Here is a 57,671-nt window from a genome sequence, read left to right as displayed (position 1 = left end):
ATCGCGTCGTACCCGGAGGCGGTCAAGCTGGTCGATCGCTTCCGGGCAGCCGGGAAGGTGCCATTGGCAACCGCCACGGTGATGAAGGTCCAGCTGGCGTCGGCGGAGCGCGCCGTACGCCGGAATCAGCCTCTCGTCGCCACCGTCGCCCTCAACCTGTTCCTCTCTCAGGCCCGAACGGTTCGTGACGTGCCCAGCCGCACGCTGCTGACCGCAGTCGGTCAGGACCTGAAGGACAGGCTGACCTGATGACGTCGCCGTGGGAGATCGCACTCGTCCGCCGTGACACCTGCCGCCGCCCCGGCTGGTTCGGCCCCGATCGGGGCGCCCGGCAGCGCGATCTCCCACGGCCGGCGGGGACCCCCGGCGCCGCCCCGCGCTCCAGGCGCCGCCGGGGGACACCCGACCCGCTTCGTGCAGCCCGCCCCGGCTGGACCGACGTACCGGAAGAAGTTGTTCGACCAAGGAGATGACCATGGCTCGACCGATCACCCTGTTCACCGGCCAGTGGGCCGACCTGCCGTTCGAGGAGGTCGCCCGGCTGGCGTCCTCCTGGGGCTACGAAGGGCTGGAGATCGCCTGCTGGGGTGACCACCTCGACGTACGGCGTGCCGCCGAGGACGAGGCGTACGTGCGCGATCGCCGCGACATCCTGGAGAAGCACAACCTGAAGGTGTGGACGATCTCGAACCACCTGCTCGGCCAGGCGGTCTGCGACGACCCGATCGACCAGCGGCACCAGGCCATCCTGCCCGCGCACATCTGGGGCGACGGCGATCCAGAAGGTGTACGCCGGCGCGCCGCCGAGGAGATGAAGACGACCGCCCGCGCCGCCCGGGCTCTCGGTGTCGATGTGGTCGTCGGCTTCACCGGTTCGTCGATCTGGAAGACGATCGCGATGTTCCCGCCGGTGCCCCCGGCCATGATCGAGGCCGGGTACCAGGACTTCGCGGACCGCTGGAACCCGATCCTCGACGTGTTCGACGAGGTCGGCGTCCGGTTCGCGCACGAGGTGCATCCGTCCGAGATCGCGTACGACTACTGGTCGACCACCGCGACGCTGGAGGCGATCGGCCACCGGGAGGCGTTCGGCCTGAACTGGGACCCGTCGCACTTCGTCTGGCAGGACCTCGACCCGGTCGGATTCCTGTGGGACTTCAAGGACCGGATCTACCACGTCGACTGCAAGGACGCGAAGCGTCAGGTCGGCAACGGCCGCAACGGCCGGATGGGTTCGCACCTGGCCTGGGGCGACCCGCGGCGCGGCTGGGACTTCGTCTCGACCGGTCACGGCGACGTCCCGTGGGAGGCGTGCTTCCGGATGCTGAACACGATCGGGTACACCGGCCCGATCTCGGTCGAATGGGAGGACGCGGGTATGGACCGCCTCGTCGGTGCCGCCGAAGCCCTCCAGTTCGTCCGCTCCCTCGCCTTCGACCCACCCACCGCGTCCTTCGACGCGGCCTTCTCCTCGTAGGTCCTGCGTGGGAGGTCCTCCCGGGACCTCCCACGGTGGCTGACGGTCTGGGGCTAGGCTCGGACCCATGACAGCTGGCAGGTACGTCGCGCGCATCGTCGAGGTGCCGGATCACGGCATCAAGCTCGAGCCGGCGGAGGACTCGGTCGCTCCCGATCAGCCGACCGAGGTGAACCTCCTCGGCATGGCGATCGCGCTCGCACTCGGTGCCGCCGGGTACCGGCATCACGCCGAGCAGCGCGACCCGGAGCTCCAGACGCTCGACGCGTTGCTGACCGGCGATGCGGTCATGCCGTGGCAGTCACCGGACGAGTCCTCGTCGCCGTACCTGGTGTGCGAACTGAACGACGGCCTGCCGACCTGCGAGGTTCGCCCGACCGTCGACTGAACGGTGGACGCGATCTGGCCGGATGCACCGGAGCTCGAGCGGCCACGGATCCTGCGGCAGCGGTGGCTGGATCTGACGTTCCTGCACTGGGCGCTGGATCCGGTTGACGTCGCGCACTTCTTCCCGCCGGGTACACGTCCGGACACCTTCGAGGGGCGCACGTACGTCGGGCTGGTGCCGTTCCGGATGACCGGCACCGGGTTCCCGCGCGGTCCCGCCGTACCTGTGCTGGGATCGTTCCTCGAGACCAACATCCGGCTGTACTCCGTCGACGAGTCCGGGCGTCGTGGTGTCGTCTTCCTCAGCCTCGACGCCGACCGCCTCGCCGTGGTCACGGCGGCCCGCACGATCTTCGGTCTGCCGTATCGCTGGGCTCAGATGACCCACACGCGGGTTGCCGACCAACACACGTACACGTCGGTCCTTCGCTGGCCTGGTGTGCAGGCGACATCGACGATCACCGTCGCGATCGGCTCGCCCGTGGCTTCAGACCCGCTGACCGACTTCCTGACCGCTCGGTGGGGTCTCCACACGCACCGAGCGCGGCATACCTGGTACCTCCCCAACCACCACCCTGTCTGGTCCTTCCGCACCGCCACACTCAGGACCTTGGAGATCGACGGACTCTTCCCCTCCGTCGGCCTCGCCGAACCGACCCGCCCACCCGACCACGTCGTCCACAGCCCCGGCGTCCCCGCAACTTTCGCACTCCCGGTCCGCATCTGATGTCAAAGTCGGCCGGTCGGCTCCGACGTAGGGGTGTAGGCGCCGGGAGACGGTGCCCGGAACCGGAGGACGGGACGATGGAACCGCTGAACCTGATGGTGTCGCTGAGTCACAACGCCGCGGACCGACGCGAGCAGAAGACCGATCCGATCACGACGGAGAGTGACGGCCGGGTCGAGCGCAGGAGCAAGCCGCGCCGTCGTCAGAGCGCTCGCGGCTGGTTGCGGCTCGGGTGGCGGGGAGCGACGAGAGTCGCGACACGCTGAATTCACCTGAAATGGGACGCGAGATCACCCAGAAGCGTGCCAGAGTCCTTGCGTGAGTGATGGAGCGAAGACTGATCTGGCAGAGCGCCTGCTGGCGGTGTACGACGCGCAGTTGCGCGGGACGAGCGAGGGCGCTGACGTACCGACGAGCATGGACGGGCCGGTGATCCGGGTCGAGTACCCGATGCGGGGGTTCGTCAGTTACCGCACGCTCGAGGGCCTCGACGATGCCGAGGTCGATGCACTGATCGCACGCCAGCGCGACTACTTCGCCGCGAAGGGCCAGGCGGTCGAGTGGAAGCTCCGCGGCCACGACCTCCCGGTGGACCTGCCGGATCGGCTGCGTGCGGCGGGTTTCGAGCCGGAGGAGCAGGAGACCGTTCTCGTGGCCGAGAGTGCGGACATCGCCGAACGCCTGCGTGGCCGTGCGACCGTCGACGGGGTGACGATCGGCCTGGTGAACGACCGCGCCGACTTCGAGCGCATCGCCGCGATGGAGTCGGTCGTGTGGAACGAGAACTGGTCCTGGCTGGCCGACGACCTGGAACGTCGCCATGCGACCGGCCTGACCGACGTCTATGTCGCCGAGGCCGACGGCGAGGTCGTGTCCGCGGCGTGGGCGGTGTACAAGAAGGGCACTGAGTTCACCGGCCTGTGGGGTGGTTCGACGCTGGCCGACTGGCGCGGGAAGGGCATCTACAAGGCGCTCGTGGCGGTTCGTGCCGCCCGCGCGGTCGAGCTCGGCTATCGGTATCTCCACGTCGACGCCTCGGACGACAGCTCCCCGATCCTCCAGCGTCTCGGCTTCCTCGCCATCACAACGACCACGCCGTACGTCCACACCCCGGCCTAGCCCGGCGCCGACCTCACACGCCGGTCGAGCTCACACGGCGGGAGCGGGCGGCCGGTAGAGGGCGTAGTGGATCGGCCCGTCGTGGGGGAGTTGCAGCTCCGCGACGGTGACGAAGCCGAGGGACTCGTAGAACGGCAGGTTCCCGGGCTCATGGGTTTCGAGGAACGCCGGCGAGTGGTCCTGATCGGCGGCCGACAGACCGGGCGCGATCACCGCACGCCCCAGCCCCTGGTGCTGAAGGTCGGGCTCGACACCGACCACACCCAGGAACCAGACGGGCTCCCGCGGACGGAAGGTCCCCATTGCCTCCTCGTACTCCGCGACGAGCGCGGCCCGCGAACCGGCGAGCGCCTCGAACGCGTCCGCATGCGACGCGAAGACGTCCGCCGGCGTCGACGGAGTCGTCCAGATCGCGACGGCGCTGACATCATCAGTGACCCAGACCCGGCCATGCGCCAGGCCGATCTCGGTCAGGAAGAGGCGCTGGTACTGCGTGAGTCTGGCGTCGTAGTCGTCCGGGTCGAGACCCATCCGGGTCATCGGGTAGTCCTCGAACGCGCGGGCCAGCGTGCGGACCGCGGGCTCGACGTCCGCGACCGTTGCCTGCCGCACCTGTGGGCTGCCCATGACGTCAGGCCTTCAGTGTGTCGATGACGAGATCCGCGACAGCGCGCATGCCGGCCGCGTTGGGGTGATACGGGACGACGCCGCCGAGCATCCCCGGCGGGCGCAGCGTGAATGCGGTGGTCCACGGCTCCGGCGAGCCGATGGCGTGGTCGCGGCTGGCGGCCGACGCGGCGACCAGGTCCGCGCCGCCGGCCGCGGCAGCCTTTGCGAAGGCGGCAGCGAGACTGTCGGCCATCATCGCGACGCTCGGCAACTGCTCCTCGTTCAGCGGTACGTCGAGACGCGGCCGGGTGCTCGGCCCGACCAGAGTCAGGTAGTCGACGAGCACGATGCGGGCGCGCGGGGCACGTTCGCGGACCTGCTCGACGACGTTCGTCAGCGAGTCGGTGACAGCCTGGTACTCCGCGTCGTCCTTGAGGTAGCTGACGCGGGCACGGATCCGGTTCGCGACGCGGCGGCCGAGGAGAGTGGCCGGTTTCGCGAGGGTGTTGAGCATGCTGCCGCGGCTGAACGTCCCGATGTACTCGAGATCGTTGCCTCCGGCAGTGATCGTGACGAGGGCGGTGTCCGGCGTGACGGCGGCGAGTTGCGGCGGCGCGTCGTCCTGCGGAGTGTCCAGGACGTGCGCGGTGGTGGCGCCGGAGTACGTCACGTCCACGAGTTCCAGGCCGAACTCCGCGGCGACCAGGTGCGCGTAGTTGCGGCCCGATCGACCCGCCGGCCGGTGCACGATCGGGTCGATTCCCGGTCCGGCCGCGAAGGAACTGCCAAGGGCGACGTACCGGCTGCCGGGTTCGATCACCCGACCACGATAGCGACCTGTCCGGAGGATGCACCGAACCCCCGCTGTTCGTTCCAGTGGGAGCGCGCCATACTTCCACCGGTGAGCGACGACGTGTTCGGTACGGCGGGGATTCGCGAGCGGGTGCTGGCCGGGTGGTCGGCGGCGCCGGTGCGGTTCCGCGAGGACGCCAACGCCGAGGAGGATCTCGCCCTCGGCGGGTACGCCGACCGCCTGGTGATCGAACTGGCGCAGAACGCGGCCGACGCGGCGGCACGGGCCGGTACGCCGGGACGCGTCCTCTACGAGTTCCGTGGCAGCACTCTGGTCGTGGCGAACACCGGTACGCCGTTGTCCGCCGACGGAGTCGAGTCACTCGCGACTCTGCGCGCCTCGGCCAAGCGGGACGAGGCCGCGGTCGGGCGGTTCGGGGTCGGGTTCTCCGCCGTCCTCGCGGTGAGCGACGAGCCGGTGATCCTGTCGCGCACCGGCGGCGTGCGGTTCTCGAAGGCGGACACGGCGGCGGCGATCACGGCCGTCGGGTCGTCCGGGCTGGACACCGAGGTACGGCGGCGCGACGGGCAGGTACCGGTGTTGCGGCTGCCGTTCGAAGCCGACGGTGAGCCGCCGGAGGGATATGACACCGCGGTGATCCTGCCGCTGCGGGACGAGAACGCGGCCGCGCTCGTTCGCCGGCTGCTCGAGGAGGCGGGCGACGCGCTGCTGCTCGCGTTGCCGGATCTCGAGCGGATCGACATCAAGACCGAGGACGGGCGCAGGGTCCTCGAAGACGCGGAATCCCGCTGGTGGGTGGGTCGCGCCGCCGGTGTCTTCGACGACCGTGAACGTGAGGAACTGCTCGCCGATCGCCCGATCGAAGAGCGCTCTCGCCCGACCTGGTCGGTCCTCTGGGCACTCCCACGCGATCAGGTGGAGCTGCCCGGCGTTGTGCAGGCGCCCACTCCGACCGACGAACCGCTTTCGCTGCAGGCTTTGTTGCTCGCGAGCTTCCCGCTGGACCCGACCCGGCGGCACGTCGCCAAGGGCCCGCTGACCGATCGACTGGTCCGCGAAGCGGCAACGGCGTACGCGGAGCTGCTGCGCACGCGCGTCGAGGACGGCGGAGACGTCCTCCACCTCGTGCCGACCGGGCTCGCGGCGGGAACGCTTGATCGCGCTCTCCGGGAGGAGATCGTTGCCGTCCTCCCCGGGACTCCGCTCGTCCGGGCGGTCGAGGACGACACGGTGCTCCGGCCGCGGGACGCCGTCGTGGTCGATGGCGCCGACGCCGCGTTCAACGCAGTCCTCGCGCCGATCGTCCGCGGGCTGATCCGGTCGACCTTGCAGGACAGGCTGGCCCTCGAGACGCTCGGCGTCCGCAGGCTCGAGTTGGCCGAGGTGGTGGATCAACTCGGGGGAGTTGCCGCCGACGAACCTCCCGCCTGGTGGAGGGCTCTCTACGCGTCTCTCAGCGGCATGGTGACCGATGCCTTGCTGCGTGAATCCCTTGGCACGCTTCCGGTCCCGCTCGCTGACGGCCGGCTCGTGCGTGGTGTGCGCGGTCTGCTCCTGCCGGGCCCGGAGATTCCCACCGGCATCCTGGCCGCCTTCGGGCAGTACGGCATACGGATCGTTCATCCGGAGGCGGTGGACCCGGCGCTCGAGCGGCTCGGGGCGCTTCCCGCGACGCCGCGATCGTTGCTCGAGGACAGCGCCGTACGGACGGCTGTCGAGCACTCCGTCAATGCCGACGATCCGGACGCGATCGCGGAGGCCGTGCTCAGTCTGGTCGCGGCCGATCCGTCGCAGGCCGAGGGATTGTGGTGGCTCTCGGACCTCGTCCTGCGTGACGCTGACGGCGAGCTGGTGCCGGCGAACGCGCTCGTGATTCCCGGGTCCGAGGCTGCGGAAGTCCTCGACGACGAGGAAGTCGCGCCGATCGATCGCGCCGTGCTCGACCGCTACGGTCTGCCGGCGTTGGAGGCCGTCGGCGTCCTCGCGACGCTCGGCCTGGTGACGGCTTCGGACGTCGCGCTCGACCAACTGCCCGAGTCGTTGAAGGATTTGGACGGCATCGAGGACTGGGCGTACGACGTAGCGCCGGATGGATCGCGGTACGGCGCGACCGTTGGCGAGCTGAGCGCGATCCGCGATCTGGACTGGATCACCGACGACGCCTGGCCGCGGGTGCTCGAGTTGCTTGGATCGTCTCCGGACCTGCGTCGCGCCCTGGTGACGCAGGTGCGCGTTGTCGGGCCGGACGACCGGCCGCTCGGCGTACCGTCGTACTCGGCGTGGTGGATCCGCGAGCGTGTTGTGCTGGAGGACGGGGAACCGCTGGCCGGGCGGGCCGATCCCGATGCGGAGCCGGTGCTGGCGACGTTTCTCGACGCGGCGCCGGAATGGACCGCGGTGCTTGATCCTGAGGTACGGACGGCGATCGGGCTGGTCCGTGAGGTCGGCGATCTCGATGCCGATGGCATCAGTCTGGTGCTGGAGCGGATCGCGGACCCGGAGCGCGAGGTCGACGAGAGTGCTCTCCTGCGTCTGTGGCGTCAGCTGGGAACGTTGTCGCTCTTCCCGGGCGATGCGCCGGATCGGGTACGCGTGCTCGGCGACGGCGGGACGACCCAGGTGATCGATGCGGGTCAGGCGGTGGTCGTCGACGGGCCGATGTGGTTGCAGCGCGAGGATCTCGGTGGGTTCGTGGTCGCGTCCGGCGCGGCGGCGGACGGGTTGAGTGACCTGTTCGACGTACCGATGGCGCATGAAGTTGCCGAGGGCAAGATCGATGGCGAGGGTACGGCGGCCGAGGTGCCGGAGATCGTGCGTGAGCTGGTCCCCGGGGTCCCGCAGACCTGGTGGGAACACGAGGAACTCACGGTCGACGGGGTCGAGGTGTCGTGGTGGGTGGACGGCGACGGCGCGCCGCACGCCGCGACGTTCGACGGCCTGGCCAAGGCGCTGGCGTGGGCCAGTGGCCGGTGGGACCAGCGCCACGTGATCCGCGCCGTACTCAACGAACCCCACCGAAGCTCCGAGCTCCTCACCGACGCCGCCTACGACTGATGGCGACGAGTTCGCGGAGCGCGGGGTTGTCGATTGTGGTGCTGAGGGTGTGGGCGGTGAGGGCTGCTTGGGGGTTGCCCAGGTGGCTCAGGTGGAGGTTGGCGTGGACGAGGAGTTCGCGGAGGTCGCAGCGGGCGGCCAGGGCGGACAGTCGGCCGGCTAGTTGCAGGGCGCGGTCGTGGTCGGATTGGTCCAGGGCTGCGGTGATCGCGGCGTCGAGGACGTGGGCGTGGACCCACTGGTAGCGGTCCGGTTCGGTGCTGGCGCGGGTGAGGGCCAGGTCGAGCCACTTGGTCGCCGCGGAGTGGTCGCCTTGCTTCGTGTTCAGCATCGCGAGGCCTCGACCCGCCATACCTTCCCAGCAGGGGTCGCCGAGCTGGCATCCCAGTGCCCAAGCCTGTTCGAACCCGTCGACCGCGGCGTCGAGATTGCCGGCCCGCAGGTCGAGTTCGGCGGCGAGTGCCTGCGGCCAGGGCAGGAAGGCGATCCAGCGCTCCCGGTGGACCAGGTCGAGTGATTCCGCCAGCGCCGCCGCGGCCTCGTCATACTCGCCGCGCAGCAAGTGTGCGCGTCCGACCAGCGACAGCGACCACGCCTGCTGACGGCGGTCGCCGCAGCGTCCTGCGAGTTCGACCGACTGGCCCAGTTGCTCGAAGGCGGCCGGGTAGTCGGATCGGTCGGAGGAGTTCATTCCCCGTACGCCGAGGATCGCGGCGTTCTCCTCATCCGATGTGGCGAGAGCCTGGGCCTTCGCCAACCACTCGTCACCCGTCTTCCGGCGGCCCGCCTGGACCTCGATGAACCCCAGCTCACGGAATGCGAGAACGGCGGTGGAGCGCTCTCCGGCCTGATCCGCAACGAGCAGCGCCTCGTGCAGGACGATCGCCCCTTCCTCGTCATGACCGCGGATCGCGTGCACGAGCGCGCCGCCAAGAGCCGCCAGTGCGCGTGCTTCCAGCGTCTTGTCACGACACTGCACCGCCAGCGCAGCAGCCTGTCGCAGACACTGCAGACCGGCATCGACCGCACCGGCAACGATGGCGGCACGTCCTGCCTGGAGTTGACTGACGGCGGCCGCCCGGCCGCTCAGGGGAGCGGGCGACTGCGGTGCGACCGTCGCGGCCTCCTGCAGCGAGGTCGACACCTCGACGCCCAGCTCGCGCCGGAACAAGTCCTCGCAGATCGCGATCTGCCGCAGTGCGGCCACTCGATCACCTGAGGTGGCCAAGCTGCGGATCAGGAGTTCATGGTTGCCCTGCTCGTGCGGATTGATCGCGACCGCCTTGGCCGCGAAGGGGATCGCCTGGTCAGCCTGCCCTGCCGCGAGGTGAGCGACCGCGTTCTGCCGCAGCCGTGCCTCGAGCGCCCCGGCCACCCGGCGCCGCTCGACCAGCAGCCACGACTCGAACTCCGGGCAGGACTCCAGCTCCATGCCCTCCAAGAGCTCTCCGCCCCATGACAGCAGGGATTCCGGCGCCGTGGACGGTTCGCCGACGAGCAGTACGTCGACTGTCGTGGCATCGTCGAGAGCTGTCACGACCGGATCACCGGTGAGCAGATCCGGTACGCCGATCGCACGGCGCAGCTCTGCCAGCGTCCAGCGCAGGGCGCCGAGTGGATCCTCGGCGTCGGCGAAGAACAGTTCGGCGAGACGACGCCGGCTGGGCGGCCGCTCGGCCAGTAGCAGATAGCCGAGCAGCGCCCACGCCTTGCGCCCCCGAGGTTGACGGCCCGGTTGGCCGTCAACCTCGATCTCCGGTGGTCCCAGCAGACGGATCGTCGCCAAAGACCTCACCCCCTCCGTGAGGTCTCCAGTGTCACCCGCCTCCCGCGATCCAGGGAGTGCCTGGTCAGTACAGCTAACGGCGGGTTCCGACCGCCTCGAGATATTCGGCGCGGGCGGCAACGGATCCGTCGTCCGCGTAGTCGAACCCTCGCGGTACGTCGGCGAGATCGCTGGCGAAATGGCGGTAGTCCTCGCCGTCCAGGCTGCCCGCGATGCGCGTGATCGGGCCGTAGAAGTCCATGAACCACTCGGCGAAGTGCTCCGGCGAGTGGTAGCGGAACACGTACTCGCGCTTGGTCAGCGCCGTCCACTCGACCCGGTCGCCGAACAGCTCGAACAGGTGCTCCTCGGCTCCCCACAGCGTCGCGGGCTGCACACCGGCGGGCGGCGGCGCCCACTTCGAGACGACCTTGAACAGTTGGCCGATCATCCCGGCCGGCGTCCAGGACGCGAGCGCGATCTTCCCGCCCGGCTTGGTGACCCGGACCAGTTCATCCGCGGCTTGCTGATGGTTCGGCGCGAACATCACGCCGACGGTGCTCGCGACCAGGTCGAACGCCTTGTCAGGCAGCGGAAGGTTCTCCGCGTCCCCCTCGGTGAACGTCACCGGCAGATGCTCCGCGGCGGCCCGCTCACGCCCCTGCTCCAGCAGGTTCACGGCGTAGTCCACGCCGGTCGCCTCGGCGAAACGGCGCGCTGCCGCCATCGCCACATTCCCCTGACCGCACGCGACGTCGAGCACCTGTTGCCCGGCGCGCACATCGGCGGCCTCGACCAGGAGCTCGGCGATGATCTGCAACGTGTTGCCCACGCGTGGGTAGTCGCCGGTCTGCCAACCGGCCCGCTGCTTGTCCTTGATCGCCTCGAAATCCACGGCCGTACTCGTCATGTCTGTCCCCCTGGAAGTCACTACCACTTTGGAATCGTTTCCGGCCGCTGCGATGGCCGATACCGGACATCGAACTCGGTCACCGTGTGACGCGGCGTGTGACGACCACGGCTTGACCAACCGTGCGCCTGGTCACGCAGAGCAAAACATCGTTGTCAGAGGTTGGTATATCCACTGATCTGCGCATTCGATGACCAGGCTCCAACGTGGCAATGAACTCTTGCCAACGTTGTCAACGCTACTTATAGTCCGTGACACCTCTCGGTCGGTGATCGCCCTGTCCGCGCAATGAAAACGGAGGTGACTTTCGTCATGAACGAAACACCGCGTCCCCAGTTCGAAAATGTCGAAGAAGTCGTCCGCTATCAGCTGAGTCGGCGAAGTGTCGTCGGGGGAGGCGCCGCGGCGGCGATGACCGCCTTCCTGGCCGCCTGCTCCGGTGGCGGCGGCTCGTACTCCGACAAGCCCGCCGACAACAAGCCCGTCGCGACCAAGTCGATCCAGATCGGCAAGGCCAACATCCCGACACCGCGCGACCAGACCCTCATCGTCGGTCAGGTCGAGTACACGGTGTTCGACAGCTTCAACGGGATGATCCCGAACGGTACGCCGGGCGGTGCCGGCGTGGAGCTGGCGACCGAGCCGCTGTTCTTCCTCAGTTTCGCCACCGGCAAGCTCACGCCGTGGCTGGCGACGGAGTACAAGTACAACGACGACCACTCCGAGCTGACGATGAAGTTCGATCCGAAAGCCCACTGGAACGACGGCAAGCCGCTGGGCGCGAACGACTTCAAGTTCACCGTGATGCTACTGAAGGACCGGCCCGACCTGTTCGGCGGCGGCGGTGACCTGAAGGAGTTCGTCAAGGACGTCGAGGTGACCGACGACCACACCGCGGTGGTCAAGCTGCTCAAGCCGACACCGCGGCTGCACTACAACTTCATCGCCGCGATCGCCGGTGCGCCGATCAACCTCATGCCCGAGCACATCTGGAAGCCGCAGGACCCGACGAAGTACAAGGACAACCCGCCGGTGCGGTCCGGCCCGTACAAGCTGAAGCAGGCGATCCGGAACCAGAAGATGTTCGTCTGGGAGAAGGACCCGAACTACTGGAACAAGGACAAGCTCGACGTCAAGCCGCAGTACGTCGTCTTCCAGAGCACGTCCAAGCAGCTCGACCAGGCCTCGCTGGCCTTCGAGCGGGCCGAGTTCGACGTCGGCTCGGTCGACGAGCCGCACGCCAAGCAACTGCGCAACACCGGCTACCCGAACCTGGTGACCACGCAGTTCCACGACCCGAACCCGCGGACGATCTGGCTGAACTGTGACCCGGCCCGCGGCGTGATGGCCGAGGAGAAGATGCGCTGGGCGATCAACTACTGCGTGGACCGGGAGAAGGTCGGCAAGTCCATCTGGCCGGTCGAGGTGCCGCCGGCGCAGTACCCGTGGGCGGACTACCCGACGAACGACAAGTGGAAGAACGACGATCTCGCGAACAAGTACAAGTTCGAGTTCAGTCCGGACAAGGCCACCAAGCTGCTGGACGAGATCGCGCCGAAGAACGCGGCCGGCAAGCGGACCTACAAGGGCAAGGAGATCAACCTCGAGATCATCACGGTCTCGCCGGTCGACGGCCCGGAGTACGCGATCGGGAACCTGCTGAAGACCGAGCTGGGCAAGGTCGGCGTGCCGGCCACGCTGCGCAGCCTGGCCGGCAGCGTGCACGACGAGAAGTTCCAGCGCGGTGAGTACGACATCGACTCCAACTGGGCCGGATTCGCCATCGACCCCGAGCAGCTCTACACCGACTGGGAGAGCAGCAAGGCCCAGCCGGTCGGCAAGAACGCTGCCCAGAAGAACAAGATGCGGTTCCGCAACCCCGAGTTCGACGAGGTCTCCAAGAAGCTGGCCGGGATGGACCCGGAGAGCGAGGAGGCGAAGCCGCTGCTGGACAAGGCGCTGGAGATCTACTACCAGCAGTTGCCGCTGCTCCCGGTGATCCAGACCGGTTACCCGTCGTACTTCAACACGGCGTTCTGGAAGGACTGGCCGACGGACCAGGATCTCTACGAGGTACCGCTGAACTGGTGGCCGCACTTCATCTTCGTGCTCGGCAAGATCCAGGCCACCGGGCAGAAGGGACCCGCGTGACGGCGGAGGCCCCGCCCGCGGTAGCTGTCGACAAGAGCCAGGACTCCGCGCCCGTCTCGGGGGTGCGGGCCTGGCTGTCGCGGCATCCGCTGGCGGCGTACGGGATCCGCCGGTTCGGGCTCTACCTGGTCGAGCTGTGGGGAGCGCTGACCATCGCGTTCTTCTTCTTCCGGCTGATGCCGGGTGACCCGATCCAGACGCTGATCCAGACCCTGCAGCAGAACTACATCTACAACCAGCAGGCGAGTGTCGAGATCATCACGCGCTACCGGCACGAGTTCGGTCTCGACGGCAATCTGTTCTCCCAGTACCTCAGATACATGCAGAAGCTGGTCCTGCACGGCGACATGGGGCCCTCGCTGATCAACTACCCGACCTCGGCGCAGACGGTCATCCTCAGATCGTTGCCCTGGACCATCGGTCTGCTCGGCATCTCCGCGGTGCTGGCCTGGATCTTCGGCGTCGTGATCGGCGCGGTCGCGGGCTGGCGTCGCGGCAAGCTCGGATCACGGATCGCGACCAACCTGTCGATCGCGCTGTCGCACGTGCCGTACTTCTTCGTCGCGCTGATCCTGGTGTACATCTTCGCGTACTCACTCGGAATGCTGCCGGCCAGATCGGCGTACGACTCCAACATCAGTCCCGGGATCACGCCGGAGTTCTTCGGCAGTGTGCTCAAGTACGGGCTGTTGCCGGCGTTGTCCATCGTGGTGATCGGGACGTTCAGCTGGATCCTGTCCACCCGGATGCTGATGATCCCGATCCTCGGCGAGGACTACCTGGTGTACGCCGAGGCCAAGGGCCTGAAGGGCTCGCGGATCCTGACCCGGTACGCGCTGCGGAACTGCTACCTGCCGCAGATCACCGCGTTCGGCATCTCGCTCGGCTTCATCTTCAACGGCAACGTGCTCGTCGAGCAGCTGTTCAACTACCCGGGTCTCGGGACGACGCTGGTCACCGCGATCCAGCAGCTCGACTTCAACACGATCCTTGGGGTGACCAACATCGCGATCTTCTCGGTCCTGACTGCCGTCCTGATCCTCGACCTCCTGCTCCCGCTGCTCGATCCGCGGGTCAAGTACTGGAAGTGATCACGATGAGACTCCTGACAGCGGTACTGCGGACGATCCGGAACAGCCGGCGACTGGCCATCGGACTGGTGGTCCTCGTGCTGCTGGTGCTGCTGGCACTGTGCAGCCCGTTGATCGCCAAGGCCGTCGGTGGCGGCCAGGATCCGATCGAGTTGGCGGCGTACGAGAAGTGGCTGGTGCCGTCGCCACAGCATCTGCTCGGCACCGACCAGTTCGGCCGGGACGTGTTCGCGATGGTGGTGAAGGCGCTCTCGGTGTCGCTGCAGATCGGCGCGATCGCGGGCGTGATCTCGACCGTCGTCGGCGTGATCGTGGCGTTCGTGGCCGGCTACAAGGGCGGGTGGATCGACGGGGTGCTGTCGACCTTCACCGGGATCCTGCTGGTGATCCCGACGTTCCCACTGCTGATCGCGTTGTCGGCATACGCCAAGAACGTGAGCCTGTTCCAGGTCGGCGTGATGATCTCGATCTTCTCCTGGCCGTTCGCGGCCAAGACGATCCGGTCGCAGGTGCTCAGTCTGCGATCGCGCCCGTACGTCGATCTCGCCAGAGTGAGCAAGTCCAGAGACCTGGAGATCATCGTCACCGAACTCCTGCCCAACCTGCTGCCGTTCATCGGCGTCGGATTCGCGTCGTCCGCCCTCGGTGCGATCTTCGGTCTGGTCGGTCTGGAGATCATCGGGCTCGGGCCCGGTGGGGTGATCGACCTCGGGCAGATCATCTTCAACGCGATCGGCACCGGTGCGCTGACGCTGGGCGCCTGGCCGATGTTCGTCGTACCGATCGTCTTGCTGACCCTGCTGTTCGCGGCGCTGAACATGGTCAACATCGGGCTGGAAGAGGTTTACAACCCGCGGCTGAGAGGAGTGGCCGGTGAGTGACTCCGTGCTCGAAGTGAAGGGCCTCGACGTCACGTACTCGACCAACCGCGGTGACGTGAAGGCCGTGCGCGGGCTGGATCTGGACGTACGGCGTGGCGAGATCCTCGGGATCGCGGGGGAGTCGGGCAGCGGCAAGAGCACCCTCGCGGTGGCGCTGCTCCGGCTGCTCAAGCCGCCCGGCAAGGTGACGGGTGGCTCGGTGGTCTTCCGGCCGGGCGGCCGTTCACCGGTCGACCTGCTGAAGGTGAACGGCGAGGAGCTTCGGGTACTGCGCTGGAGCGCGCTGTCCTACCTCCCGCAGGGATCGATGAGTTCGCTCAACCCGGTGATGCGGGTCCGGGACCAGTTCAAGGACGTGATCCTCGAGCACGCGCCCGGCCGCAGGGGCGAGGTCGACACGATGATCCCGCGGCTGCTCGGAGAGGTCGGGCTGGAGCCGCGGGTCGCGGGGATGTACCCGCACGAGCTGTCCGGCGGGATGAAGCAGCGTGTACTGATGGCGATCGCGGTCGCGCTGGAGCCGGACCTGATGATCGCGGACGAGCCGACCACCGCGCTGGACGTGACGATCCAGCGGGTCATCCTGCAGTCGCTCGGCGACCTGCGCCGCGACTTCGGCGTGACGCTGATGGTGATCTCCCACGACATGGGAGTGCACGCGCAGCTGGCCGATCGGGTCGCGGTGATGTACGAGGGCCGGCTGGTCGAGGTCGGCGACGTACGCCAGGTGTTCAAGGACCCACGGGATCCCTACACCCGGCAGCTGATCGAGTCGATCCCACGGCTAGGACGGAGGGCCTCGTGAAGTCCGAGCTCGAACTTCGTGGCGTACAGCAACGATTCCATGCGCGTGGCGTGGAAGGCGGTTACATCACCGCTGTCGATGACGTGAGCTTCACGCTCGCGGCCGAGCCGCCGCAGGTCGTCAGCCTGGTCGGCCAGAGCGGCAGCGGGAAGAGCACGATCGCCCGCAACGTGCTCGGCCTGCAGAAGCCGACCGAAGGCTCGGTGCTCTACGGCGGCAAGGACATCTTCAAGCTGAGCCGCTCCGAGTACGACGAGTACCGGCGCGACGTCCAGCCGGTGTTCCAGGACCCGTACGCGATCTTCAACCCGTTCTACCGGGTGGATCGCGTGCTGTGGAAGGCGGTGAAGAAGTTCGGGCTCACCAGCAGCCGATCCAAGGGACTGGAGCTGATCGAGGAGTCGTTGCGGGCGGTGCGGCTGGAGCCGGAGAACGTTCTCGGCCGGTATCCGCACCAGCTGTCCGGTGGCCAGCGGCAACGGATCATGCTGGCCCGGGTACACATGCTGCGGCCGTCGTTCATCATCGCCGACGAACCGGTGTCGATGCTGGATGCCCAGGTGCGCAGGCACTTCCTGGACATCCTGCTCGACTTCCAGCGCGAGCACGGGATGACGACGCTGTTCATCACCCACGACCTGTCCACCGTCTACTACCTCGGCGGTGAGGTCATGGTGATCACCAAGGGCTCGATCGTCGAACGTGGCCCGGTCTCCACCGTGATGCACGAACCGTCCCACCCGTACACGCGGCTTCTGCTCGACTCCATCCCTCAACCCGACCCCGACAACCGCTGGACCACCCGCATCAACGTCGACGCCGTGGAGGAGCTGGACGACAACACCCCGGCCGCCGCCACCAAGCCAGAAGTGCCCATCCTCTAGGCGGGTGCCGCCTCTAGGCCGGCGCCGCCTCGATGACGTGATAGCCGAAGGGAGCAGGTCGACGAGCAGCGTGGGCTGGTCGTCCGGACCGGTCAGCTCAGGGAGCAGTCGCTCGAGGATGAGCAGCCGCGCGTCCGGCGACATGGCCGCGCGGCAGCTGTGGAGGATCGCCACGACCTCCTCGACCCGGCGCTGCGCTCCTTGCCGGTCGGCGCGATCGGAGCCCGCTGGGGCTTCGCCAACCCCTCCCACTTCAGCCGGCTCTTCAGTTCGACGTTCGGTGTTCCACCAGTAGAGCTCAGACGCCTGACCGACGGCGGCCACTGGTCATCAGGAACTGGTAGAACCAGGCCTTGAAATCCGGATTGGTCATCAGGGCCCGGTAGCGGGTCAGTTCGGCGGGGGTGGCGCCGGCGGCCAGGAGGAGCGGTTCGGCCTGCTGGTTGAGGTTTCGGTGCAGGAGGCAACCGTCGGTGCCGCCGGTCGTTGTCTGCGAGTACTCCATGATCTCGATGTCGACGAGTCCGGCAGTGGTCATCCGGTCGGCGGTCTCGCGGGCCCAGGTCCAGCTGATGCCGCGGGCCGGGCTGACCACCTCGTGGGACAGATGCAGCACCTTGTCCCACAGATCGCGGTCAGCCGGCTCCGGTACGGCGATGGCCTCGAGCGGACGGTCCGTGATGTCGCCGAACACGAGCCGGCCGCCTGGTGCCAGCGCCTCGACCAGCCGACCGAAGAGCTCTTCACGTTGGGGTAGGTGAAGCATGGTGAGCCGGGCGTGGATCAGATCGAACGGTCCGTCGACCGGGAGGCCGTCGCGCAGATCGTGGCGGATCACCTGTACGCCGGGTGCGACGTCGTACAACTGGGCCGTGTCGATGTCGACGGCAACGACCTCGCGGGTGCGCGCGGCCAGCCAGTTCGCGATCGAGCCGCTGCCCGCGCCGAGCTCGAGGCAGCGCATGTCGGATCGGAGACCGAGTCGCTCCAGCCGCCAGGTGGTCGGGGTGTCGAGGAGCTTGCCGAGATGATCGAGGTGGTGGTGGCCGAGTTCGCTGCCGGTGTCGAAGATGTAGTCCATCCTCCGAGCCTGCGCGGTGCGAGACGGCGCGCGCATCCGTGATCATCCGGATCGTGACAGCGCCCAGGCGACGATCTCGTACCGGCTGGCCAGGTCCAGCTTCTGCCGGATGTGCTCGAGATGCGATTCGACGGTACGGCGGGAGATCACCAGAGTCGACGCGATCTGGTCGTTGCTCAGTCCCTGACCGGCGAGGCCGGCAACTTCCAGTTCTCGGCCGGTGAGCGGCTTGTCGGTCGGTGTCGGTGGCGCGAGAGCCTCGGCCATGAGTTCGTCCTGCGTGAGCTGCCGGCCGGCCGCCATCAACCGATCTGCAACGCGGGCACCGACCTGTTGCCGGAGTCGCTCCACCACGGCGTCGCAGAAGATCGTGGTCGTGTCCGACATCCGCCCGCCACGACGACTCAGTGCGGTCGCGGCTCCGGCCAGCCGTAGGGCCGCGAGCGACCGTCCTTCGCTGGCTGCCAGGCTCGTGCTGGCCCACAACCATTCGGGATCCTCGATCAGACCGGACGCCTTGCGCAGCTCGGCGACCACGGCGGTCACGTGCTCGCGATGGGTTCGCACGTCGCCGACCACGGCCGCGCCGTAGGCGGTCCCGAGTCGACCGGCCACGGTCAGGGCGGCACCGCCGGTCGCCAGTCCGATCTCGAGTGCTTCGCGGCCGCAGGCAGCCCCGGCCGCCCAATCGCCGTCCTCATAGTGCGTCAGGCCGATCACGGTCAGGGCCCACCCGCGGCCTCGCTCATCACCGAGCCGGCGGGACATCGCGATGCTCTGCTCACACAGCTCCACAGCTTCCGCGGTCTCGCCGGTCGCCGCGGCGGCCAGCGCGAGATTACGTAGCGCCCGTGCGGTCCCGGACTCGTCGCCGAGTTGCCGATGCAGCTCGAGACTCTCCTGATAGGCGAGCCTGGCGGCCGCGTAGTCGCGTTGACGCCAGGCCAACCGCCCGAGCCGCGCCAGCGCGGTGGCACGCAGCGTCGGGTCGCCACGGTCGACGAACTCCTCCAGCCGGGCGCGTGCGTCGTTGACGTACCCGCGGTTCTCCCAGAAGTAGGCCAGCGCCGTGCACAAACGCAGTCCGAGATCGCCGGGTTGCGATCGCGCCCAGCTCAGGGCGGCGAGGAGATTGCCTTCGTCGCGCTGCAGCTCGATGACAGCGGAGGCTCGCTCGCTTCCGTGCAGGGCTGCGTCTCCTCGGCGCGCGACGGTCAGGTAGTGCGCCGCGTGGCGCGCTCGTACCGACGGTGCTTCGCCGAGGATCGAAGCGGCGTACTGGCGAACCGGTTCTAGTAGGTGGTAGCGGATGCGGCCGTCGGGCAGGCGATCGGTCAGCACCAAGGAATGGTCGACGAGTCCGGTCAGCGCACCGAGGAGGTCGTCGCCGAGGTCGGCGACGTACTCGACCGCGGCCAGGTCGAAGCCGCCGGCGAACACTGCCACTCGCTCGAACAGCAGCTGTTGCGGTGACGACAGTAGGTGATAGCTCCAGTCGAGCGCGGCCCGCATCGTGCCGTGCGTCTCCTGCAGCAGGGGAGCGAGGCGTCCCAGGATCTGTCGCGGTGACAAGACGCGGCTCCAGGCCGCAGCGAGCTCGATGGCGAGCGGCAGGCCGTCGAGCTTCCGGCAGATCTCGTCGACAGTCGACGCATCGACGGGAACATCGCCGGAGACGAGTGCGGCGCGATCGGCGAACAGGTCGCACGCGGACGTTCGCGCGAGCGGAGGCAGGCGGAAGACCTGCTCGCCGCGTACGCCGAGCGGGAGGCGGCTGGTGGTCAGGATGCGCACCGAGGGATAGGTCGCGAGCACCTGCTCGGCAATCCGCCTCGCTGCGTCGGCAATGTGCTCGCAGTTGTCCAGGATGACCAGGAGATCGGCGTCTGCGATGACCTCGGCGAGCACCGTCTCCGCCGAGGTGGACACCAGCTCGACGAGTACGACGCCGTCGCCGAACCGTGGTGCGATCCGCGTCGCGACCTCGCGACTCAGCCGGGTCTTGCCGGCGCCCGGCGGACCGGCGATGGTCACCAGTCGCGAACCGCGCACCGACCGCTCCACGTGCGCGAGCTCCTCGTCGCGTCCGAAGAAGCGGGTCAGGTCGTGGGGTAGTCCTCGCCGGCTGTGTGCTACTGGACGCCGTACCTCCAACAGAGTCTGATGCAAGACCTGGAGTTCCGGTGACGGGTCGGCGCCGAGCTCGTCGGCGAGACGAGAGCGCAGAGTCTCGTAGCGGTCGAGGGCCTCGGCCTTGCGGCCTGCGTCCGCGAGTGCGGTGAGCAGCCGCAGCCACAGGGTCTCCCGCAGGGGGAAGCGTGCGGTCAGCTCGTGCAGCTCGGGGATCCGCTGGAGGTGCTGACCGGTGGCGGCCTCGTTGTCGATCCTGCGCTCGCACGCGGTCAGGTAGCGCTCGATGAGTGCAGGTGCTTCGTGGTCCTTGAACCAGGCCGACAACGGCTCACCGAACGGATCACCACGCCAGAGTTCGAGAGCCGCGTCGAGCTCGGATCGGTCGAGCAGCTCACGGAACCGCAGTACGTCGACGGACTCCGGTGTGATGTCGAGCCGGTAGCCGGTCGGCTCGGTCGCGACGGTCTGGTCGCCGAGGACGCGGCGCAGGCGGCCGACGTACGTCTGCAGGCTGCCGCGAAGTCGCTCGGGTGGATCGTCGGACCAGAGGGCTCGACCGAGAGTGTCGAACGAGACGGTCCGGCCGCAGTTGAGGGCGAGGATCGCGAGCAGGGCCCGGACCTTGCGACCGGGCAGCGTCACCGGGTGGCCGTCGCGACAGATCTCGAACGGGCCGAGCAGCCGAATGTCGAGATGCGTCATCTCACCCCCGAGAGAATCGGCTTGCCAGCCTACCGAGTCGAAGGGTCGCAACGGACTGACAGCGAATCGGCAGCAGACCGGCAGCGCCGCCGCCTAGGTTTCGGACGGGAGTGCGATTGATCGGGGGATCATGCCGAGTGCGACGACTGTTCTGTCCTTCTGCCTCGCGGCGCTGGCGGTACTGCTCGTACCAGGACCATCAGTGGCCTTCGTGGTGGCCTGCAGCATCCAGCACGGGCGAATGGCCGGTCTGGCGTCAGTACTCGGTCTGGAATTGGGTGCACTCCTGCACGTCGCCGGAGCGGCTCTGGGGCTGGGCACGCTGCTCGCCTCGTCCCATGAGCTGTTCCAGGCGGTTCGATACGCCGGCGCCGCCTACCTGCTCGTCCTCGGCGTGCGGACGTTGCACAAGCGCACGGGCGAGGAGGGCGGTCCGAAGCATCGAGCCGTGTCCTCGTCCAGGTGGCGGCTGCTCCGCGACGGCATCTTCGTCGACGTGCTGAACGCGAAGACTGCGTTGTTCTTCGTCGCCTTTCTGCCGCAGTTCGTCCGTCCCGCGGAGGGGTCGGGACCGGCGCAGATCCTGGTGCTCGGCGGGTGCTTCGTCGTACTGGCCGCCGGGTGCGACGCGGCGTACGCGATCGCCGCCGGTGGTCTGGCGGATCGGGTCCGGGGATCGCACGGCGCCCGGCGGAGGCTCAGGCAGGCGACGGGTGGGGTCTACCTGGCCCTCGCCGGGGTGGCCGTGCTCATTTGAGGTCAGACGGTTTTGATGGCGGGGTCGCTGCGGCCTGGGGTGCCGGTTTCTACGTGACCGGCGAGGCGGCGGGTGTACGTCGCGTCCGTCGTGGTGGTGACAGTGACGTCGTACCAGTGTTCGGTGGTGTTGATGGTGTGGGTGGTCTTGCCCGGGCGGAGGTCGAGGCGCTGGGGCTTGCCGCCGTACGCGTTGGTGATGGTGACGCGGCGGGCGGTGTCGCTGGTCAGCGTGAGGTCGACATTGCCGGTGCGGGCGTTCTCGCGGGCGGTGATCTCCAGACCGGTGGCGGGCTTGCCCTGGAAGGTGCGCAGGAAGCCGTTCGGTCCGTGCACGGTCAGGTCGTAGACGCCGTTGGAGTAGATCGTGTTCCAGCTGTCCGCGATGCTCTTGCCGGCCTCGGTCGTGTAGGTCCACGGCCCATCGGTCCGGTTCGCCGACGTGATCAGGAACTGCGCCCCGGCGTGGGCACCAGAGCGGAAGCTCAGCGTGTACTTGCCGCCGGCAACCGATCCGTCGACGACCGGTGCGTAGGGCAACGGCCGGGTACGGCGGGTGCCGCGCTCCTGACCGGGGACGCGGCCGACCGACGGCGGCGTCGGCACGTAGTCCGGGTGCCGCTCGTTGTCCGGCGGCTCGTACGCCGATGTGTCCGGCAACTGGGCCGGCCGGGAACTCGTCGTACCGAAATCGAAGGCCGACGTCAGGTCACCGCAGATCGCCCGGCGCCACGGCGAGATGTTCGGCTCGTGGACGCCGAACCGGCGCTCCATGAACCGGATGATCGAGGTGTGGTCGAACACCTCCGAGCAGGTGAAGCCGCCGGTGCTCCACGGCGACACGACCAGCATCGGCACCCGCTGACCGAGACCGTACGCGCCGTGCGAGACCTGCGTGCCGGTGTACAGGTCGGGCGCCGGATCGACGGTCGACAGACCCTGCGCCGCGGACAGCGGCGGATACGGCGGGACGGTGTGGTCGAAGAAGCCGTCGTTCTCGTCGTACGTGATGAACAGTGCGGTCTTGCTCCACACCTCCGGGTTCGAGGTGAGCGCGTCGAGGACCTGGGAGATGTACCAGGCGCCGTAGTTCGCCGGCCAGTTCGGGTGTTCGGTGAACGCCTCCGGCGCCGCGATCCAGGAGATCTCGGGCAACCGGTCCGCCTTCACATCAGCCGTCAACCGGGCGAACAGGCTCTCGCCGGCCTTCGCGTTCGTGCCCACGCGCGCCTTGTCGTACAAGGGGTTCCCGGGCTGGGCGTTGCGGTAGTTGTTGAAGTACAGCAGCGAGTTGTCACCGTAGTTGCCGCGGTAGGCGTCGTCGATCCAGCCCCAGCCGCCGGCCGCGTCGAGCCCGTCGCCGATGTCCTGGTAGATCTTCCACGAGACCCCGGCCTGCTCGAGCCGTTCCGGGTACGTCGTCCAGCCGTAGCCGGCCTCGTCGTTCCCGAGGACCGGGCCGCCGCCGCTGCCGTCGTTCCCGGTGTAGCCGGTCCACATGTAGTACCGGTTCGGGTCGGTCGAGCCCATGAACGAGCAGTGGTACGCGTCGCACAGGGTGAACCTGTCGGCGAGCGCGTAATGGAACGGGATGTCCTCGCGGGTCAGGTAGGCCATCGTGGTCGCGGTCTTGGCCGGGATCCACTGGTCGTACTTGCCGTTGTTCACCGCCTGGTGCGCGTCGGACCAGCTGTGCGCGAGGTCCTGGATGAACTGCAGGCCCAGGTTGTCCGCCTCGGGCCGGAACGGGAGGATCTCCTTCCCGGCGCCGTCGGTCTGGTGCCACACGGGCTTGCCGCTGGGCAGCGTCACCGGCCGCGGATCGCCGAAGCCGCGGACGCCCTTGAGAGTGCCGAAGTAGTGGTCGAACGAGCGGTTCTCCTGCATCAGGACGACGATGTGCTCGACGTCCTTGATGTCACCGAACCGGCGGTGCGCGGGGATCGCGGCGGCCTGCTCGATGCTGTTGGCCATCGCGGCGAACGCGGCGGACGCACCGGCGAGCTGCAGGAATCTGCGGCGGTTGATGTCTGGCATGCCTGCTCTCCTTGTGGGCGGAGGGGACGGATGGAGGGTTCAGCACCAGCACGGCATCGCAGGCACCCTAGCTTGAACGATTAACCGACGGAAGATGAACTTTGCTGCTCCGTTCGCGTCGGTTCCAAACCGTCCTGCGCGTTCAAGGGGTGGCCTGATGCGGCCGATGGATTGCCCCTTGCAGACAACGGGCGGAGACTGGACTGGCGCGGCCTGGGGGACTCGGGGCAGGGGGCTGCGATGGGCGGGCGGGCGCTCGCTGGGGGCGCCGGAACACGGGCGGAGCAGGAGCGGCTCCGAGGGCAGCTCGCGGCCCTGACCGATCAGTTCGCCGCCGCCAACGAGGTGCTCTCCGCCGTCGGCCGCTCCGCCGGAGACCCCGACACTGTCCTCACCACCGTGGTCGAGAGCGCGTGCCGTCTCTGTCGTTCGCAGGCCGCACAGCTGTATCTGTTCGAGGACGACTATTACCGGCTGATCAAGACGGTCGGAATGTCGGCGGAGGCGATCCGCTACATCACTGAACATCCAATCCCGATGGATCGGGGGACGATGATCGGGCGGGTTGGCTTGACTCGCAGCACCCAGCAGATCGCCGATGTGTTGGCGGACCCCGATTACAACCGGCAGGACCTGCAGCGGGTGGCCGGCTTCCGGACCACGATGGGCGCACCGATGCTCATCGACGACGAGGTTGTTGGCGTACTGGCCGTCTGGCGTAATGAGGTCAGCCTGTTCCAGGAGCGGGAGCGGGACTTGGTCACGGGCTTCGCCGGGCAGGCGGCGATGGCGGTGAACAGCGTCAAGCTCGTCCAGCAGCTCGAGGCGCGGGGCGCGGAGCTGACCCGCAGGCTCGGTGAGCTGGAGGCGTTGCGCGAGGTCGGGGAAGCGGTCAACTCCAGTCTCGATGTGGCGAACGTATTGTCGACAATCGCCAAGCATGCGGTCCGGATCTCCGCGACCGACGGCGGCTCGATCATGGAGTACGACGAGGACGCGCAATGCTTCCTGGTCCGCAGCGTCTACCAGACCGCTCCGAGCGTGATCGAACGGCTGCGCGATACCCGCATCCATCTCGACGAGACTCTCGTCGGTCGCGCCGCCAAGCTCGGCCGGCCCTTGGCGGTGCCCGACCTGAGCGCGGTCGAGCGCGACCCGCATCTGGAGGTTCTGTACGACGCCGGCTGGCGCTCACTGGTCGCCGTACCGATGCTGCGCGAGGGACAGATCGTCGGTTCGCTGGTGGTCCGCCGGATGCGACCGGGTGAGTTCGCCGAGGAGACGCTGACGTTGCTGGAGATGTTCGCGGATCAGTCGACGCTCGCCCTGCTGAACGCGCAGCTCTACCGCGAGCTGAAGCAGCGCAGCGCGGAGCTCGAGGTCGCAAGCCGGCACAAGTCGGAGTTCCTCGCCAGCATGTCCCACGAGCTCCGGACGCCGCTGAACGCCGTCCTCGGGTTCTCCGAAGTCCTGCTGGAGCGCATGTTCGGCGACCTGAACGAACGCCAGGAGGAGTACCTGCGCGACATCCACGGCTCGGGCAAGCACCTGCTCGAACTGCTGAACGAGATCCTCGACCTGTCCAAGGTCGAGGCCGGACGGATGGAGCTGGAGTACTCGACCTTCCCGCTGCGCCGCGTGCTCGACAACACCGCGTCGATGCTGCGCGAACGGGCGGCCGCGCACGGCATCGAGCTGCACGTCGAGGTCGGTCCGGGCATCGACCAGGTGTACGCCGACGAGCTCCGGCTGAAGCAGGTCGTGCTGAACCTGGCGACCAACGCGGTGAAGTTCACCGGCGACGACGGAGCGGTCGTGATCCGTGCGACGCGGTCCGGGGCAGAGGTCCACATCGCTGTCACCGACACCGGCCGCGGCGTACCGCCGGAGGACCGGGAGCGGATCTTCGAGTCGTTCCAGCAGGGCGGCCGCGGCCCGTCGCAGGAGGAGGGCACCGGCCTCGGGCTGACGCTGTCGCGCCGGATCGTCGAGCTGCTCGGTGGGCGGATGTGGCTGGACAGCGAGATCGGGGTCGGCAGCACGTTCGGATTCTCGTTGCGGAGCAGGGAGAGCGACCCGGGGCCCGACGCGGCCCGGACCGTCGGCGACGTGGTCGTGATCGAGGACGACCGCCCGTCGCTCGACCTGATCACGGCGTACCTGTCCGGTGCCGCGCTGCGGGTGACGGTGGCCGGCGACGGCCAGTCCGGACTGGACGCCGTACGCCGAGTGCGGCCCGCCGTGGTCCTGCTGGACATCCGGCTGCCGGGGATCGACGGCTGGGCCGTACTGCAGGCGCTGAAGGCCGAGGCGAAGACCCGCGACATCCCGGTCATCATCGTGTCGATTGTCGACGAACGGACCCGAGGCACCCAGCTCGGTGCCGCTGCCTATCTGGTCAAGCCGGTGAGCCGGGACGCGTTGCTCCAGGCCTTGCGGGCAGTGGGAGCCGTCGCGGGAGACGAGGGGGAGGACCGATGAGTCCAGGACTGATTTTGGTGGTGGAGGACAACCCGAAGAACCTGAAGCTGTTGCGCGACGTGCTGCGGTTCTCCGGCTATGACGTGATCGAGGCGACCTCCGGTGAGGACGGTGTCCGGCTGGCCGAGTCCGAGCAACCGGACCTGATCCTGATGGATCTGCAGCTGCCCGGGATCGACGGTGCCGAGGCCCTGCGCCGCATCCGTGCGAGCGAACACAGTCGCGCCGTACCGGTCGTCGCGGTGACCGCGTTCGCGATGGATCACGATCGCGAGCACGCGTTCGCGTCGGGCTTCACGGGGTACGTCGAGAAGCCGATCAGCGTCCGCCTCCTGCCACAGCAAGTCCGGGACTTCCTCCAGCTCGGAGGTGCACGATGACCAAGGTGCTCGTGGTCGACGACCAGCCACCGAACGTACGACTGCTGGAGGCGATCCTCACACCGCGCGGGTACGACGTCCTCACCGCGTCATCGGGGGAACAGGCGCTGGAGGTGATCGCGGCCGAGGACGTCGACCTCGTGCTGCTCGACATCCTGATGCCCGGGATCGACGGCTACGAGGTGTGCCGCCGGATCCGCGACCAGGTGGACACGGCGTACCTGCCGGTGGTGATGGTCACGGCCAGCGGCGACGAGCAGAAGGTGAAGGCGCTCGAGGCCGGCGCCGACGACTTCCTGACCAAGCCGGTCAACCAGAGCGAACTGCTGGCCCGGGTCGCCTCGCTGGCGAGGATCAAGGACTATCAGGACACGATCAAGCGCCAGGCGTCGGAGTTGTCGGCGTGGAACCAGGAACTGGAGTCGCGGGTCGAGAGCCAGGTCTCGCAACTGCAGCGCATGAACCGGCTGCGTCGCTTCCTCAGCCCGCAGCTGGCCGAGCTGATCGTGGACTCCGGCGACGAGTCGTTCCTGGCCAGTCACCGGCGCGAGATCGTCGTGGTCTTCTGCGACCTGCGCGGCTTCACCACGTTCGCCGAGGCGAGCGAGCCGGAGGAGGTGATGGGGGTACTGGAGGAGTACCACCACGCGCTCGGTGACCTGATCTTCCGGTTCGAGGGAACGCTGGAACGGTTCGCGGGCGACGGCCTGATGGTGTTCTTCAACGACCCGGTGCGCTGCGAGGACGGACCGCTGCGCGCTCTGCGGATGAGCGTCGCGATGCGTACCAGGGTCCGTGGACTGGCCGAGGCGTGGAGCCGCCGCGGGCACGACCTCGGGCTCGGCATCGGGATCGCCCAGGGCTACGCGACGCTCGGCACGATCGGGTTCGACGGACGACTGGACTACGCCGCGATCGGCAGCGTGACCAACCTGGCCGCGCGGCTGTGCGCCGACGCCGAGGCCTGGCAGATCCTCGTTACCGAACGGGTCTACAGCGCCGCCGGCAACGCGGTCATCGGTGAGGACGCCGGGCTGCGGGAGGTCCGTGGTTTCAGCCGGACCGTGCACGCGTACAGCATTCGCGGTCTCGACAACTCCAAGGTCGCGTCATGACCGGCGACCTGTGGACGGCTCCGGGTGAGGCGGCTCGTGGCCTGTCCACACTGACCGAGGACGAGCGGTACGAGTACTTCGATCAGTTGCAGTCGCGGATGGCCGGGGTGTGGGCGGCGATGCGGCTCAACCACGACGACGAGTCGGTGGTCGTCGTACCGTCGCTGACGCTGGACAGGACCGAGTCGGCCGGGACCGGGACGATGATGCAGGCCTACGAGGAGCGGTTCCTGTTCCTGCTGATCCTGTTGCGGGAGCCGCGGCTGCGGATGATCTACGTGACCTCGGTACCGATCGCGCCCGAGATCATCGAGTACTACCTGGCGCTGCTGCCCGGCGTGATCCCGAGTCATGCGCGGGCCCGGCTGTCGCTGATCGCGGTGAACGACGCCACGCCGATCTCGCTCAGCGAGAAGCTGCTGGCTCGGCCGCGGCTGCTCCAGCGGATCGCCGACCTGATCCCCAATCCGTTGCGGTCGCACCTGATTCCCTACAACACCACCGAGCTCGAGCGTGACGTCGCGATCAGCCTCGGCATTCCGATGTACGCCGCCGATCCGCGACTAGCTCCGCTGGGTTCGAAGTCCGGGTGCCGCCGGTTGTTCGCCGAGATCGGCGTACCGCATCCGCTCGGGGCGGAGAACCTGCGCACGCTCGATGAGATCGCCGACGCACTTCTCGCGATGCGGGCCGAACGGCCCACGATGGACAGCGCGATCGTGAAGCTCAACGAAGGCGTGTCCGGCGAGGGCAACGCGGTCGTGCGGCTGAAGGGTTTGCCCGCGCCTGGGTCAGCGGGCGAGCGCGACGAGGTGCTGGAACGCCTGCGGGCGATGGAGCTGGAGTCGCAGAAGATGCCGTTCGAGACGTACGTCGCAAAGTTCGCGGAGAACGGTGGCATCGTCGAGGAGCGGATCGTCGGTACGGAGTTGCAGAGTCCGAGCGTGCAACTGCGAGTCGTGCCCGGCGGTGCCGTCGAGATGTTGTCGACCCACGACCAACTGCTCGGCGGTGCGAGCGGCCAGAGCTACCTGGGATGCATCTTCCCGGCAGCACCGCAGTACGCGCGGATCATCTCCGAGCACGCTGCGACGATCGGGCGGCGGCTGGCGAGCGAAGGGGCGCTCGGGCGGTTCGCGATCGACTTCGTCGTGGTCAAGGACGAGCTCGGCGGCTGGACGCCGTACGCGATCGAACTGAACCTGCGCAAGGGCGGGACGACGCATCCGTTCCTCACACTGCAGTTCCTGACCGACGGGCGCTACGACCCGCGGACCGCGCTGTTCCTGACGTCGAGCGGCCAGGAGAAACATCTGGTCGCGACCGATCACCTCGAGTCGGAACTTCTGAAGGGCCTGATGCCCGCGGACCTGTTCGACATTGTGGCGCGGCACGGCCTGCACTTCGACCAGTCGAAGCAGGTCGGCATCGTGTTCCACATGATCAGCTGCCTGACCGAGAAGGGCAGGCTGGGGATGACCGCTGTGGGCGACACTCCGGCCGAGGCGGATCGCCGGTACCGTGATGCTTCCCGCATCGTGCTGGCGGAGGCCGAGCAAGCCTTCGTGGAGCGTCCCCTCCCGATCTGAGAGGTTCGATGGAGCGAGTCTGGTACGTCGCCTACGGTTCCAACCTCGCCCTCGACCGCTTCCGCTGCTACCTGGCCGGCGGCCGCCCGGCCGGCGGCGCGCGCGTGTATCCGGGCTGCCGGGATCACAGCGATCCCGAGCAGATCGCGGGCGTCGACGTACCCGGGCGGCTTCTCTTCGCCGGGGCCTCCAAGGTCTGGGGCGGCGGGTCCGCCTTCTACGATCCGGCCGGGCCCGGCCGTGTCGCCGGACGTGCGTACCTGCTGACCCCGGGCCAGCTCGGCGACGTCGCCGCGCAGGAGATGCGTCGCGAGCCGGGCGGTCCCTTCGCCCGCGACCTCGCCGGCCTCCTGGCCAACGTCGAGTCCCTCCACACCATGGGTCCGGGCCGCTACGAAACCGTCGCTCGCCTCGGCGAACGCGATGGCCTCCCGATGTTCACCGTCACCCACGGCAACGCTTCCGACCTGGACCCGGTCGCCCCCACAGCGCCGTACCTGCGCTGGATAGCCACCGGCCTGACCGAAGCGCACGGCTGGACCACCGAGCAGATCGTGGACTACCTGTCGGCCGCGCCGGGCGTCCCCGAAGGCTGGACGCCCGACGCACTGACCGACCTGTTTACCGCTTGATCGCGACGCAGGTGGCGGTGGACTTCTTGGTGGGGTCGCTCTCGGAGGTGGCGGTGAGAGTGATCTTGGCGAGTGGAGCGGTGCCGGCCTTGGCGTAGACCGGGACGTTCACGTGCTGGCCGGCGTTGGCGGTTGCCAGGGCGTTGGGCAGCTGGACATTCCAGTTCTTGCCGTCGACCGTCGCGGACACGCGGTACACGTCGCCCTTGAGGTACGACGTGACGTCCTCCGGGTGCTGTGCTCCGGCGCCGGCCTTGCCGGTGTTGGTGAGGGAGAAGTTGCAGGTCTGGACGCCGCCCTGGCCCGGCTTGGCGACCGTGGGCAGGACCCGGACACCGCGCTTCTGCGGGCCGGCGCCGTCGAGCGAGCGGATCGCGACCGTGTAGGACAGGACGCCCTTGCTGTCGTGGTGGATGTTGGTGATGTAGAAGTGCAGCCGGTTGGCGGTGTCGGTGTACTCGTACTCGCTGCCGGAGTTCGTGCCCGCGTGGAACAGGGCGTCGGACAGCTGCCGGTAGTCGCCGATGGTGATCGGTACCTCGGTGCCGTCGGGCAGCACGTAGTCGGTCATCTTGATGTCCTGCGGGTTCGCGTCGACGACCCACTCGAACGGCGCCCGGTCCTGGTTCTTGGTCTTCGCCAGCAGGACCCCGGAGTCGGGCGTGAACGAGTCGGTGCCCATCCGGTCGACCACCTCGACCGTGTAGTTCTGGTACCCGCGGCCGTCGCACAACGCGTCGGTGTTCACGTCACAGGGCGGTGCCAGATCGCCGGCGCCACCGAGCTCGATGTTGACCCCGGACAGGCCCTTCGCTCCAGGCTCGACGGACCGTGCGGTGACGTCGGCGATCACCACACCCGACGAGGCGAGGGCTTCGCGGGACAGCCGGAGGACGTTCTGTTCGTCGACCATCTGCAGCTTCAGCTTGTTCCGCAGCATGTGTTGTGCGCCCATCGAGGCACCACCCGTGGCCGGGATCATCCACCGGCTGTGGGGTCCGCCGGGACCGTTGAAGCTGCCGCGGCTGAGCATCTCCCAGATGCCGGTGTACGCGCGTCTCGGTGGTACGCCGTACGGGTTGTTGTAGTTGTCGCCGATCCCCAGGATGTGGCTGAACTCGTGCGCGAAGACCGCCATCCCGGAGCTCTCGGCCTGGGTCGACGAACCGCCGCCGGCGTTCGGCCAGATCGACGCGCCGGCTGCCCACGAGGTCCAGTCGACGTACCGGGTGTCCGACCAGTTCGGCAATGCCGGGTCGGGCGGGCCGAACTCCTCGGTGACGTCCTCCTTGTTCGGGAACTTCATCATCCCGAACTCCTGCCAGGTGGACGATTCGTCCTGCCCGGCGCTGAGGAAGAACACGAAGTCGAACCCGGCCGGGACCTCGGGCCCCTGGTCGGCGACCCAGGCGGCGCGGCCGTCGGCGCGGATGTCCTTCGTGCAGTCGTCACCGGCCGGGCAGGCGGAGTCGCCCTGGAACTCCATCGCGTACTCGTGCGACTTGCCCGGCATTCGGTACGGACCGAACGCGGTCAGGTTGACGCCGTACCGGCCGCCGGAGTCCTCCATCCAGTACTCGTGCAGGGTGTGTCCGCGGTTCAGCGCGCTGGGGGCGTTGAGGAAGTTCTTGTAGAACTGCGCGACCTGGTCCCGCGGTACGCCGTTGGCCTCGGCGCTCGGGTTGCCGAACGGCGTCGAGCCCTTCGGCTTGGTGATGACGAAGTCCTGGTTCGGGTAGTCGACCAGCACGAGCGCACCCTTGAACGTCCGCGCCGATCCCGGCACCGCGGGATCGGCCCAGTTCGTCCCGGGCGGCTTGCGGTAGTCGTTCCAGGTCATGTGGTCGGGGTTCTCCCAGTTCTGCGGATCGATCGGCCCAGGCAGGCCGTCCTTCGCCGTGGTGGCGATCCGCTGTTCCGGCCCGGCCGTGCCCGACTCCTGCCACGGTTGCTTCTGTGGCCAGTGCGGATACTGCCAGGCGTTCGCGGGATCCGGGGGAGCGGTGGCGTCCGGCGCGGCGAGCGCGAGACTCGGCACCGAGACAGCAGCCAGTACGGCGACCAGCCGCACAACGACAAGACGGTATTTCCGTAGCTCAGACACGGGCGGGCATCCGATCAACGAGTGGGCGGGACAGCCATGAGCATGCCTTGGCGACACCCCTGACGACAACAGGTGAGATCACTGTATACAGTATGGAGTGAAGTGGTTAGCCTGGGCGCTTGCGTCGACTGTGGATGGAGGACCCATGTATTCAGTCACCGACCCGGCCACGGGTGTGCTGATCGAGGAAGTCGCGAACTCGACGGACGAGCAGGTGCGGGAGTCGATCGGGCGGGTGTACTCCGGCTATCCGGGGTGGCGACGCCGGACTGTCGAGGAGCGGGCCGCGATCGTGGCACGCGCCGCGGACCTGTTCGAACAGCGGACCGACGAACTGGCCGCGATCATGACGCAGGAGATGGGCAAGCGGATCAACGAGGGCCGCGGCGAGGTCGGCATCGTGGTCGACATCTTCCGGTACTACGCCGAGAACGGACCGGCGTTGCTGGCCGACGAACCGCTGGACATCAAGGGCGGACAGGCGGTCATCACGAAGGGCCCGATCGGCGCGCTGCTCGGGATCATGCCGTGGAACTTCCCGTGCTACCAGGTGGCCCGGTTCGTCGCGCCGAACCTGGTGCTCGGCAACACCATCCTGCTCAAGCACGCGTCGATCTGCCCGCGCTCGGGTCGCGCGATCGAGGAGATCCTGCGGGCGGCCGGCGTACCGGACGACGTGTACGTGAACACGTTCGCGTCCAGCCGGCAGATCCCGGCGATCCTGGCCGACCCGCGGATCGTGGGCGTCTCGCTGACCGGCAGCGAGCAGGCCGGCGTGTCGGTCGCCGCCGAAGCCGGTAAGAACCTGAAGAAGACCGTGCTCGAGCTCGGCGGGTCCGACCCGCTGATCGTGCTCGACACCGCCGACATGGACGAAACCGTCAACGCGACCGCCACAGCCCGGATGCGGAACTGCGGCCAGTCCTGCAACGCGCCGAAGCGGATGATCGTGCTCGCCGACATCTACGCGGAGTACGTCGACCGCCTGACCAAACGCGTCGCCGAGTACTACGTCCCCGGCGACCCCGCCGACCCGGAGACGAAGCTGCCGCCGCTCGCCTCGGACGCGGCCGCGGACGAGGTCGCGGGCCAGGTGGCGAAGGCGGTCGAGCAGGGCGCGACCCTGCGCACCGGCGGCCGGCGGATCACCCCGGGCGCGTTCCTCGAAGCGACTGTGCTGACCGACGTCACGCCGGAGATGGACGCGTACTACGAGGAGATCTTCGGACCGGTGGTGATCGTGTTCAAGGCCGGGACCGAGGCTGAGGCGATCGCTCTCGCGAACGACACGCCGTTCGGTCTCGGCGCATCGGTCTGGGGCACCGACAACGAGCGCTCCCGGCGCGTCGCCGAACAGATCGAGGCCGGCATGGTCTACCTGAACCGGGCCGGCGGTTCCCAGGCCGACCTCCCGTTCGGAGGCATCAAGCGCTCCGGCATGGGCCGCGAACTCGGGCCGGCCGGCATCGAGGAGTTCATGAACAAGAAGTCCATCCGCTTGTAGCGGGCAGGCCATCCAGACGCTCCACCTCACGTCGTACTACTACGTGCCGTCCACGGAGTACGTGACCCCGACCAGCGCCAACGTGCAGGCAGCCTTCCAGCCGGTGGTCGTCCGGCCGTGACCCGGCCGTGTCAGGAGTTGCCGCGCTCGCACGCGATGCCGTCGCCGTTGCGGTCCAGGTCGCGCGAGTAGCCGGGGTCGCCGCGATGCAGCGGCGCCTTGCCGGCGGCGCGGACCTCGGCGCAGTCCCGGTACTGGACCGCGCTCACGACCGATGCCGACGGCGTCGACGAGACGCTCGGCGTCGCTGATGGCCCGGGGCCCGTTGGCGGCTCCGTTGGCTCGACGACCAGCGTTCCTTGCGGCGTGGCCGACGGTGCCGGTGTCGACGTCGGCGTGCGCTCGATCTGCCGGGTCGGCTTCTCGGTACGACGCAGCGTCGGCGACTCGGTGGTGGGTGCGACCGAGGTGGACCGGATCGTCGTTGGTTCCGGAGCCGTCGCCGAGGTGACCGTGTCGCCGCTGCTGAACGGCTGGTAGTACAGCAGGGCGCCGATCAGGGCAAGCGGGATCACCGTGATCGCCGCCAGCTTGACGGTGCTCGGACCTCCGTACCGTCCGAACGGGCCGCGAACCCGGCGCCCGCGCTCGTCGACCCAGAAGGACCATCCCGCCGGCGCCGGCGGCCACGACTCGTTCGGCCGCCAGCGTCTCGGTGGCCGCCACCGCGCCGTCGGCGGATCGGGCCAGTCAGGCGGTGTGTTGAACTTCCTCACGCAAACCTCCCCCAGTACCCGCAGCAGCCTAGCGAGAGCGGCGCCAGAGGCAAGTGCCGGGGTCGGAACCCCTTGTCTTCATACGCTTGAACGGTAGTGAGTGCTAGGTCTCGTTGACGGACCCAGCTCGGGCGTGTGAAGCTCGGTCCATGACGGAGACTCAGGAGCAGACGCGCAGCCGGACCTTCTCGTGGACCGACCCGGCGCTGACCGCTGCGCGGCTCGGGACCACGTCCGGGCTCGAGATGCTGCACGCGATGGGCAACGGCGAGATCCCGGCGCCGCCGATCCTGCAACTGGTCGGCGCCACCGGGATCGAGGCAGAGGAGGGCCGGGTCACCGTGTTGATGCCGGCGCAGGAATTCCACTACAACCCGCTCGGCACCGTGCACGGCGGGATCATCGCGACCCTGCTCGACACGGCCGCCGGCTGCACCGTCCACTCGACGTTGCCGGCCGGGTTCGGCTACACCTCGCTGGACCTGATGACGCGTTTCATCAAGCCCGTGACGATCAGGTCGGGTCTGCTCCGCTGCGAAGGCGGCATCATCAGCCGCGGCCGCCGTACTGCGGTCGCGGAGTCACGGCTGTTCGACGAGGCCGGCGCGCTGCTGGCTCACGCCACCTCCACCTGCTTGATCTTCGAGCTGCCGACCGCCTGACCTCAGCCGGCCAGGAGCTTCTCCGTGCCGACCAGGCGGACACAGGTGGCGAGACCGGCGATCGCGGCTTCCACCTCGGGGAGTTCCGGGTACGTCGGGGCGATCCGGATCGTGCGGTCGGCCGGGTCGTCGCCGTACGGGTGGGTCGCGCCGGCCGGGGTGATGGCGATGCCGGCCGCCTTCGCCTTGGCGACGACCTCGCGGGCGCAGCCCTCCTCCACCTCGAGGTTGACGAAGTAGCCACCGGCTGGGCTCGTCCACGTCGCCAGCCCGGTGCCGCCGAGCTCGGCGGTGAGGATCTTGTCGACCGCGTCGAACTTCGGCCGGATCAGGCCGGCCAGGTTCCGCATGTGCTCGTGCAGCCCGTCGGCGTCGCGGAGGAACTGGACGTGCCGCAACTGGTTGATCTTGTCCGGCCCGATGCTCCGCTTGACCGTGTGGCTCAGCCACCACTCGACGTTCGCGGGGGAGGAGCCGAAGAACGCGACGCCGCAGCCGGCGAAGGTGATCTTCGAGCTGGACCCGAACACGAAGGCGCGGTCCGGGTGGCCGTTCTCCGCGCACAGTGCGAGGACGTCGGCGATCTCCGCCGGCGCGTCGGTCAGGTGGTGTACGGCGTACGCGTTGTCCCAGAAGATCCGGAAGTCCGGCGCCGCGGTCTCCATCGCGGCCAGCCGACGTACGGTCTCGTCGGAGTAGACCGAGCCGTCGGGGTTGCTGTACTTCGGCACGCACCAGATGCCCTTGATCCGGGCGTCCTCGGCGACCAGGCGCTCGACCACGTCCATGTCCGGGCCGTCCGGCGTCATCGGCACCGGGATCATCCGGATCCCGAACCGCTCGCAGATGCCGAAGTGCCGGTCGTACCCCGGCACCGGGCACAGGAACGCGATCTCCGGCTGGTCGGCCCACCGCCGCTCGGCGCCCGGCACCAGGCCGAGCAGTGCGAACACTACGGCGTCGTGCATCAGCTCGAGGCTGGAGTTCCCGGCGGCCAGCAGTTGCTCGACCGGCACCTGCAGATCCGCCGCGAAGATCGCCCGCAGCTCGGGCAGCCCGTTCAGGCCGCCGTAGTTCCGCAGGTCGGTCCCGTCGGCTCCGACCGGATCACCTTCGAGCCCGAGCAGACCGTTGGCAAGATCGAGCTGCCGGGGTGACGGCTTGCCCCGCGTCAGGTCCAGCTTCAGCCCTTTGGCCACCAGCGCCTCGTAGTCCTGGCGGGCACGGTCACGCTGGGCGGTCAGCTCGTCGACGCTCACGGGAGTCCTTTCACGGTCGGGTGATGGTCCAAGCCTAGTGATCACCCGACCGCGACTGTGGACAGGGTCAGCGCTTCCGGCAGTTCGGGAAGTGCGGGTCCGTCGGCGGGCAGTTCGGCCAGCCCGGTGGCAGCTGGATCGTCGGCGGTATACCGGGCGGTCCCGGTGTCGTCGGCGGCGGAGGCGGCATCGCCCTGCTGCCGTTCGACAGGAACAGCGTGATCTTCGCACCGGCTGGTGCGCCGTCCTCCTGGCGTGGGCTGGTGTACGCGACGGTTCCGGCCGGCGCGTCCGAGTCGACCGGTGCCGGCGCGACCTCGGCCTGGAAGCCCAACTGCTGCAGCTGGGCGATCGCGATCGGGGGCAGGACGCCCTTGAGCTGTGGCAGGTCCTTCACGTCGCCGCGGATCGTCTTGTCGTCCGGCTGCACGAAGTGGGTCGACGGCAGACCCTTCAAGGCTCCCTGCAGCGCGGTCTCCCAGATCGGTCCCGCGGTCCCGGAGCCGGACGCGTTCCCGATCTTCTTGCCGTTCAGCGTCAGCCCGGCCAGGTCCGTGTACTTCGGCGTCGCGTCGGCCACCACCGACGCGGCCGCGAGCCTGGACGAGTAGCCGGCGAACCAGACGGCGATGTTGCCGTTGATCGTTCCGGTCTTGCCGGCCAGGTCACTGCGGCCGAACTTCAGCCTGCTTCCGGTGCCGCCGTCGCCCATCACCTTGTTCAGCACATAGTTGACGCCGTCGGCGACCTTCGGGGTGAGCGCCTGCTTGCAGCTGCGGCCCTTGACCGGGATCGACTTGCCCTTGCTGGTGGTGACCGCGGTGACGAGGAGCGGTGTGCAGAACGTGCCGCGGGCGGCGAAGGTCGCGTACGCGTTGGCCAGCATCAGCGGCGTGATCAGACCGGCGGACCCGAGCGTGAACGACGGGACCTGCTGCAGCGGCTTCATCGTCTGGGCGTCCTGCATGCCGAGCTTGGACGCGATGGTGGCGATCGGGCACAGACCGACCTGCTCGGACAGCTGCAGGAAGTAGGTGTTCGTCGACGCCTTCGCCGCATCGATCATCGACGGGTCCAGGATCGTCTTGGTCGAGTTCTTCGGCTTGTAGTCCGGGTCGGACGTCGTACCGCTGCAGGTGCTGAACTTCTTGCCGCTCAGGTCGATCTGCTGCGGCGAGGTGATGCGGTAGGTGAGTGGGACACCCTTCTCGATCGCGGCGGCGATCGTGAACGCCTTCATCGTCGAACCGTTCTGGAAGCCGCCGTACCCGCCGGCGTAGGACTTCTCGACGTTGTAGTTGTACGACGTCTGGCCCTTCTTGTTGCCGTACGGCTTGCTCTGGGCCATCGCCTTCACCAGGCCGGTGCCGGGCTCGACGATGGTGACCGCGGCCACCGCCTGGTCACTGGGCTTGGAATGCTTCTTCATCGAGTCCTCGGCCGCTTTCTGGATCCTCGGGTCGAGCGACGTCCGGATCACCAGACCGGCGGTTTCGAGGTAGTTCTCCGCGGCCTGCGGGGTCTTGCCGAAACTCGGATTGTTCTTCAGCTGGGAGACGATGTACTCGCAGTAGAACGGGTACTTCGAGTTCGCGCAGCCGTTCGGTACGTTGCGGACCTTCTTCGGATCGATCACCGGGGTCTTCAGCGCGGTCGCGGCCTGCGCGGCGGTGACGATGTTCAGTTCCTGCATCCGCCGGATCACCACGTCGCGGCGCTCCTTGGCCCGCTTCATGCTGTTCGTCGGGTCGTACCCGGTCGGGTTCTTCACCAGACCGGCGAGCATGGCCGCCTGCGGCAGCGTCAGCCGGGACGCGTGCACGGAGAAGTAGTGCAAGGCGGCGGCCTCGACGCCCCAGGCACCATCACCGAAGTTCGCGAGGTTGAGGTACTTCTCCAGGATCTGGTCCTTGGAGTACTCCTTCTCGACGGCGATCGCATAACGGAGCTCGGCGACCTTGCGTTCGTAGGTGTCGGCCGTGGCGGCCGCAGCCTCGTCCGGTGTCTTCGCCTTCTCGACCAGGTTCATCTTCACGTACTGCTGGGTGATGCTGGAGCCACCCTGCTGGACCGCACCTTGCGACTGGTTCCGCAGCAGGGCGCGCAGGGTGCCCTTCAGGTCCAGTGCGCCGTGCTCGTAGAACCGGTCGTCCTCGATCGCGACGATCGCCTTGCGCATCAGCGGGCTGATCTGCGCCAACGTCACCGGTACCCGGTTCTCCTGGTAGAGAGTGGCGATGAGCGAGCCGTCGGCCGCCTGGATGATGCTCTTCTGGGAAACCGGCGCCGCCTTGAGGTCCTGCGGCAGGTACTGGACCGTGTCGTGGGCTTTCGCTGTGGTCACCCCGGCCAGTCCGGCGAGCGGAAGGGCCAGGCCGGCGACGAGCGCTCCGGCGAGAGCGCTGGTCAGCAGGAAGAGAACCACTGACTGGACGACCTTGGGGCGGGCCGGCGCGCGTCTGTGCATGGTCCGGCAGATTAGTCCCGGAGGGGCTTCACCGGGACATTTTCGTCACGGAATTAACACATCTGCCCAACGATCTTACCAAATGTCACGGTTCGGTCACTGCCGGCTAGCGGTCTTGCCCTGACCGGGTCACCGGATCAGGACCTTGAGGGCGTCGCGGTTGTCCATGGCGCGGTAGCCCTCGGGGACCTGGTCCAAGGTGACGGTCTGGTCGAACACCTTGCCAGGGTTGACCTTTCCGGACAGGACGCCGGGCAGCAGACGTTCGATGTAGGCGCGGGCGGGCGCCGGTCCGCCGGTCAACGTGATGTTGGGGCCGAACAGACTGGGGAAGCCCACCGGAGCGTCGAGGTACTGGGGTACGCCGACACGGCTGATCACGCCGCCGGGGCGAACAACACCAACAGCCTGCTCGTACGCCGGCATGTGGCCGACGGCCTCGAGTACGACGTGGGTGCCGTCGCCGCCGGTGAGTTCACGGACCTTGGCGATGCCTTCCTCGCCCCGCTCGGCGACGACCTCGGTCGCGCCGAACTCGACGCCGAGGTCGGTCCGCTTCTTGTGCCGCCCCATCAGAATGATGCGCTGGGCACCTAGTTGCCGGGCCGACAGTACGGCGAGCAGGCCGACCGCGCCGTCGCCGATGACCGTGACCGAGGTGCGCTCGTCGACGCCGCCCTTCAGAGCCGCGTGGTAACCCGTGCCGTAGACGTCCGACAGGGTGAGCAACGACGGCAGCAGCCCGGAATCCTCGCCCGCTGGAACCTTCACCAGCGTCCCGTCCGCGAGCGGAACCCGGACCGCCTCCGCCTGACCGCCATAGACGCCGTTCGCGTTCCAGAACCCGCCGTGCCGGCACGACGTCTGCAGATCCTCCTGGCAGAAGTCGCACGTCCCGTCGGACCAGGCGAACGGTGCGATGACGAAGTCACCCTTCCGCAGCGTCGCCACGTCGGCACCGACGTCCTCGACCACGCCGACGAACTCGTGTCCCATCGACTTGCCGCCGGGTAGCGCCGGCAGGTTGTGGAACGGGTGCAGGTCACTGCCGCAGATACAGGAGCCGGTCACCCGCACCACTGCATCGGTTGGTTGCTGGATCACCGGGTCCGGTACGTCGATCACCCGTACGTCGCCGGCGCTGTACATGTAAGTCGCTCGCATGGTCCCAGTGAAGGTCACGGAGCGTGGGCGGGGGAGTCACTGTCGTTCCAGGTAACGCCAGTGCCTCCTTTGCGATCGCGACGGTCCGTAGTGTTGACGGCATGGACCACCGAGCCGAGATCAAGGAATTCCTCAGCTCCCGCCGTGCCCGGCTCACCCCCGAGCAGGCCGGCCTGCCGGTGTACGGCGGCAATCGCCGGGTGAAGGGTCTGCGGCGCGAGGAGGTCGCCCTGCTGGCGGGCGTCTCGGTCGACTACTACGTCCGGCTGGAGCGGGGAAACCTGTCCGGCGCCTCGGAGAGCGTTCTCGAGGCTCTCTGCCGCGCGCTGCAACTGGACGACGCCGAGCGCACGCACCTGTTCGCACTCGCCCGCGAGTCCGACGCCACCCCGGTACGGCGCCGCCCGGCGGTGAAAGGCGTTCGCCCGGCCCTGCAGCAGATCCTGGACGCGATCACCGATGCGCCGGCCTGGATCCGCACCGCGCGGTTCGAGGTGATGGCGGCGAACCGGATGGCCCGCGCGCTCTACGCGCCGATGTTCGCCGATCCGCGCCGCCCGGCCAGCACGGCCCGGTTCATCTTCCTCGACCCGGCCGCACAGGAGTTCTTCGTCGACTGGGAACGCGCGGCCGACGACATCGCGGCGGTGCTGCGATCCGAGGCCGGCAAGAACCCGCACGACAAGGCACTGACCGAACTGATCGGCGAACTGTCCACCCGCAGTGAGACGTTCCGGACCCGGTGGGCAGCGCACAACGTCCGCTTCCACCGCACCGGCGTGAAGAAGCTGCACCATCCGGTGGTCGGCGACCTCGAGATCAACTTCGAGGCGATGGAGTTCCCGTCCGACCCCGGCCTGGCCCTGGTCGTCTACACCGCGCCGGCCGGCTCACCGACCGCGGACGCGTTCCAGCTGCTGGCCAGCTGGGCCGCCACCCAGGACCAACCCGAAATCGTTGCCCAAGACAAGGAATAGCGGTCAGGAGACCGAGCGGATCCGGTTGGGGGCGGCGGAGCCTCGGACGATCAGGGTGGTGGCCAGCTCGACGTGGTGTGAGGCAACCTTCTCGCCGGCGGCGAGTTGCAACGCGGTGCGGAGGGCGACTGCTCCCATGTCGCGCAGGGGCTGCTTGACCGTCGTCAGTGGCGGCGACGCGAGCCGCGCGATCTGGGTGTCGTCGAAGCCGACCACGCTCAGGTCCTCGGGGACTCGCAGACCGCGGGCGCGGGCTGCTTCCAGTACGCCGAGCGCGACCTCGTCGCTGCCGGCGAAGATCGCGGACGGCCGGTCGGGTAGGTCCAGCAGTGCCGCTCCGCCGGCGAGGCCGTCGTCGTACAGGAAGTCGCTGAGCCAGATGTAGTCGGACGGCACCGCGGCACCGACCGCCTCCATCGCACTCCGGAACCCGCTCATCCTGGCCTGGTTGCAGCCTGACGTCGGCGGACCGCCGACGTACGCGATCCGCCGGTGGCCGAGCGACAGCAGGTGCTGGGTCGCCGCCATGCCGCCGGCGAAGTTGGTGGAGCCGACGCTGGTCACGTCGGGCTGCGGGATGTTGGCCGGGTCCACGACCACGAGCGGGAGCCGGGCCCGCGACAGCGCGGCCAGGTCGGCGTCGGCCAGCTCACTGGTGATCCCGATGGCGGCCCGCCGCCCGGACGCGATCACCTCGCGGATCCACCGGGCCGCCCGTCCGGAGCTGGACGTCTGCGGGTGCGGCGGATGTGCGTTCAGTATGACGTCGACCCCGGCTGCCTGGCCGGCGTCGACGACGCCCTGGATCACCTCGACCGAGTACGCGTTGACGATGCCCTGGTAGAACAACTCGACCGTTTCCCGCTCGACCGTCTCCGGGCGGCGGCCGACGTACCCGTGCTTCTCCAGGATCTCCTGCACCCGCGCCCGGGTCACCGGCGAGACGTCGCTGCGCCCGTTGAGCACCTTGGAGACCGTGGCGATCGACACCCCGGCGGTGCCGGCGACGGTGGCCAGGGTGACGCGTCCCTTCAACCGTGACATCTCATCACCCTCCTCCCGGGGCATCGGCGGTGACCGGGGTGCGGTCGACCGGCGTGGTCAGCATGCGCTCGTGACCCACCACCCTCACATCTCCGGTGATCCGGACGACAGCGCGACACGGCAGGTCCTGCGACGACGTGCCGAGCATCACTTCGATGGCGCCGGGCTCGACAATCCGGCGCAGATCCGGCCCGGTGTACGCCGTGCGCTCCGAGTGCACCCGGAAGGTGACATCGACCGCCGCACCCGGCTCGAGCGAGACCCGAGCGAACCCGGTCAGCAGTTTCAGCGGCCGCGCAATCCGCGCCACCACATCGTGCAAATAGAGCTGGACGACCTCGTCACCGGCCCGGTTGCCGGTGTTGCGGACCCGGACAGTCGCGGTGAACTCACCGTCGTTCCCGATCTCCGTCGCGCTCAGCCGCAGGTCACCGACCTCGAACGTCGTGTAGGACGCTCCGTACCCGAAGGGGAAGAGCGGCGCGGCCTCCAGGCCGCTGATGCCCGCGCTCTCGACACTGCCCAAGGCCGGCTGCAGATAGGTCCCCGGCTGCCCGCCCACGTGCCGCGGGATCTGCACCGGCAGCTTGCCACTGGGCACAATGCGGCCGCTCAGTACGCCGGCGATCGCGGCGGCACCCTCCTGACCGGGGATGAACGCCTGCACGAGTCCGGCGACTCGATCCGCGATGTCACCCAGCGCATAGGGACGCCCGGAAACGACCACGACGACGACAGGCTTGCCGGTGGCAAGCAACTGGTCGAGCAGCTCGCCCTGGACTCCCGGCAACCGCAGGTCCTCGGCGTCACAGCCTTCGCCGGACGTACCGTGGCCGAACAGTCCGGAGAGATCACCGACATACGCGATGCAGAGATCGGCGTCGCGCGCAGCGGCGACGGCGGCCTCGAACCCGGAGCGGTCGTCTCCCATGACGTCACATCCCTTGGCAGACAGGAATTCGACGTCCGGGAGTTCGTTGTGCAGGGCATCGACCGGCGTGACCACCTCGACGCCGAGGCCACGGTCCGGGTACCGCGGCAGGACGTGGTTGGGAAAGGCGTAGCAACCCATCAGGGTCCGCGGATCGGCGGCACACGGCCCGACCACCGCGACCCGGCGCAGGTCCGTTGACAGGGGCAACGACGACCCCGCGTCGAGCAGGATGACCGACCGCTCGGCGAGCTGCCGCGCAATGGCCCGGTTCTCGGCCGAGTCGAGGTCGGTCGCCGCATCGCCGACCGAGCCCGCCGGGGTCCAGTCGGGATCGAGCAGACCGAGCCGGGCCTTCTGCAACAGCAGCCGACGGGCCGCGCGATCGATCAGTTCCTCGGACAGTTCGCCCGATTTCACCTTGTCCAGCAGGCCGGCGAAGCCGATGGTGTCCGGCAGTTCGACATCGGTGCCGGCTGTCAGCGCGACCGCGCCGGCGTCGGCGTTGTCGGCGGCGACCCGGTGCATCGACGCGAGAAACGGGACGGCCCAGTAGTCCGAGACCACCGTGCCGCCGAACCCCCACTCGTTGCGGAGGACCTCGGTGAACAACCAGGAATCCGCGCTCGCCGGCAGCCCGTCGATGTCGGAGTACGAGCTCATCACCGATCCGGCGCCGGCCGTCGCGATCGCGGTCTCGAACGTCGGCAGGATGATGTCGAGCAACTCGCGCCGTCCCATCGACACCGGCCCGTGGTTGCGGCCGGCCCGGGACGCGGAGTACCCGGCGAAGTGCTTCAGCGTTGCCAGCACGCCCGCGCTCTGCAGTCCGCGGACGTACGCCGAGCCGAGCATCGCGACCAGGTACGGATCCTCGCCGATCGTCTCCTCGACGCGCCCCCACCGATAGTCGCGGACCACGTCCAGCACCGGCGACAACCCTTGATGAACGCCGACCGCGGCCATGTCACGGCCGATCGCGGCTGCCATCTGCTCGACCAACTCCGGATCGAACGTCGCGCCCCACGCGATCGACGCCGGGTAGACGGTCGCGCCGTACGTCGTGAATCCGGTCAGGCACTCCTCATGAACGAGCGCGGGGATCCCGAGCCGGGAACTCTCGAGCACGACCTCGTGCTGCCGGATCAGTTCGGCCACGCCCTGCTCGACCGTTCGAGGGACGCTGCCCCAGACCCGGGTCAGGTGGCCGAGGCCGTCCCGGCTCGCCTCGGCCAGCGACGGCGCGGCACCGGTGGCGAAGACGTCCTCCATCGGCGCGACGTTGATGGTCTCGTCCGTGGGCAGCTCGGCGTCGGCCATGTCGTTGCCCGCCCAGCGGCTGCCGAGTTGTGCGATCTTCTCCCGCAGCGTCATCGCCTGCAGGAGCAGTTCGACCCGCTTGTCGGCCGGCAGTCCCGGGTCCCGCCACGGCTGGTCGCTCGAGCTGGACAAGAAATTCTCCCTAAATCGGGGCCTTTGGTTGTGACAAAGTATCGAAAAAGTTTCGAAAGTTTCAGTGATCGTCGGCGTCGTCACGAAGTCTGGGAATCACCTGTGTGACCAGGCGATTCCGTGACCTCACTGTGACCGCAAAGAGCCGGTAGTTCAAGTCTTGACAGCGACATGTTCGAAATCTACGTTACGAAACATCTTTTATTTGTCCGGTGCTTCCGCGACCGGCGGAGCAGCATGGAGTACGGAGATCACAGTGGATCCCATGGCGACATCTCGGCGTACGTTCCTCGGCCTCGTCGGCGGGGGCGCACTGGCGGCCGGCCTCGCGGCGTGCGGTAGCTCCGGCCCGAAGACCACACCTGGTTCGACCACCGGCGCGGCTGCCGGCACCGGCACGACGTACTGGTACCTCACCGGCCAGCCGCAGGAGGCGATCCGGGACGCGCAGGCCAAGCGGTTCAACGACGCGAACTCGGGCAGCCAGATCAAGACCACCAAGTTCCAGAACGACGCCTTCAAGGCGAAGATCAAGACCGCGATCGGCGCCGGCCAGGGTCCGACGCTGATCTGGGGCTGGGGCGGCGGCGGCCTGAAGGCCTACGTCGACGCCGGCCAGGTCGAGGACCTGACCGACTGGTTCGGCCAGAACGGCGACCTGAAGAACTCGATCTTCCCGTCCGCGTTCGGCGCGGCCACCGTGGGCGGCAAGATCTACGCGATGCCGGTCGAGACCGTCACGCCCATCGTGCTGTTCTACGACAAGCGCTCGTTCGAGAAGATCGGCGCCGAACCCCCGCAGTCGTGGGGCGACATCATGGACCTGGTGCCGAAGTTCAACGACAAGGGCATCGCGCCGTTCTCGCTCGGCGGTCAGTCGCGCTGGACCAACATGATGTGGCTGGAGTTCCTGTTCGACCGGATCGGCGGCAGCGAGGTCTTCCAGAGCATCTACGAGGGCAAGAAGGACGGCTGGTCCGACCCGTCCGCACTCAAGGCGCTCGACGAGATGCAGAAGCTGATCAAGGCGAACGGCTTCATCAAGGGCTTCTCCTCGATCACCGCCGACTCCAACGCCGACCAGGCGCTGCTCTACACCGGCAAGGCCGCGATGATGCTGCACGGTGCCTGGACCTACGGCAACATGAAGGCCTCCGGAAAGGACTTCGTCACCGGTGGGCACCTGGGCTACATGAACTTCCCGCCGGTCGACGGCGGCAAGGGCGACCCGACCGACACCGTCGGCAACCCCGGCCAGTACCTGTCGATCTCCTCGAAGGCCAGCCAGGCCGACAAGGACAACGCGAAGAAGTTCCTGGCCAACAACACCCTCGACGACGCCTCGATCGACGCGTGGGTGAAGTCGGGCAACATCGCGGTCGCGAAGAGCTCCAAGGACAAGCTCTCCTCGATCACCGACAAGAACGACGCCGCGTGGCTGAACTTCGTCTACGACACCTCGGCGAACGCGAAGACCTTCGCCCAGTCCTGGGACCAGGCGCTCAGCCCGACCCAGGCCGAGACGCTGCTCGACAACATCGCCAAGCTGTTCCAGCTGTCGATCTCCCCGCAGCAGTTCGCCGACAACATGAACGCGGTGATCGGCCAGTGACCGTGCTGATGCCACGCCTCGGTCCAGGCAGGCAAGCCCCATGACCGTGACCGCTCCGCCCGTCGCGCCGCCGACCGGGCGGAAGGTCTCGTCCGGCGCCCGCTCCGCCGCCGGGCGGAGCGGTCCGGTCGCCTGGATGGTGCTGCCCGCGCTGTTGATGTTCGTCCTCTTCGGCGTCGTCCCGCTGATCGGCGTACTCGTCCTCAGCTTCACCCACTGGGACGGCCTGGGCGCGATCACCCCGGCCGGCCTGTCCAACTGGCGGTCCGTGCTCACCGACGGCTCGCTGCCGCACAGCATCTTCGTCACGTTCGAGATCATGATCCTGTCGTGGCTGGTGCAGACTCCGATGAGCCTGCTGCTCGGCACGTTCCTGGCCGGACGGCAGCGGTACCGTGCGTTGCTGGCCGTGCTCTACTTCATTCCGCTGCTGCTCAGCTCGGCCGCGATCGCCATCACCTACAAGGCTCTGCTCGACCCGAACTTCGGTCTGGGCCCGGGGCTGCACCTCGATTTCCTGACCCAGGACTGGCTCGGCAAGAGCAACCTCGCCGTCGGGGTGGTCGTCTTCATCGTCTCCTGGCAGTTCATCCCGTTCCACTCGCTGATCTATCAAGGTGGGGTTCGGGCGATCCCGACCACGATGTACGAGGCGGCCTCGATCGACGGCGCCGGCCGGGTCCGGCAGTTCTTCAGCATCACGATTCCGCAGCTGAAGTACACGATCATCACGTCGTCGACGCTGATGGTGGTCGGCTCGCTGACCTTCTTCGACCTGATCTTCGTGCTCACCGCGGGCGGACCGGGCGACGCCACCGAGGTTCTCGCCCTGGACATGTACAAGACCGGATTCATGTCGAACCAGATGGGCCCGGCGAGTGTGATCGCCGTCGTCCTCGTTCTGCTCGGCCTGGCTCTGGCTCTGCTGCTGCGCCGGCTCGGTGGCAGTACGACCGCCAGCCAGCAGGAAGGTGCGTGACATGGCCGTGGCCACCAGCAGCACGAGTACGGCGTCCCGGCGCGCGCGTGGCGGGCCTGTCCGTGCCCACAAGCTGCTGCAGCTGAACTGGTTCGGCGGTCTGGCGGCCTGGATCTGGCTGGCGATCGTGCTGATCCCGCTGTACTGGATCGTCGTCACGAGCTTCAAGGACCAGAGCGACTACTTCACCCAGAACCCGTTCGCCCTGCCGGGCGCCCCGACGATGGACAACTACAAACTGGTGATCGAGTCCGACTTCCCGCGGTACTTCCTGAACAGTGTGATCGTCACGGTCGGCACCATCATCCCGGCGGTCGCGATCTCGTTCATGGCGGCGTACGCGATCATCCGCGGAGCCGGCGGCCGCTTCCTTGCCGGGGTCAACGGCCTGTTCCTGATGGGGCTGGCGATCCCGCTGCAGGCCACCATCATCCCGGTCTACCTGCTGATCATCCGGATGCAGCTTTACGACAGCCTGCTGGCACTCATCCTGCCGTCGGTCGCGTTCTCGATCCCGCTGTCGGTGCTCGTGCTGACGAACTTCATCCGCGACGTACCGAAGGAGCTCTTCGAGTCGATGCGCGTCGACGGCGCGACCGAGTGGGACATGATGCGCAAGCTCGCGCTGCCGCTGACCCGGCCGGCACTCGTCACGGTCAGCATCTACAACGGCCTCGCCGTCTGGAACGGCTTCCTGCTCCCGCTGATCCTGACCCAGAGCCCTGACAAGCGGACCCTGCCGTTGGCGTTGTGGACCTTCCAAGGCCAGTACAGCGTGAACGTCCCCGCCGTCCTCGCGTCGGTCATGCTGACCACGCTGCCGATCGTCCTGCTCTACGCCCTCGGCCGCCGCCAGCTCCTCAGCGGACTGACTGCCGGCTTCAGCCGCTAGTGTCCTGACTCCGTCCGATCCCGCCGACCATGGTCATGGTCGGCGGGATCGTCAGCCGCGTTGTGTCACGCCGGCCCTGGCTGCCCGAGGCGTTCGGCCGGCGGCGTTCCGAAGCCCTCCCGGAGATCGCGCACGGTGCCGGGTGCGAGTTCGCCGGCCCGCGCCAGATGCAGTTCGGCCTCGGCGTCCTGACCCGACCTCGCGGCGAGGAGTGCGGCAGCCACTCGGACGCCGGCGCCGGTGATACCGGAGCAGCGAGCGGCCAGCGCCGTCCGGACCATCGCTCGCGCCTCGTCCCACCGACCGGAATCCAGCAGTCCCTCGATCAGCAGGAAGACCAGGGCGTGGCAGGACTTGCCGGCGCCGCCGTCGGTCAGGTGCCAGTACGCCGTCACGCCCTCCTGCAGGAACTCGTCGTACCGGCCGAGTTGGATCAGAGCATTGAGCCGGCCAACCGTCGCGTCCTGCAGGTCGCGCAGGTTTCCGTGCGACAACGCGAGCTGCGCGGCTCGTGTGGCATCTGCCAGCGCGTCGGACGGATTTCGCAGGTATGTCGCGGCCGCGCGCTTGCCGAGTGCTCTCGTCAGCGCGTCCTCAGAGCCCGACCGCTCGGCGACCTCAACCGCCTGTTGAGCATGCATCGTCTCGGCCAGCGCCATCGCGTACTCAGGGCTGTCCGGGTCCGATGAGCCGAGGTCCACAGCCGCCTGCGCGTCGGCCAGATCCGAGGGCGCGCCATCACGTGAACGCGCCCTCGACCGACTCGTGAGGATCGCGCTGGCCAGCAGGGGCTCAGCCTCTCGGTCGACCAACGTCAGAGCTCGGTCGAGCAAGGCGACCGCCTCGCCGGGTTCGCCGATCCTCGAGTACGCCGCACTTGTTCGCCGCAGTAACTGGATCCGGTCGGGCGTCGAGCCGCGGACCGAGACGGACGCCCACAGGTCGCACGCGCGGCGCAGATGGATCGCTTCTTCCGCCGCCGCATGCAAGCGGGCTGACTCGTCAGCCGCCTGCAGCGACCATCGGAAGGCGTCGTCGGTCCGTCCGGCCAAGTGGCTGTGCGCGGCCAGGTCGGCGGCGGCTGCGTCAGGGGTGGCCTCCAGCACTCGCACGTATGTCGCATGCACCTTCCCGGCCGCGGTCGGCGGGAGACCGTCGTACAGGATGTCGGCGATCAGAGGATGGCGGAACCATGGTGTGCCGCTGGTCGACTCGATGACACCGTGGGTCTCGGCCTCGGTCAGGCAGTCGGTCACGTACTCGGGGTTGATGCCGTGCTCTCCGGCGACTCTGGTCAGGACAGCTAGCGGTACCGGTCGGCCGGCGGCCGCGAGTAGACGGGTGAGGTCCCTGGATTCCCGGGACAGGCGATTCCATTGGGCGATCAGCGCCTCCCGCAAGGCGTCCGGCACGGCGACGGGAGTGGTCTGCGGGTTCGGGAGATCGCGGACGAGCAGTTCGGTCAGGTACGGGTTGCCGTCGGACATCGCCTGCACCCGCGCGGCCAGTTCAAGATCCCGCGGATGCCGGGTCAGGCCGGCGATCTGATCCGCTGTCGATTCGAGGTCCAGCCGCTCCAGGTGGATCTCCTCGAACGACGGCATCCGGCGCATGTCAGCCAGCCAGTCGTGCAGGGGGTGTCCTTCGGACCGTGCCTCGTCGCGGCAGGTGGCGATCAGCGCCAACGGCTGGTTCCGGAAACCTGCGATCAGGTAGGCGAGCACATCGAGGGACGCCGCGTCCGCCCATTGCAGATCGTCGACGACCACCACCGTGGGCCGGCGGTCGGTCAGCCGGCTGATGACGAGATCGACCAGGGGCACCAGTCGTCCGCCGGCGATCGCCGTACCGAAGCCGATCGAGGGGAGCAGGGCCGCGAGTTCGTCGGCGCCGGCCAGGACCTCGTCCCGCTCGGTCGGTCCTGCGCTGTTCAGCCAGTCCTGAAGCACACCGGCGATGGGCGTGTACGGAACCTCGGCGCCGGCGAAACGGACGCAACTGCCCCACGCCGTTCGCAACTGCGAAGCCTGGCAGGCATCTCGGACCAGCCGCGTCTTGCCGACGCCTGCCTCGCCGTGGACGAACAGCGCCCGTGGACTGCCCTCGGCAGCACTCCGTAACGCGCGAGCCAGCAACGCCTGCTCCCGGTCGCGGCCGGGGAGCGATCCATGGTCTCCGTCCGATCCCCCCATGCGGTCAGTGTGCGCCCCAACGCAAGACCCGACCACAACTTCGCATGGTGCGTCACTCCTTGCGGTCGGCGATGCCGCGAGTCGCGAGGAGGGCGGCGGCGAGGATGGCTGCGCAGAGAACGGTCAGGAGAGTCAGCGGTACGGCGTCCTCGGTCGCCGTGTGGTCGTTGGACAGCAGGGTCATGATCGGGCGGATCGGGGAGACCCAGCGGATCAGCAGGACGACGAGGATCGCGGCGGCCGCGGTCAGGGTCGCGATGCCGATACGGGGGATGACCAGGCGGGAGCACAGCAGACCGATCGCGGTACCGATCATCGCGGCGGCCAGTTGGGCGACGGCGCCGACGGTCAGGTTGCCGGTGGTGATGACGTGCTTGCCGGTGACGATCGGATAGATCAGCCCGACCGCGATGAGCGGGATGCTCCAGGTGAGTACGACGGCGACCGTGATCGCGAGCACGCGCAGGGAATCGCCCATCATCACCAGCGTGATCTTGCGCTGGGTCGGGTCCTCGTGGTTGACGATGCTGACGGCCAGCCAGGTGCTGCAGATCAGCATGGCCAGCACACAGAACGCGTACGACGCCTGGAGCGGACCGTTGTCCGAGGTGACGCCGACCGCGAGCGCGGCGAGGAAGATCAGGGTCGGCGGCAAGTAACGCTGGGACAGCAGGACGCTGGCCAGGAGATACCGGTAGAGGGCGCTCACTCGGGCTTCACCTGCCGAACCGAGACCACTGACCAGCCGTGATTGAGGGCGGTCAGCAACGCGGCGTCGTGGCTGCCGGTCGGCAGGATCAACGTGACGCCGGCGTCGTGTCGTCGTACCTCGAGAACGTCGGGCTGGTGTGACCACTCGAGGTCGGTGCCGGGGATCAGCTCGATCTCCGTCAGTTGGTGCGGTGGGCTCGTGGTGCGTTGGACGAGCTTGCCCTGATGGATCTCGCAGACCCTCGTGGCCGTTGACTTCACGACCTGGTCCGAGTGTTCGGTGAACGCGACCGCGCCACCCTCGCGGGCCGTCTCGGTGAGCAGTTCCCGGAGCGTCCCGTGGGCCGTGGTGTCCAAGCCGGACCAGGGTTCGTCGAGGACGAGCAGTTGCGGTGGCTTGAGCAGTGCCTGGGCGAGCGCGACCTTCTGCGCGTTGCCCTTGGAGAGCTTCCGCATCGGAGTGTCCGCGCCGCCGCTCAGTGCGAGCCGGTCCAGAAGTTCGCCGGACCGTTGCCGGGCAGCCCGGGCGGTGAGGCCACGGATTCGTCCCATGTGCCGCAGATAAGCGGAGGCCGAGAGGCGGTCGTGCGACGCGAAGACGTCGGGTACGTAGCTGACGATCTGCGCAGTACGCCGTACTGTGCCGGTCGTCGGCCGGGACAGGCCGACCATCAGCTTCAGCACCGTCGACTTGCCGGAACCGTTGGCGCCGACGAGAGCCAGCAACTCACCCTCCTGCAGGTGCAGATCGACGTCGGTCAGAACCTCGCGTCGGCCGTACCGCTTGGAGACCTTCCTCAGCCGCGCTATCTCCATGCGGCGAGACTATCCGGCCACCGGGCCGCATCACCTTCGCCAGCGGGCGGGTGAGGACGAGCGAGACGAGCAATGACGCGGCCGCGAAGGCGGTGATCGAGGGTGCCGGCGCGGTGAGGTCGGCGAGCGTGCCGGCCAGGATCGCGAAGATCCCGAACGCTGTCATCCGGAGCGCGGACTCGAGGCCGAGCACCTGCCCGCGGAGGTCGGCCGGCGTCAGCTCGACCAGCACCTCCTGTTGCGACAAGGATGCCGAATAGCCGCTACTGCCGACAGCGACCAGAGCCGCGAGTACGCCGATCGGCAGGTCGAAGGCGAACCCGAGGAACGGGAAAGCGAGCAGGTACCGCAACCAACGACCGGCGGTACGACGACCGGACGGGTTGAGGAAGCGGCCGACGACGAGATCGCCGGTCATCATCCCGGCGGCTCCCGCGGCCAGCAGCCAGCCCGCGCGCGGACCGGCGTACGGGACGAACAGGGCCTCGCAGCCGACGATCAGGCCGTTCGGTAGCGACAGGGCGAGCAGCAGCGGCCGGGTTCTGGTCTGGCCGAGGAGACGGCGGTTGCCTCGCCAGGTCTCGCCGAGGCTGGTCCGGGCCCTGCGTCGCGGTGCGCGATCGTGCAGACCGAAGCGGAGCACGGGGATGCTCAGCGCCGAGCAGGCCGTCGCCATCCACAGCACGGTCGCCGGGCTCAGTGCCTGCAGCAACAATCCGGCGATGCCGAAGCCGGCGATCTGCATGGCACCGACCGACAGGTTCATCGCGGATCGGCCGAGGATGAACTGGTCCTCGTCGACCACCTCGTTCAGCAGTCCCCAGCGGACGCCACCTCCGATCGAGAGCCCGTAGGCCACCAGGAGTGCGAGGAGGAGCCGCATCCCAGCGGTGAGATCGAGGGCAGCCTGGGCGGCGACCGCCGCGGTCGACAGGGTGGCGAGTGCTGTCAGGACTCGCCGCGGTCGTGCGGTGTCGGCGGCTGACATCAGCGTGGAGGCGCCGAGCACCTGGGCCAGCGACGGGCCGAACATGACCAAGGCGGCCAGCAAGGCCGACCCGGTCGCGGCGTCGACCATCAGCGCGAGCGTGAGGCTGGTCATCGTTGACGACGCGTTGCCGAGGGCGCTGCTGACCCAGAGGTTGCGGAACTCGGCGTTCCTGAAGATCTCCCGGTAGGTGCTCATGTCCGGCAGCTTCGACGGCAGCGCGTCCGCGCCCTACAGTTTCGGGTGGAGGCGAAACCTTGTCCGAGTTCCTCGTCGACGCCGACACTCTGGCCCTGGCCAGGTTCGGGACGTCGCAGCTGACCGAGACCGTGTCCGCGCTGAAGCTGCTGCAGCGGCCGGTCGAGCCGTGGTTCCGGGCCTGGAAGGACCAGCACAAGGCCGCGTTCGAGGCCCAGTTGGCCGCCCGGCCGGTCTGGGCCGCGCTCGTCGAGAACGCGTTCGGCCGCAGTTGGGTCGCCGACTTCCTGACCGTGCCGCCCCTCGATCCGGATCAGGTGCTGGCCGACGAGCTCGAGTTGCTGACGAGCCTGAACGACGACCACATCCGCGCCGATCTCAGCGTCGCACGGACGCCGCTGCCCGAGATTCTGCTGACCTCGACAGGGCTCGCGGCTGAAGCTGCGGACCTGCTGCGCTGGGTGTGGGCGGAGACGGTCGAGCCGGACTGGCCGCGGCGGCTGCGGGTGCTGCAGGCCGACATCGTGTCGCGGACGTCGAGACTCAGCGAGCAGGGGTGGTCCGGCGTACTGCGTGGGCTCGGTCCGGACGTCCGCTGGCTGGGAGACGGGCGGATCCAGGTGAACCGCTGGGACTACCCGACCACGGACGTGCGGGGTCGCGACCTGATGTTCATCGCGGCCCACAGTCCGGGCGTCAATGTGAGTTGGCGCAAACCGGACCGATTTGCGCTGACCTATCCGGTCACCGGGATCTTCGCCGGGACCGAGGTACCGGCCGAGCCACTCGTGCAACTGCTCGGCCGTAACCGGGCCCGCATCCTGGTCGAGGCGGCGGAGCCGGTCAGTACGACGGTCCTGGTCGCGACCACCGGTCTCTCGCTGGCCACCGTGTCGGACCACCTGCGGGTGCTGACCGATGCGGGTCTTCTCGAACGTCGCCGGTCCGGACGCTCGGTCTTGTACTGGCAGTCCGACACCGGTCGTCGCGTCGTACGACGACCGGCGCCGGTCAGCGGATTTCGATCGGGCAGGCGAGCGGGAGGTCGGTGACCGACGAGCCGGCGCGGAGCGTGAAGGTGCCGGGTTCGGTGGTCCAGCCGTTGTCCCAGTGCTCGAAGGTGTGGTTGTGGAGCTGGACGGTGAGCTCCCGCGCTTCGCCCGCGGCGAGACGTACGACGGCGAAGCCGGCCAGCCAGCGGGCCGGACGATCCACAGCAGTCGAAGGGCGTTCGGCGTATACCTGGACGACGTGCTTGCCGGCGCGGTCGCCGGTGTTGCGGACGGTCAGCGCGACCGACGACGGATCGACCGCGCGGAGGTCGGTGAGCTCCCAGGTCGTGTAGCCGAGGCCGTGGCCGAAGGCGAACGCCGGCTCGGTGCCGGCCTTCAGCCAGGCGCGGTACCCGATGTGGACTCCCTCGTCGTACCGGACGATCCCGTCGCGTGGTGTCACGTCGATCACCGGTACGTCGGCCTCCTCGCGCGGCCACGTGGTCGGCAGCCGGCCGCCGGGCTCCACGACGCCGAGCAGTACGTCGGCCAAGGCGTTGCCGTACTCCTGGCCACCGAAGTAGGTGACCAGGAGCGCGGCAACCTCGCCACGCCAGGGCAGCAGCACGGGCGAGCCTGCGTTGACGACCACGACCGTGCGCGGGTTGGCCGCGACCACGGCCCGGACCAGGTCGTCCTGACGGCCGGGAAGTGCGAGCGAACTGCGGTCGTAGCCCTCGGACTCGACCTTCGAGTTGGTCCCGACCACCACGACCGCGACATCCGCCGCCGCGGCCGCCGCGACGGCCTCGTCGATCAACGCCTGCGGGTCCGAGCGGTCCGGCTCAACGCCCACCGTGATGCTCATGGCGTTGCCGAGTCCGCCGTCACGCTTGGACAGGTCGAGTTCCACTCGAACCTCGACGGCCTGGCCGGCGGTCACCTCCAGCGGCGCCGAGATCGACGGCGGCGACAGCAGCGCCGCACCAAGATCCGTCCCCACCGGTACGGCGACGTCCTCGCGGAGGAGTTTGCCGTCGGCAAAGATCCGGCCGCGGTTGACGGACGCGAAGCCGAGCAGAACCGCGCCGGACTCGGCCGGGGTGTAGGTGGTGTGGAACTCGACGACTGAGGTCTCGGCGATCGGTGCATCGCCGCCGAGGTAGACCAGCGCGCTGGAGAGCCGGTCCTCGGCGAACAACTCGGCACCCTCGGCGTCCAGGAATCGAACCCGTGCGCCCGGCTGCCCGGTCTCCGGATTGACCATGGTGGCGAGCGGTAGCTCGGCGACACCTTCCTGTACGACGGCGCCGAGCGAGTACGTGACCTCGGCATCCGGCAGCGCGGCCCGCAAGCCGTCGAGCGGCGAGACCACGGACGACGGGATGACGGTCGCACTCCCACCGCCCTGGGTGCGCGCGTCCCGCGCATTGTGGCCGATCACAGCCACCCGCGAGACCGCGCTCCACGGCAACTCTCCGTTGTTCCGGAGGAGGACCGACCCCTCGGAGGCCGCGGTCCGGGCGAATGCGACGCCGTCGATCTGCGGCACCTCGGCCGGCTTCTCGTATCCCTCCAGCGCGCCGACCCGGGCAGCGAGCACGAGCAGCCGCAGGACCTTCCGGTCGATCGCCTCTTCCTCGACCTCACCGGCCCGTACGGCGTCGACCAGCGCATCACCCCACGCGCCGACCGGTCCCGGCATCGCCAGATCCTGCGAGTACTTGGCGCTCTCGACGCTGCGTACGGCGGTCCAGTCGCTCACCACGACCCCGTCGAAACCCCAGTCGGTGTTGAGCGGTGTCTCCAGCAGGTCGTTCTCCGTCGCGGTCGCCCCGTTGACCGAGTTGTACGCGCTCATCACCAGCCAGGCCTTCGACTCGGAGACCGCCTTCTCGAACGCGAGCAGATAGACCTCGCGCAGCGTCCGCTCACTCACCTCGACGTCGGCGGTGAAGCGGTCGGTCTCGAAGTCGTTGGCGACGTAATGCTTCGGCGTCGCGCCGACACCCAGCTCCTGTATGCCGGCCACGTAGGCGGCGGCCAGGTCGGCGGTGAGCACCGGGTCCTCACTGAACGCCTCGAAGTGCCGGCCGCCGAGCGGGGAGCGATGCAGGTTGATCGTCGGACCCAGTACGACGTCCACGTTCTTGCGCCGGGCCTCGAGTGCCGACACGACGCCGTACCGGTGGGCGACCTCGACATCCCAGGACGAGGAGAGGGCGGTGGCCGACGGCAGGTTCAGCGACGGGTCGCGCTCGTCCCAGACGGGACCGCGGACACCGCTCGGCCCGTCCGAGAGAACCATCGAGCGCAGGCCGATGCCGGGCAGCGGGTGGGTCGACCAGAAGTCCTGTCCGGTCAGGACCCGGACCTTCTCCTCGAGCGTGAGGCGGCCGAGCAGTGCGGCGAGATCGGCTGAGCTGGGGTTCATGCGACGACTGTACGCGCCAAAACCGAGTATCGCTAGGTTTTCGCTCCGGGTCTCGGTAACATCGCCCTCATGGCTGCGAGAGGTCCGTACGCGAAGGGGGTCGCGAAGCGGGAGGAGATCCTGACCGCGGCGCTCGAGGTGATCGCCCGGCAGGGCTACCGCAAGACCTCGACCAAGGAACTCGCCGCCGCGGTCGGCCTGAGCGAGCCGGGTCTGCTGCACTACTTCGGCTCCAAGGAGAAGCTCTTCGAGGCGGTGCTCCGGGCCCGCGACGAGGCCGACGTCGACCGTTTCGACGAGTCGGACCTGATCGCCAAACTCACCGCGATCACTCGCCACAACAGCGACGTACCGGGTCTGGTCCAGCTCTATTCGACGTTCTCCGCCGAGGCCGGCGACCCACAGCACCCGTCCAACCCGTACTTCGCGGAGCGCTACGCACGACTGCGCGAGTCGCTGGCCGGCGCCGTGCGCGCCCGTCAGGCCGCCGGAACGTTCACTGCGTCCGCGGACCCGGAGCAGATCGCGACCTTGCTGATCGCGCTCTCGGACGGCCTTCAGGTCCAGTCGCAGTTCGGGCTGCCGGTCGAGCCGGCCGACCTCCTGACTCACGTCGTGGGCCTGCTCGGTTCGGCTGGGGGAGCGGTGGATAGTTGAGGCATGACGAGCTCCGCGGGTGAGGCCGCCGGACCACCCGCGCCCGCCCTGGCCGACCGGCGGGTCCTGACGAAGGAGATCTGGCTGGTCCTGGCGCTGTCGTTGGGCGCGTCGGCCCTCTCCGCGGTGATCTCGTTCACCGGTGTACTGACGTCGGCCAAGCCGATCAGCGGGCAGACGGCGGTCATCGTCGGTTCACGGGCGCCGGGACGCCCGTGGCTGGACCTCACGTGGCAGGTGTTCGCGATCGTCAACGCCCTGGTTCCGGTCGCCCTCGTCGCTCATTTCCTGGCCCGCGGCGGCGAGTCTCTGCACACGATCGGCTTCGACCTGCGGCAGCGGGTCCGCGACCTCGGCCGCGGCACCGCGGTGGCCGCGTGCGTGGGCGGAGCAGGACTGGCCTTCTACCTCGCCGCCTACGCCACCGGCGTCAACCTGTCCGTCGACCCGTCCCAGCTGCCCGACTATTGGTGGCGCATCCCGATCCTGATCCTCGTTGCGGTGCAGAACGCCGTACTCGAGGAGGTCATCGTCCTCGGGTATCTCAACCACCGGCTGGACCAGCTGGGCTGGTCGACCACCCAGGCGACGGTCACCAGTTCGCTGCTGCGCGGCTCCTATCACCTGTACCAGGGCCTCGGCGGCTTCGCCGGCAACGTCATCATGGGCGTCATCTTCTGCTACCTGTACCGGCGCTGGGGCCGGGTCGGCCCGCTCGTCGTGGCCCACACGTTGATCGATATCGCTGCCCTGGTGGGGGCGACGTACCTGATCGGCAAGGTCGGCTGGTTGCCCGGCGGAGGGTGATCGAAACGACTGACACGTAACCGATCGGGGGTGGATCGGGTTGATGATGCGTGACTGTTAACGGGGAAATCGCAAGTCCGCCCGAGATCGATCCGGGGTTGGCGGCCGCCGCACTGGCCGTCTTCGCCCACCGGCACGAGGTGGTGCATCTGCTCCACGCCGCCACCGACGAACCGGACGCGCTGGCCCGCATCGCCGACCTGCTGCGCGTCGACGAGGCGACCATCGCCAGAGTCCTGGACCAGCCGCTGCGCTGGATGCTCCCTCAGTTCCGCACCGAACTGGAGGCCATCGCCGCCGCTCCACCACCGGCCAGCCCGGCACCACAACCCGAGCCCGAGCCCGCGACCACCTGACCGCCGTGGGGGGGGGGGGGGGGGCCGCGCCCCCCGACCCAAACACGCCGGAGAAGAGAGGGAGAGGCGGCCACACCTCTAGCAACCCGCCCGGCGGGCAACCACAACACCCACACC

The 57,671-nt window shown here is 68.4% G+C and carries 48 protein-coding genes (1 of these 48 running past the window's edge); 29 read left to right on the top strand and 19 right to left on the bottom strand.

From position 1 onward, the window contains the following. The 6 genes from AB0I34_RS12085 to AB0I34_RS12060 form a co-directional block, all read left to right on the top strand. Positions 1-249, top strand: the final stretch of a protein-coding gene (locus AB0I34_RS12085; protein WP_360443640.1) for a ThuA domain-containing protein. The gene continues 5,124 nt to the left of window position 1, outside the view; 249 of the gene's 5,373 nt are visible here — the last part of the coding sequence; its start codon lies off the left edge, out of view; its stop codon occupies positions 247-249. Positions 250-475: 226 nt separating this feature from the next. Then, positions 476-1,477, top strand: a complete 1,002-nt coding sequence (locus AB0I34_RS12080) for a sugar phosphate isomerase/epimerase family protein (RefSeq protein ID WP_360443637.1) — start codon at positions 476-478, stop codon at positions 1,475-1,477. A 67-nt stretch (positions 1,478-1,544) separates the two neighbouring features. Then, complete coding sequence (locus AB0I34_RS12075; RefSeq protein WP_360443634.1) at positions 1,545-1,865, top strand: hypothetical protein; 321 nt, start codon at positions 1,545-1,547, stop codon at positions 1,863-1,865. A gap of 3 nt (positions 1,866-1,868) precedes the next feature. Then, entirely contained in the window at positions 1,869-2,591 is a 723-nt protein-coding gene (locus AB0I34_RS12070) for a DUF2071 domain-containing protein (RefSeq protein WP_360443631.1), read from the top strand. A 77-nt stretch (positions 2,592-2,668) separates the two neighbouring features. Beyond that, positions 2,669-2,857, top strand: coding sequence for a hypothetical protein (locus AB0I34_RS12065; RefSeq protein WP_360443628.1), 189 nt, complete (start codon positions 2,669-2,671; stop codon positions 2,855-2,857). A gap of 52 nt (positions 2,858-2,909) precedes the next feature. Next, positions 2,910-3,710 carry a GNAT family N-acetyltransferase gene (locus AB0I34_RS12060; RefSeq protein ID WP_360443625.1) on the top strand — a complete coding sequence of 267 codons (801 nt, stop codon included), beginning with the start codon at positions 2,910-2,912 and terminating at the stop codon, positions 3,708-3,710. 30 nt (positions 3,711-3,740) lie between these two features. Here the strand turns inward: AB0I34_RS12060 and AB0I34_RS12055 are convergent, their stop codons facing one another. Both AB0I34_RS12055 and AB0I34_RS12050 read right to left on the bottom strand, forming a co-directional pair. Then, positions 3,741-4,337, bottom strand: coding sequence for a GNAT family N-acetyltransferase (locus tag AB0I34_RS12055; RefSeq protein ID WP_360443622.1), 597 nt, complete (start codon positions 4,335-4,337; stop codon positions 3,741-3,743). A 4-nt stretch (positions 4,338-4,341) separates the two neighbouring features. Continuing rightward, positions 4,342-5,139, bottom strand: a complete 798-nt coding sequence (locus AB0I34_RS12050) for an SGNH/GDSL hydrolase family protein (RefSeq protein WP_360443619.1) — start codon at positions 5,137-5,139, stop codon at positions 4,342-4,344. Positions 5,140-5,220: 81 nt separating this feature from the next. On the opposite strand from AB0I34_RS12050, the gene AB0I34_RS12045 reads away from it, so the two are divergent. Continuing rightward, the gene (locus tag AB0I34_RS12045) at positions 5,221-8,187 is read left to right on the top strand and encodes a hypothetical protein (protein WP_360443616.1); all 2,967 of its coding nucleotides are present in this window, start codon (positions 5,221-5,223) and stop codon (positions 8,185-8,187) included. Here AB0I34_RS12045 and AB0I34_RS12040 read toward each other — a convergent pair. Next, a complete protein-coding gene (locus AB0I34_RS12040) occupies positions 8,165-9,973 on the bottom strand; it encodes a BTAD domain-containing putative transcriptional regulator (protein WP_360443613.1) in 1,809 nt (602 codons plus the stop codon). The two genes, AB0I34_RS12045 and AB0I34_RS12040, sit on opposite strands and share 23 nt — an antisense overlap. A 73-nt stretch (positions 9,974-10,046) precedes the next feature. Continuing rightward, positions 10,047-10,862 (bottom strand): methyltransferase domain-containing protein, encoded by an 816-nt coding sequence (locus AB0I34_RS12035; RefSeq protein WP_360443611.1) that lies wholly within the window; start codon positions 10,860-10,862, stop codon positions 10,047-10,049. Positions 10,863-11,174: 312 nt separating this feature from the next. On the opposite strand from AB0I34_RS12035, the gene AB0I34_RS12030 reads away from it, so the two are divergent. From AB0I34_RS12030 to AB0I34_RS12005, 6 genes are all read left to right on the top strand, one after another. Continuing rightward, positions 11,175-13,013 carry an ABC transporter substrate-binding protein gene (locus AB0I34_RS12030; protein ID WP_360443608.1) on the top strand — a complete coding sequence of 613 codons (1,839 nt, stop codon included), beginning with the start codon at positions 11,175-11,177 and terminating at the stop codon, positions 13,011-13,013. Further along, positions 13,010-14,104 (top strand): ABC transporter permease, encoded by a 1,095-nt coding sequence (locus tag AB0I34_RS12025; protein ID WP_360443605.1) that lies wholly within the window; start codon positions 13,010-13,012, stop codon positions 14,102-14,104. Before AB0I34_RS12030 ends, AB0I34_RS12025 begins: the two co-directional genes overlap by 4 nt. A 5-nt stretch (positions 14,105-14,109) precedes the next feature. Continuing rightward, on the top strand, positions 14,110-14,985 hold the full coding sequence (locus AB0I34_RS12020) for an ABC transporter permease (protein WP_360443602.1): 876 nt from the start codon (positions 14,110-14,112) through the stop codon (positions 14,983-14,985). Further along, positions 14,978-15,790: an ABC transporter ATP-binding protein gene (locus AB0I34_RS12015; RefSeq protein ID WP_360443599.1), complete on the top strand. Its 813-nt coding sequence runs from the start codon at positions 14,978-14,980 to the stop codon at positions 15,788-15,790. The genes AB0I34_RS12020 and AB0I34_RS12015 overlap by 8 nt, the downstream gene beginning before the upstream one ends. Beyond that, positions 15,787-16,674, top strand: coding sequence for an ABC transporter ATP-binding protein (locus tag AB0I34_RS12010; RefSeq protein WP_360443596.1), 888 nt, complete (start codon positions 15,787-15,789; stop codon positions 16,672-16,674). The genes AB0I34_RS12015 and AB0I34_RS12010 overlap by 4 nt, the downstream gene beginning before the upstream one ends. Before the next feature lie 159 nt (positions 16,675-16,833). Continuing rightward, entirely contained in the window at positions 16,834-17,031 is a 198-nt protein-coding gene (locus tag AB0I34_RS12005) for a helix-turn-helix domain-containing protein (RefSeq protein WP_360443593.1), read from the top strand. Here AB0I34_RS12005 and AB0I34_RS12000 read toward each other — a convergent pair. Together AB0I34_RS12000 and AB0I34_RS11995 are read right to left on the bottom strand one after the other, a co-directional pair. Next, the gene (locus AB0I34_RS12000) at positions 16,973-17,755 is read right to left on the bottom strand and encodes a methyltransferase domain-containing protein (protein WP_360443590.1); all 783 of its coding nucleotides are present in this window, start codon (positions 17,753-17,755) and stop codon (positions 16,973-16,975) included. The two genes, AB0I34_RS12005 and AB0I34_RS12000, sit on opposite strands and share 59 nt — an antisense overlap. Before the next feature lie 42 nt (positions 17,756-17,797). Continuing rightward, the gene (locus tag AB0I34_RS11995; protein WP_360443587.1) at positions 17,798-20,590 is read right to left on the bottom strand and encodes a BTAD domain-containing putative transcriptional regulator; all 2,793 of its coding nucleotides are present in this window, start codon (positions 20,588-20,590) and stop codon (positions 17,798-17,800) included. Positions 20,591-20,720: 130 nt separating this feature from the next. Here AB0I34_RS11995 and AB0I34_RS11990 point away from each other — a divergent pair, with 130 nt between their 5' ends. Then, complete coding sequence (locus tag AB0I34_RS11990) at positions 20,721-21,347, top strand: LysE family translocator (RefSeq protein WP_360443584.1); 627 nt, start codon at positions 20,721-20,723, stop codon at positions 21,345-21,347. 2 nt (positions 21,348-21,349) lie between these two features. Here AB0I34_RS11990 and AB0I34_RS11985 read toward each other — a convergent pair whose 3' ends face one another. Then, entirely contained in the window at positions 21,350-23,383 is a 2,034-nt protein-coding gene (locus AB0I34_RS11985) for a phosphocholine-specific phospholipase C (protein ID WP_360443581.1), read from the bottom strand. 240 nt (positions 23,384-23,623) lie between these two features. Between AB0I34_RS11985 and AB0I34_RS11980 the strand changes: the two genes are divergently transcribed. From AB0I34_RS11980 to AB0I34_RS11960, 5 genes are read left to right on the top strand one after another with little or no spacing between them, the layout of a single operon-like run. Next, a complete protein-coding gene (locus tag AB0I34_RS11980) occupies positions 23,624-25,864 on the top strand; it encodes a GAF domain-containing protein (RefSeq protein ID WP_360443578.1) in 2,241 nt (746 codons plus the stop codon). After that, entirely contained in the window at positions 25,861-26,244 is a 384-nt protein-coding gene (locus tag AB0I34_RS11975; protein ID WP_360443575.1) for a response regulator, read from the top strand. Before AB0I34_RS11980 ends, AB0I34_RS11975 begins: the two co-directional genes overlap by 4 nt. Then, positions 26,241-27,359 (top strand): response regulator, encoded by a 1,119-nt coding sequence (locus AB0I34_RS11970; RefSeq protein ID WP_360443572.1) that lies wholly within the window; start codon positions 26,241-26,243, stop codon positions 27,357-27,359. Before AB0I34_RS11975 ends, AB0I34_RS11970 begins: the two co-directional genes overlap by 4 nt. Next, positions 27,356-28,948: a peptide ligase PGM1-related protein gene (locus tag AB0I34_RS11965; protein WP_360443569.1), complete on the top strand. Its 1,593-nt coding sequence runs from the start codon at positions 27,356-27,358 to the stop codon at positions 28,946-28,948. The genes AB0I34_RS11970 and AB0I34_RS11965 overlap by 4 nt, the downstream gene beginning before the upstream one ends. An 8-nt stretch (positions 28,949-28,956) precedes the next feature. Continuing rightward, on the top strand, positions 28,957-29,580 hold the full coding sequence (locus AB0I34_RS11960; protein WP_360443566.1) for a histone deacetylase: 624 nt from the start codon (positions 28,957-28,959) through the stop codon (positions 29,578-29,580). Here the strand turns inward: AB0I34_RS11960 and AB0I34_RS11955 are convergent. Then, positions 29,570-31,684 (bottom strand): M6 family metalloprotease domain-containing protein, encoded by a 2,115-nt coding sequence (locus tag AB0I34_RS11955; RefSeq protein ID WP_360443563.1) that lies wholly within the window; start codon positions 31,682-31,684, stop codon positions 29,570-29,572. The genes AB0I34_RS11960 and AB0I34_RS11955 overlap by 11 nt on opposite strands. Positions 31,685-31,829: 145 nt before the next feature. On the opposite strand from AB0I34_RS11955, the gene AB0I34_RS11950 reads away from it, so the two are divergent. Beyond that, positions 31,830-33,188, top strand: a complete 1,359-nt coding sequence (locus AB0I34_RS11950) for an NAD-dependent succinate-semialdehyde dehydrogenase (protein WP_360443560.1) — start codon at positions 31,830-31,832, stop codon at positions 33,186-33,188. Between the two features lie 131 nt (positions 33,189-33,319). Here AB0I34_RS11950 and AB0I34_RS11945 read toward each other — a convergent pair whose 3' ends face one another. Beyond that, on the bottom strand, positions 33,320-33,964 hold the full coding sequence (locus tag AB0I34_RS11945) for an excalibur calcium-binding domain-containing protein (RefSeq protein ID WP_360443557.1): 645 nt from the start codon (positions 33,962-33,964) through the stop codon (positions 33,320-33,322). A gap of 149 nt (positions 33,965-34,113) precedes the next feature. On the opposite strand from AB0I34_RS11945, the gene AB0I34_RS11940 reads away from it, so the two are divergent. Further along, positions 34,114-34,626: a PaaI family thioesterase gene (locus AB0I34_RS11940; protein WP_360443554.1), complete on the top strand. Its 513-nt coding sequence runs from the start codon at positions 34,114-34,116 to the stop codon at positions 34,624-34,626. Positions 34,627-34,628: 2 nt separating this feature from the next. On the opposite strand, the gene AB0I34_RS11935 is transcribed toward AB0I34_RS11940, so the two are convergent. The 3 genes from AB0I34_RS11935 to AB0I34_RS11925 all read right to left on the bottom strand — a co-directional run bounded on the left by AB0I34_RS11935 (position 34,629) and on the right by AB0I34_RS11925 (position 39,516). Then, positions 34,629-35,885, bottom strand: a complete 1,257-nt coding sequence (locus AB0I34_RS11935) for an aminotransferase class I/II-fold pyridoxal phosphate-dependent enzyme (RefSeq protein WP_360443551.1) — start codon at positions 35,883-35,885, stop codon at positions 34,629-34,631. A 67-nt stretch (positions 35,886-35,952) separates the two neighbouring features. Next, positions 35,953-38,352 (bottom strand): penicillin-binding protein, encoded by a 2,400-nt coding sequence (locus AB0I34_RS11930; protein WP_360443548.1) that lies wholly within the window; start codon positions 38,350-38,352, stop codon positions 35,953-35,955. Between the two features lie 129 nt (positions 38,353-38,481). Continuing rightward, complete coding sequence (locus AB0I34_RS11925) at positions 38,482-39,516, bottom strand: alcohol dehydrogenase catalytic domain-containing protein (RefSeq protein ID WP_360443545.1); 1,035 nt, start codon at positions 39,514-39,516, stop codon at positions 38,482-38,484. A 101-nt stretch (positions 39,517-39,617) separates the two neighbouring features. On the opposite strand from AB0I34_RS11925, the gene AB0I34_RS11920 reads away from it, so the two are divergent. Further along, positions 39,618-40,493: a helix-turn-helix transcriptional regulator gene (locus AB0I34_RS11920; RefSeq protein WP_360443542.1), complete on the top strand. Its 876-nt coding sequence runs from the start codon at positions 39,618-39,620 to the stop codon at positions 40,491-40,493. A 3-nt stretch (positions 40,494-40,496) separates the two neighbouring features. On the opposite strand, the gene AB0I34_RS11915 is transcribed toward AB0I34_RS11920, so the two are convergent. Continuing rightward, positions 40,497-41,537 (bottom strand): LacI family DNA-binding transcriptional regulator, encoded by a 1,041-nt coding sequence (locus AB0I34_RS11915; protein WP_360443539.1) that lies wholly within the window; start codon positions 41,535-41,537, stop codon positions 40,497-40,499. A 4-nt stretch (positions 41,538-41,541) separates the two neighbouring features. Then, positions 41,542-43,920: a glycoside hydrolase family 3 N-terminal domain-containing protein gene (locus AB0I34_RS11910; protein ID WP_360443537.1), complete on the bottom strand. Its 2,379-nt coding sequence runs from the start codon at positions 43,918-43,920 to the stop codon at positions 41,542-41,544. A 265-nt stretch (positions 43,921-44,185) separates the two neighbouring features. On the opposite strand from AB0I34_RS11910, the gene AB0I34_RS11905 reads away from it, so the two are divergent. The 3 genes from AB0I34_RS11905 to AB0I34_RS11895 are packed head-to-tail and all read left to right on the top strand — an operon-like array spanning position 44,186 to position 47,403. Continuing rightward, complete coding sequence (locus tag AB0I34_RS11905; protein WP_360443534.1) at positions 44,186-45,532, top strand: extracellular solute-binding protein; 1,347 nt, start codon at positions 44,186-44,188, stop codon at positions 45,530-45,532. A 40-nt stretch (positions 45,533-45,572) separates the two neighbouring features. Beyond that, entirely contained in the window at positions 45,573-46,511 is a 939-nt protein-coding gene (locus tag AB0I34_RS11900; protein WP_360443531.1) for a sugar ABC transporter permease, read from the top strand. Position 46,512: 1 nt separating this feature from the next. Next, positions 46,513-47,403, top strand: coding sequence for a carbohydrate ABC transporter permease (locus AB0I34_RS11895; protein WP_360443528.1), 891 nt, complete (start codon positions 46,513-46,515; stop codon positions 47,401-47,403). A 65-nt stretch (positions 47,404-47,468) separates the two neighbouring features. On the opposite strand, the gene AB0I34_RS11890 is transcribed toward AB0I34_RS11895, so the two are convergent. Genes AB0I34_RS11890 through AB0I34_RS11875 form a run of 4 tightly spaced genes read right to left on the bottom strand, consistent with a single transcriptional unit; the run spans position 47,469 to position 52,308 of the window. Beyond that, the gene (locus tag AB0I34_RS11890) at positions 47,469-49,595 is read right to left on the bottom strand and encodes an AAA family ATPase (protein ID WP_360443525.1); all 2,127 of its coding nucleotides are present in this window, start codon (positions 49,593-49,595) and stop codon (positions 47,469-47,471) included. Positions 49,596-49,647: 52 nt separating this feature from the next. Further along, positions 49,648-50,304, bottom strand: coding sequence for a hypothetical protein (locus AB0I34_RS11885; protein WP_360443522.1), 657 nt, complete (start codon positions 50,302-50,304; stop codon positions 49,648-49,650). After that, on the bottom strand, positions 50,301-51,122 hold the full coding sequence (locus AB0I34_RS11880; protein WP_360443519.1) for an ABC transporter ATP-binding protein: 822 nt from the start codon (positions 51,120-51,122) through the stop codon (positions 50,301-50,303). Before AB0I34_RS11880 ends, AB0I34_RS11885 begins: the two co-directional genes overlap by 4 nt. Then, positions 51,034-52,308, bottom strand: coding sequence for an MFS transporter (locus AB0I34_RS11875; protein WP_360443516.1), 1,275 nt, complete (start codon positions 52,306-52,308; stop codon positions 51,034-51,036). The genes AB0I34_RS11880 and AB0I34_RS11875 overlap by 89 nt, the downstream gene beginning before the upstream one ends. Positions 52,309-52,367: 59 nt before the next feature. Here AB0I34_RS11875 and AB0I34_RS11870 point away from each other — a divergent pair, with 59 nt between their 5' ends. Further along, the gene (locus tag AB0I34_RS11870) at positions 52,368-53,360 is read left to right on the top strand and encodes a helix-turn-helix domain-containing protein (RefSeq protein WP_360443513.1); all 993 of its coding nucleotides are present in this window, start codon (positions 52,368-52,370) and stop codon (positions 53,358-53,360) included. Here the strand turns inward: AB0I34_RS11870 and AB0I34_RS11865 are convergent. Continuing rightward, a complete protein-coding gene (locus tag AB0I34_RS11865) occupies positions 53,320-55,734 on the bottom strand; it encodes a glycoside hydrolase family 3 C-terminal domain-containing protein (protein WP_360443510.1) in 2,415 nt (804 codons plus the stop codon). The genes AB0I34_RS11870 and AB0I34_RS11865 overlap by 41 nt on opposite strands. 69 nt (positions 55,735-55,803) lie before the next feature. Here AB0I34_RS11865 and AB0I34_RS11860 point away from each other — a divergent pair, with 69 nt between their 5' ends. The 3 genes from AB0I34_RS11860 to AB0I34_RS11850 are packed head-to-tail and all read left to right on the top strand — an operon-like array spanning position 55,804 to position 57,554. Further along, the gene (locus AB0I34_RS11860; RefSeq protein ID WP_360443507.1) at positions 55,804-56,391 is read left to right on the top strand and encodes a TetR/AcrR family transcriptional regulator; all 588 of its coding nucleotides are present in this window, start codon (positions 55,804-55,806) and stop codon (positions 56,389-56,391) included. A gap of 3 nt (positions 56,392-56,394) precedes the next feature. Further along, positions 56,395-57,198 (top strand): CPBP family intramembrane glutamic endopeptidase, encoded by an 804-nt coding sequence (locus AB0I34_RS11855; RefSeq protein ID WP_360443504.1) that lies wholly within the window; start codon positions 56,395-56,397, stop codon positions 57,196-57,198. Between the two features lie 50 nt (positions 57,199-57,248). After that, positions 57,249-57,554 (top strand): hypothetical protein, encoded by a 306-nt coding sequence (locus tag AB0I34_RS11850; RefSeq protein WP_360443502.1) that lies wholly within the window; start codon positions 57,249-57,251, stop codon positions 57,552-57,554. Positions 57,555-57,671 lie beyond the last annotated feature (117 nt).

Source organism: Kribbella sp. NPDC050281 (genome assembly GCF_040655855.1).
Classification (GTDB): domain Bacteria; phylum Actinomycetota; class Actinomycetes; order Propionibacteriales; family Kribbellaceae; genus Kribbella.
The sequence above is the reverse complement of the archived record's forward strand: the minus strand, read 5'-3'. Positions and strand labels throughout refer to the sequence as shown.

Excerpts from the sequence above, each read along its gene's own strand:
- AB0I34_RS12080 (WP_360443637.1), top strand. The coding sequence starts at position 476 with ATGGCTCGACCGATCACCCTGTTCACCGGCCAGTGGGCCGACCTGCCG.
- AB0I34_RS12075 (WP_360443634.1), top strand. The coding sequence starts at position 1,545 with ATGACAGCTGGCAGGTACGTCGCGCGCATCGTCGAGGTGCCGGATCAC.
- AB0I34_RS12065 (WP_360443628.1), top strand. The coding sequence starts at position 2,669 with ATGGAACCGCTGAACCTGATGGTGTCGCTGAGTCACAACGCCGCGGAC.
- AB0I34_RS12055 (WP_360443622.1), bottom strand. The coding sequence starts at position 4,337 with ATGGGCAGCCCACAGGTGCGGCAGGCAACGGTCGCGGACGTCGAGCCC.
- AB0I34_RS12035 (WP_360443611.1), bottom strand. The coding sequence starts at position 10,862 with ATGACGAGTACGGCCGTGGATTTCGAGGCGATCAAGGACAAGCAGCGG.
- AB0I34_RS12030 (WP_360443608.1), top strand. The coding sequence starts at position 11,175 with ATGAACGAAACACCGCGTCCCCAGTTCGAAAATGTCGAAGAAGTCGTC.
- AB0I34_RS12020 (WP_360443602.1), top strand. The coding sequence starts at position 14,110 with ATGAGACTCCTGACAGCGGTACTGCGGACGATCCGGAACAGCCGGCGA.
- AB0I34_RS12000 (WP_360443590.1), bottom strand. The coding sequence starts at position 17,755 with ATGGACTACATCTTCGACACCGGCAGCGAACTCGGCCACCACCACCTC.
- AB0I34_RS11995 (WP_360443587.1), bottom strand. The coding sequence starts at position 20,590 with ATGACGCATCTCGACATTCGGCTGCTCGGCCCGTTCGAGATCTGTCGC.
- AB0I34_RS11990 (WP_360443584.1), top strand. The coding sequence starts at position 20,721 with ATGCCGAGTGCGACGACTGTTCTGTCCTTCTGCCTCGCGGCGCTGGCG.
- AB0I34_RS11985 (WP_360443581.1), bottom strand. The coding sequence starts at position 23,383 with ATGCCAGACATCAACCGCCGCAGATTCCTGCAGCTCGCCGGTGCGTCC.
- AB0I34_RS11980 (WP_360443578.1), top strand. The coding sequence starts at position 23,624 with ATGGGCGGGCGGGCGCTCGCTGGGGGCGCCGGAACACGGGCGGAGCAG.
- AB0I34_RS11975 (WP_360443575.1), top strand. The coding sequence starts at position 25,861 with ATGAGTCCAGGACTGATTTTGGTGGTGGAGGACAACCCGAAGAACCTG.
- AB0I34_RS11970 (WP_360443572.1), top strand. The coding sequence starts at position 26,241 with ATGACCAAGGTGCTCGTGGTCGACGACCAGCCACCGAACGTACGACTG.
- AB0I34_RS11965 (WP_360443569.1), top strand. The coding sequence starts at position 27,356 with ATGACCGGCGACCTGTGGACGGCTCCGGGTGAGGCGGCTCGTGGCCTG.
- AB0I34_RS11960 (WP_360443566.1), top strand. The coding sequence starts at position 28,957 with ATGGAGCGAGTCTGGTACGTCGCCTACGGTTCCAACCTCGCCCTCGAC.
- AB0I34_RS11950 (WP_360443560.1), top strand. The coding sequence starts at position 31,830 with ATGTATTCAGTCACCGACCCGGCCACGGGTGTGCTGATCGAGGAAGTC.
- AB0I34_RS11940 (WP_360443554.1), top strand. The coding sequence starts at position 34,114 with ATGACGGAGACTCAGGAGCAGACGCGCAGCCGGACCTTCTCGTGGACC.
- AB0I34_RS11930 (WP_360443548.1), bottom strand. The coding sequence starts at position 38,352 with ATGCACAGACGCGCGCCGGCCCGCCCCAAGGTCGTCCAGTCAGTGGTT.
- AB0I34_RS11925 (WP_360443545.1), bottom strand. The coding sequence starts at position 39,516 with ATGCGAGCGACTTACATGTACAGCGCCGGCGACGTACGGGTGATCGAC.
- AB0I34_RS11920 (WP_360443542.1), top strand. The coding sequence starts at position 39,618 with ATGGACCACCGAGCCGAGATCAAGGAATTCCTCAGCTCCCGCCGTGCC.
- AB0I34_RS11915 (WP_360443539.1), bottom strand. The coding sequence starts at position 41,537 with ATGTCACGGTTGAAGGGACGCGTCACCCTGGCCACCGTCGCCGGCACC.
- AB0I34_RS11905 (WP_360443534.1), top strand. The coding sequence starts at position 44,186 with ATGGCGACATCTCGGCGTACGTTCCTCGGCCTCGTCGGCGGGGGCGCA.
- AB0I34_RS11900 (WP_360443531.1), top strand. The coding sequence starts at position 45,573 with ATGACCGTGACCGCTCCGCCCGTCGCGCCGCCGACCGGGCGGAAGGTC.
- AB0I34_RS11895 (WP_360443528.1), top strand. The coding sequence starts at position 46,513 with ATGGCCGTGGCCACCAGCAGCACGAGTACGGCGTCCCGGCGCGCGCGT.
- AB0I34_RS11890 (WP_360443525.1), bottom strand. The coding sequence starts at position 49,595 with ATGGGGGGATCGGACGGAGACCATGGATCGCTCCCCGGCCGCGACCGG.
- AB0I34_RS11880 (WP_360443519.1), bottom strand. The coding sequence starts at position 51,122 with ATGGAGATAGCGCGGCTGAGGAAGGTCTCCAAGCGGTACGGCCGACGC.
- AB0I34_RS11875 (WP_360443516.1), bottom strand. The coding sequence starts at position 52,308 with ATGAGCACCTACCGGGAGATCTTCAGGAACGCCGAGTTCCGCAACCTC.
- AB0I34_RS11865 (WP_360443510.1), bottom strand. The coding sequence starts at position 55,734 with ATGAACCCCAGCTCAGCCGATCTCGCCGCACTGCTCGGCCGCCTCACG.
- AB0I34_RS11860 (WP_360443507.1), top strand. The coding sequence starts at position 55,804 with ATGGCTGCGAGAGGTCCGTACGCGAAGGGGGTCGCGAAGCGGGAGGAG.
- AB0I34_RS11855 (WP_360443504.1), top strand. The coding sequence starts at position 56,395 with ATGACGAGCTCCGCGGGTGAGGCCGCCGGACCACCCGCGCCCGCCCTG.